Origin of the sequence: Marinomonas piezotolerans, from assembly GCF_003362755.1 — a bacterium.
In the GTDB taxonomy this organism is placed as follows: domain Bacteria; phylum Pseudomonadota; class Gammaproteobacteria; order Pseudomonadales; family Marinomonadaceae; genus Marinomonas; species Marinomonas piezotolerans.
The window spans coordinates 1-57671 of sequence record NZ_QKRA01000005.1; the positions used below are offsets into that span (position 1 = coordinate 1).

Annotated in this window: 56 protein-coding genes (1 of these 56 running past the window's edge); 24 read left to right on the forward strand and 32 right to left on the reverse strand. The window is 44.4% G+C overall.

What is annotated here, in order from left to right:
• Positions 1 to 47 precede the first annotated feature (47 nt).
• The 7 genes from DN730_RS11475 (at position 48) to DN730_RS11505 (ending at position 9463) form a co-directional block, all read left to right on the forward strand.
• Entirely contained in the window at positions 48 to 1109 is a 1062-nt protein-coding gene (locus DN730_RS11475; RefSeq protein WP_211313874.1) for an N-6 DNA methylase, read from the forward strand.
• On the forward strand, positions 1099 to 2385 hold the full coding sequence (locus tag DN730_RS11480; protein WP_115468284.1) for a restriction endonuclease subunit S: 1287 nt from the start codon (positions 1099 to 1101) through the stop codon (positions 2383 to 2385). The genes DN730_RS11475 and DN730_RS11480 overlap by 11 nt, the downstream gene beginning before the upstream one ends.
• A gap of 5 nt (positions 2386 to 2390) precedes the next feature.
• A complete protein-coding gene (locus DN730_RS11485) occupies positions 2391 to 3710 on the forward strand; it encodes an FRG domain-containing protein (protein WP_115468285.1) in 1320 nt (439 codons plus the stop codon).
• Positions 3707 to 4639, forward strand: a complete 933-nt coding sequence (locus DN730_RS11490) for a COG2958 family protein (protein ID WP_115468286.1) — start codon at positions 3707 to 3709, stop codon at positions 4637 to 4639. Before DN730_RS11485 ends, DN730_RS11490 begins: the two co-directional genes overlap by 4 nt.
• Before the next feature lie 72 nt (positions 4640 to 4711).
• Positions 4712 to 5725 (forward strand): ATP-binding protein, encoded by a 1014-nt coding sequence (locus tag DN730_RS11495; RefSeq protein ID WP_115468287.1) that lies wholly within the window; start codon positions 4712 to 4714, stop codon positions 5723 to 5725.
• Positions 5726 to 5729: 4 nt separating this feature from the next.
• The gene (locus DN730_RS11500) at positions 5730 to 6242 is read left to right on the forward strand and encodes a hypothetical protein (RefSeq protein WP_115468288.1); all 513 of its coding nucleotides are present in this window, start codon (positions 5730 to 5732) and stop codon (positions 6240 to 6242) included.
• Positions 6239 to 9463, forward strand: coding sequence for a type I restriction endonuclease subunit R (locus DN730_RS11505; protein ID WP_115468289.1), 3225 nt, complete (start codon positions 6239 to 6241; stop codon positions 9461 to 9463). The genes DN730_RS11500 and DN730_RS11505 overlap by 4 nt, the downstream gene beginning before the upstream one ends.
• 326 nt (positions 9464 to 9789) lie before the next feature.
• On the opposite strand, the gene DN730_RS11510 is transcribed toward DN730_RS11505, so the two are convergent.
• From DN730_RS11510 to DN730_RS11525, 4 genes are all read right to left on the reverse strand, one after another.
• On the reverse strand, positions 9790 to 10215 hold the full coding sequence (locus DN730_RS11510) for a VOC family protein (protein WP_115468290.1): 426 nt from the start codon (positions 10213 to 10215) through the stop codon (positions 9790 to 9792).
• Between the two features lie 64 nt (positions 10216 to 10279).
• Positions 10280 to 10801: a cytochrome b/b6 domain-containing protein gene (locus DN730_RS11515; RefSeq protein ID WP_211313875.1), complete on the reverse strand. Its 522-nt coding sequence runs from the start codon at positions 10799 to 10801 to the stop codon at positions 10280 to 10282.
• A gap of 139 nt (positions 10802 to 10940) precedes the next feature.
• Positions 10941 to 12209, reverse strand: a complete 1269-nt coding sequence (locus DN730_RS11520; RefSeq protein ID WP_211313876.1) for an amidase family protein — start codon at positions 12207 to 12209, stop codon at positions 10941 to 10943.
• 31 nt (positions 12210 to 12240) lie between these two features.
• A complete protein-coding gene (locus DN730_RS11525; protein WP_115468292.1) occupies positions 12241 to 13053 on the reverse strand; it encodes a helix-turn-helix domain-containing protein in 813 nt (270 codons plus the stop codon).
• A 185-nt stretch (positions 13054 to 13238) separates the two neighbouring features.
• On the opposite strand from DN730_RS11525, the gene DN730_RS11530 reads away from it, so the two are divergent.
• The 3 genes from DN730_RS11530 (at position 13239) to DN730_RS11540 (ending at position 16194) form a co-directional block, all read left to right on the forward strand.
• Positions 13239 to 14642 (forward strand): aspartate ammonia-lyase, encoded by a 1404-nt coding sequence (locus DN730_RS11530; RefSeq protein WP_115468293.1) that lies wholly within the window; start codon positions 13239 to 13241, stop codon positions 14640 to 14642.
• A 16-nt stretch (positions 14643 to 14658) separates the two neighbouring features.
• Positions 14659 to 15678, forward strand: a complete 1020-nt coding sequence (locus tag DN730_RS11535; RefSeq protein WP_115468294.1) for an asparaginase — start codon at positions 14659 to 14661, stop codon at positions 15676 to 15678.
• Positions 15679 to 15789: 111 nt separating this feature from the next.
• Complete coding sequence (locus DN730_RS11540) at positions 15790 to 16194, forward strand: DUF2721 domain-containing protein (protein ID WP_115468295.1); 405 nt, start codon at positions 15790 to 15792, stop codon at positions 16192 to 16194.
• A gap of 3 nt (positions 16195 to 16197) precedes the next feature.
• On the opposite strand, the gene DN730_RS11545 is transcribed toward DN730_RS11540, so the two are convergent.
• The 3 genes from DN730_RS11545 to DN730_RS11555 are packed head-to-tail and all read right to left on the reverse strand — an operon-like array spanning position 16198 to position 17721.
• A complete protein-coding gene (locus DN730_RS11545) occupies positions 16198 to 16398 on the reverse strand; it encodes a CPXCG motif-containing cysteine-rich protein (RefSeq protein ID WP_115468296.1) in 201 nt (66 codons plus the stop codon).
• Positions 16399 to 16429: 31 nt separating this feature from the next.
• The gene (locus DN730_RS11550; RefSeq protein WP_115468297.1) at positions 16430 to 16792 is read right to left on the reverse strand and encodes a VOC family protein; all 363 of its coding nucleotides are present in this window, start codon (positions 16790 to 16792) and stop codon (positions 16430 to 16432) included.
• A gap of 44 nt (positions 16793 to 16836) precedes the next feature.
• Complete coding sequence (locus tag DN730_RS11555) at positions 16837 to 17721, reverse strand: EamA family transporter (RefSeq protein WP_115468298.1); 885 nt, start codon at positions 17719 to 17721, stop codon at positions 16837 to 16839.
• Positions 17722 to 17909: 188 nt separating this feature from the next.
• On the opposite strand from DN730_RS11555, the gene DN730_RS11560 reads away from it, so the two are divergent.
• Positions 17910 to 18308 (forward strand): GtrA family protein, encoded by a 399-nt coding sequence (locus tag DN730_RS11560; RefSeq protein WP_115468299.1) that lies wholly within the window; start codon positions 17910 to 17912, stop codon positions 18306 to 18308.
• A 48-nt stretch (positions 18309 to 18356) separates the two neighbouring features.
• On the opposite strand, the gene DN730_RS11565 is transcribed toward DN730_RS11560, so the two are convergent.
• Entirely contained in the window at positions 18357 to 19388 is a 1032-nt protein-coding gene (locus DN730_RS11565) for a pirin family protein (protein ID WP_115468300.1), read from the reverse strand.
• A 167-nt stretch (positions 19389 to 19555) separates the two neighbouring features.
• Here DN730_RS11565 and DN730_RS11570 point away from each other — a divergent pair, with 167 nt between their 5' ends.
• The 5 genes from DN730_RS11570 (at position 19556) to DN730_RS11590 (ending at position 25774) form a co-directional block, all read left to right on the forward strand.
• Complete coding sequence (locus DN730_RS11570) at positions 19556 to 20605, forward strand: glycosyltransferase family 2 protein (RefSeq protein WP_245957951.1); 1050 nt, start codon at positions 19556 to 19558, stop codon at positions 20603 to 20605.
• Complete coding sequence (locus DN730_RS11575) at positions 20580 to 22007, forward strand: ArnT family glycosyltransferase (protein WP_115468302.1); 1428 nt, start codon at positions 20580 to 20582, stop codon at positions 22005 to 22007. The genes DN730_RS11570 and DN730_RS11575 overlap by 26 nt, the downstream gene beginning before the upstream one ends.
• A 118-nt stretch (positions 22008 to 22125) precedes the next feature.
• Positions 22126 to 23409 carry a 2-hydroxycarboxylate transporter family protein gene (locus tag DN730_RS11580; protein ID WP_115468303.1) on the forward strand — a complete coding sequence of 428 codons (1284 nt, stop codon included), beginning with the start codon at positions 22126 to 22128 and terminating at the stop codon, positions 23407 to 23409.
• A gap of 65 nt (positions 23410 to 23474) precedes the next feature.
• The gene (locus tag DN730_RS11585) at positions 23475 to 25091 is read left to right on the forward strand and encodes a sensor histidine kinase (protein ID WP_115468304.1); all 1617 of its coding nucleotides are present in this window, start codon (positions 23475 to 23477) and stop codon (positions 25089 to 25091) included.
• Positions 25088 to 25774, forward strand: a complete 687-nt coding sequence (locus tag DN730_RS11590; RefSeq protein ID WP_115468305.1) for a response regulator — start codon at positions 25088 to 25090, stop codon at positions 25772 to 25774. The genes DN730_RS11585 and DN730_RS11590 overlap by 4 nt, the downstream gene beginning before the upstream one ends.
• A 53-nt stretch (positions 25775 to 25827) precedes the next feature.
• Here the strand turns inward: DN730_RS11590 and DN730_RS11595 are convergent, their stop codons facing one another.
• From DN730_RS11595 to sdhC, 10 genes are all read right to left on the reverse strand, one after another.
• On the reverse strand, positions 25828 to 26286 hold the full coding sequence (locus tag DN730_RS11595; RefSeq protein ID WP_115468306.1) for a hypothetical protein: 459 nt from the start codon (positions 26284 to 26286) through the stop codon (positions 25828 to 25830).
• Positions 26287 to 26642: 356 nt separating this feature from the next.
• Positions 26643 to 27515: a succinate--CoA ligase subunit alpha gene (gene sucD, locus DN730_RS11600; protein ID WP_115468307.1), complete on the reverse strand. Its 873-nt coding sequence runs from the start codon at positions 27513 to 27515 to the stop codon at positions 26643 to 26645.
• 2 nt (positions 27516 to 27517) lie between these two features.
• The gene (gene sucC / locus DN730_RS11605; RefSeq protein ID WP_115468308.1) at positions 27518 to 28684 is read right to left on the reverse strand and encodes an ADP-forming succinate--CoA ligase subunit beta; all 1167 of its coding nucleotides are present in this window, start codon (positions 28682 to 28684) and stop codon (positions 27518 to 27520) included.
• 84 nt (positions 28685 to 28768) lie between these two features.
• Entirely contained in the window at positions 28769 to 30208 is a 1440-nt protein-coding gene (lpdA, locus tag DN730_RS11610; RefSeq protein ID WP_115468309.1) for a dihydrolipoyl dehydrogenase, read from the reverse strand.
• Positions 30209 to 30288: 80 nt separating this feature from the next.
• Positions 30289 to 31806 carry a 2-oxoglutarate dehydrogenase complex dihydrolipoyllysine-residue succinyltransferase gene (gene odhB, locus DN730_RS11615; RefSeq protein ID WP_115468310.1) on the reverse strand — a complete coding sequence of 506 codons (1518 nt, stop codon included), beginning with the start codon at positions 31804 to 31806 and terminating at the stop codon, positions 30289 to 30291.
• A 31-nt stretch (positions 31807 to 31837) separates the two neighbouring features.
• Positions 31838 to 34675 (reverse strand): 2-oxoglutarate dehydrogenase E1 component, encoded by a 2838-nt coding sequence (locus DN730_RS11620; protein WP_115468311.1) that lies wholly within the window; start codon positions 34673 to 34675, stop codon positions 31838 to 31840.
• A gap of 356 nt (positions 34676 to 35031) precedes the next feature.
• Entirely contained in the window at positions 35032 to 35736 is a 705-nt protein-coding gene (locus tag DN730_RS11625; RefSeq protein ID WP_115468312.1) for a succinate dehydrogenase iron-sulfur subunit, read from the reverse strand.
• A gap of 12 nt (positions 35737 to 35748) precedes the next feature.
• A complete protein-coding gene (sdhA, locus tag DN730_RS11630; RefSeq protein WP_115468313.1) occupies positions 35749 to 37521 on the reverse strand; it encodes a succinate dehydrogenase flavoprotein subunit in 1773 nt (590 codons plus the stop codon).
• Positions 37522 to 37524: 3 nt separating this feature from the next.
• Positions 37525 to 37872 (reverse strand): succinate dehydrogenase, hydrophobic membrane anchor protein, encoded by a 348-nt coding sequence (gene sdhD / locus DN730_RS11635; protein WP_115468314.1) that lies wholly within the window; start codon positions 37870 to 37872, stop codon positions 37525 to 37527.
• Positions 37866 to 38243, reverse strand: a complete 378-nt coding sequence (gene sdhC / locus DN730_RS11640) for a succinate dehydrogenase, cytochrome b556 subunit (protein ID WP_115468315.1) — start codon at positions 38241 to 38243, stop codon at positions 37866 to 37868. The genes sdhD and sdhC overlap by 7 nt, the downstream gene beginning before the upstream one ends.
• A gap of 558 nt (positions 38244 to 38801) precedes the next feature.
• Here sdhC and gltA point away from each other — a divergent pair.
• Complete coding sequence (gene gltA, locus DN730_RS11645; protein WP_115468316.1) at positions 38802 to 40085, forward strand: citrate synthase; 1284 nt, start codon at positions 38802 to 38804, stop codon at positions 40083 to 40085.
• Positions 40086 to 40176: 91 nt separating this feature from the next.
• Here gltA and DN730_RS11650 read toward each other — a convergent pair whose 3' ends face one another.
• On the reverse strand, positions 40177 to 40407 hold the full coding sequence (locus tag DN730_RS11650; protein WP_115468317.1) for a hypothetical protein: 231 nt from the start codon (positions 40405 to 40407) through the stop codon (positions 40177 to 40179).
• Positions 40408 to 40409: 2 nt separating this feature from the next.
• Positions 40410 to 41495, reverse strand: coding sequence for a DUF2066 domain-containing protein (locus DN730_RS11655; RefSeq protein WP_115468318.1), 1086 nt, complete (start codon positions 41493 to 41495; stop codon positions 40410 to 40412).
• Between the two features lie 117 nt (positions 41496 to 41612).
• On the opposite strand from DN730_RS11655, the gene purM reads away from it, so the two are divergent.
• The 3 genes from purM to DN730_RS11670 are packed head-to-tail and all read left to right on the forward strand — an operon-like array spanning position 41613 to position 44043.
• Entirely contained in the window at positions 41613 to 42668 is a 1056-nt protein-coding gene (gene purM / locus DN730_RS11660) for a phosphoribosylformylglycinamidine cyclo-ligase (protein ID WP_115468319.1), read from the forward strand.
• Complete coding sequence (gene purN / locus DN730_RS11665; protein WP_115468320.1) at positions 42665 to 43318, forward strand: phosphoribosylglycinamide formyltransferase; 654 nt, start codon at positions 42665 to 42667, stop codon at positions 43316 to 43318. The genes purM and purN overlap by 4 nt, the downstream gene beginning before the upstream one ends.
• Before the next feature lie 17 nt (positions 43319 to 43335).
• Positions 43336 to 44043, forward strand: a complete 708-nt coding sequence (locus DN730_RS11670) for a DUF3108 domain-containing protein (protein ID WP_115468321.1) — start codon at positions 43336 to 43338, stop codon at positions 44041 to 44043.
• Here the strand turns inward: DN730_RS11670 and DN730_RS11675 are convergent.
• The 4 genes from DN730_RS11675 to DN730_RS11690 form a co-directional block, all read right to left on the reverse strand.
• Positions 44040 to 44624, reverse strand: coding sequence for an NTP transferase domain-containing protein (locus tag DN730_RS11675; protein ID WP_115468322.1), 585 nt, complete (start codon positions 44622 to 44624; stop codon positions 44040 to 44042). The genes DN730_RS11670 and DN730_RS11675 overlap by 4 nt on opposite strands.
• A 95-nt stretch (positions 44625 to 44719) precedes the next feature.
• Positions 44720 to 45355 (reverse strand): response regulator transcription factor, encoded by a 636-nt coding sequence (locus tag DN730_RS11680; RefSeq protein ID WP_115468323.1) that lies wholly within the window; start codon positions 45353 to 45355, stop codon positions 44720 to 44722.
• Positions 45356 to 45458: 103 nt separating this feature from the next.
• Positions 45459 to 46799 (reverse strand): HlyD family type I secretion periplasmic adaptor subunit, encoded by a 1341-nt coding sequence (locus DN730_RS11685; RefSeq protein WP_115468324.1) that lies wholly within the window; start codon positions 46797 to 46799, stop codon positions 45459 to 45461.
• Between the two features lie 2 nt (positions 46800 to 46801).
• Positions 46802 to 49114, reverse strand: coding sequence for a type I secretion system permease/ATPase (locus DN730_RS11690; RefSeq protein WP_115468325.1), 2313 nt, complete (start codon positions 49112 to 49114; stop codon positions 46802 to 46804).
• A gap of 336 nt (positions 49115 to 49450) precedes the next feature.
• On the opposite strand from DN730_RS11690, the gene DN730_RS11695 reads away from it, so the two are divergent.
• Positions 49451 to 49804 carry a hypothetical protein gene (locus tag DN730_RS11695; protein ID WP_115468326.1) on the forward strand — a complete coding sequence of 118 codons (354 nt, stop codon included), beginning with the start codon at positions 49451 to 49453 and terminating at the stop codon, positions 49802 to 49804.
• An 18-nt stretch (positions 49805 to 49822) separates the two neighbouring features.
• Here DN730_RS11695 and DN730_RS11700 read toward each other — a convergent pair whose 3' ends face one another.
• From DN730_RS11700 to DN730_RS11720, 5 genes are read right to left on the reverse strand one after another with little or no spacing between them, the layout of a single operon-like run.
• Entirely contained in the window at positions 49823 to 51790 is a 1968-nt protein-coding gene (locus tag DN730_RS11700; RefSeq protein WP_115468327.1) for a bifunctional diguanylate cyclase/phosphodiesterase, read from the reverse strand.
• A 10-nt stretch (positions 51791 to 51800) separates the two neighbouring features.
• Positions 51801 to 52487, reverse strand: coding sequence for a transglutaminase-like cysteine peptidase (locus DN730_RS11705; RefSeq protein ID WP_115468328.1), 687 nt, complete (start codon positions 52485 to 52487; stop codon positions 51801 to 51803).
• 6 nt (positions 52488 to 52493) lie between these two features.
• On the reverse strand, positions 52494 to 52784 hold the full coding sequence (locus DN730_RS11710) for a DUF1244 domain-containing protein (RefSeq protein ID WP_115468329.1): 291 nt from the start codon (positions 52782 to 52784) through the stop codon (positions 52494 to 52496).
• Between the two features lie 17 nt (positions 52785 to 52801).
• Positions 52802 to 53416, reverse strand: a complete 615-nt coding sequence (locus tag DN730_RS11715) for a tRNA-uridine aminocarboxypropyltransferase (protein ID WP_115468330.1) — start codon at positions 53414 to 53416, stop codon at positions 52802 to 52804.
• Entirely contained in the window at positions 53413 to 54138 is a 726-nt protein-coding gene (locus DN730_RS11720; protein ID WP_115468331.1) for a pyridoxine 5'-phosphate synthase, read from the reverse strand. Before DN730_RS11720 ends, DN730_RS11715 begins: the two co-directional genes overlap by 4 nt.
• A 131-nt stretch (positions 54139 to 54269) precedes the next feature.
• On the opposite strand from DN730_RS11720, the gene DN730_RS11725 reads away from it, so the two are divergent.
• The 3 genes from DN730_RS11725 to DN730_RS11735 all read left to right on the forward strand — a co-directional run bounded on the left by DN730_RS11725 (position 54270) and on the right by DN730_RS11735 (position 55941).
• Entirely contained in the window at positions 54270 to 54944 is a 675-nt protein-coding gene (locus DN730_RS11725; protein ID WP_115468332.1) for a DNA-3-methyladenine glycosylase I, read from the forward strand.
• A gap of 15 nt (positions 54945 to 54959) precedes the next feature.
• On the forward strand, positions 54960 to 55604 hold the full coding sequence (locus tag DN730_RS11730; protein WP_115468333.1) for a DsbA family oxidoreductase: 645 nt from the start codon (positions 54960 to 54962) through the stop codon (positions 55602 to 55604).
• A gap of 136 nt (positions 55605 to 55740) precedes the next feature.
• On the forward strand, positions 55741 to 55941 hold the full coding sequence (locus DN730_RS11735; protein WP_115468334.1) for a (2Fe-2S)-binding protein: 201 nt from the start codon (positions 55741 to 55743) through the stop codon (positions 55939 to 55941).
• Here the strand turns inward: DN730_RS11735 and bfr (DN730_RS11740) are convergent.
• The 3 genes from bfr (DN730_RS11740) to parC all read right to left on the reverse strand — a co-directional run.
• Positions 55938 to 56420 carry a bacterioferritin gene (gene bfr, locus DN730_RS11740; RefSeq protein WP_115468335.1) on the reverse strand — a complete coding sequence of 161 codons (483 nt, stop codon included), beginning with the start codon at positions 56418 to 56420 and terminating at the stop codon, positions 55938 to 55940. The two genes, DN730_RS11735 and bfr (DN730_RS11740), sit on opposite strands and share 4 nt — an antisense overlap.
• Positions 56421 to 56432: 12 nt before the next feature.
• Positions 56433 to 56900 (reverse strand): bacterioferritin, encoded by a 468-nt coding sequence (bfr, locus tag DN730_RS11745; RefSeq protein WP_115468336.1) that lies wholly within the window; start codon positions 56898 to 56900, stop codon positions 56433 to 56435.
• Positions 56901 to 56975: 75 nt separating this feature from the next.
• Positions 56976 to 57671, reverse strand: the 3' portion of a protein-coding gene (parC, locus tag DN730_RS11750; protein WP_115468337.1) for a DNA topoisomerase IV subunit A. The gene runs 1572 nt beyond the window's last position; 696 of the gene's 2268 nt are visible here — the last part of the coding sequence; its start codon lies off the right edge, out of view; it ends in the stop codon at positions 56976 to 56978.

A 57671-nucleotide genomic window follows, 5' to 3' on the forward strand; every position in this document is an offset into this window, starting at 1 on the left:
GCGTGGTGACAAAAATATAAAAATGTCACCATCTAGAATGGTAACCTATGGACAATTTGGAAGCCGCCTACAATGCAGAGAAATCATGGCCTACAGCCCTTGTCACCAGTGACGAATGTTACGGGTGCGTAGGCTCTGGCGGTTTCTTTGTGCAATCAGAAAAGTTTATCGAACGCTACGCCAATAAATACGACATCGATCCTATTACGCAAAAGCAAAAAATCTCCATCTATGGTCAAGAGTACAACTACACCACTTGGCAATTGGCGGCGATGAATATGGCGATCCGTGGCTTAGACTACGATTTCGGTAAAGAGCCTGCCAGCACTTACACCAGCGATCAGCACCCAGATTTACGCGCCGACTTTATCATGGCTAACCCTCCCTTCAATATGAAGGAATGGAACGCAGGTGTAGACGATAACGACCCACGTTGGAAATACGGTACACCACCAGCCAATAATGCCAACTTCGCTTGGCTACAACATATGCTGTATCACTTAGCGGCAGATGGCTCGCAAGCACTATTACTAGCGAACGGCTCCATGAGCTCAACCACCAATAACGAAGGTGAGATTCGTAAAGCCCTGATCGAAAATGATCTAGTAGAATGTATGGTGGCCTTACCAGGTCAGCTATTTACCAATACACAGATCCCAGCTTGTATATGGTTCTTAACCAAAAACAAGGGGATGCGCACCGACAAAGCCGGTCGCAAGCTACGTGATCGCTCCGAAGAAGTTTTATTTATCGATGCACGTAACCTAGGCTATATGAAAGATCGCGTACTGCGTGACTTTGATCGTGACGATATCAACAAAGTAGCCGATATCTACCACGCGTGGAAAACCGGTGAAGCGGTAAATGGGATCGAATACCAAGACCAAGCGGGCTTCTGTAAATCCGCCGACTTTAAACTAATTAAGAAGCATGATTTTGTCCTAACGCCAGGCCGCTATGTGGGTGCAATGGATGTGGAAGATGATGGTGTTCCCTTTACAGAGAAAATGTCAGACTTGACGCAAAAACTCAGTGGGCAATTTGCAGAATCCGCCAAGCTAGAAGCAGAGATTAAAAAGAACCTAGCGGGGTTGGGTTATGAGCTGTGAATGGCCTTTGGTATCTCTCGCTGATGTAACATCAAAAATTGGTGATGGTTTACATGGCACGCCAAAATATGAAGATAATGGTGAGTACTTTTTTATCAATGGAAACAACTTATCAAATGGTTCCATTATAATTAATGAAAGTACAAAACGTGCATCTGAAGAGGAGTATCTCAAACACAAAAAAGATTTAAACCATCGAACTATCTTGGTTTCAATCAACGGAACACTGGGGAATATAGGCACTTATCAAGGAGAGAAAGTTTTTTTGGGTAAGAGCGCCTGTTATTTGAACATATTGCCTGAAGTCGATAAAGATTTCATAAGGTATGTATTAACAGGCCATGATTTTCAAAATTACATACACAATCTCGCTACAGGTTCGACGATTAAAAACGTCGGACTTAAATTAATGAGAGAATATGAATTTAAGCTACCCGATCATAAAACACAGAAATCCATATCTACAGTTTTGAATTCGTTTGATTTGAAAATTAATACGAATACAAACATCAATCAAACTTTAGAAGCAATGGCACAAACCATCTTCAAATCATGGTTTGTCGACTTCGATCCCGTTAAAGCCAAAATGAATGGCGAGCGGCCAGTAGGTATGGATGAAGCAACTGCTGCTCTGTTTCCGGATAAACTTGTTGAAAGTGAATTGGGGCTGATACCGGAGGGGTGGGCAGTTAGCAACCTATCAAGTTTGATTCAACTAACAGGTGGCGGTACACCAAAACGTTCCGAAGAAACCTATTGGAATGGTGATATTCCTTGGTTTTCAGTAAAGGATGTACCAACTGGCAGTAACGTCTTTGTGGTAGATACTGAAGAAAAAATAACGGAGTTTGGTCTTCAAAAGTCTTCAACCAAATTGCTTCCCAAAGGCACAACAATAATTACCGCTCGCGGCACAGTCGGAAAGCTGGCATTGCTTGGGACTGACATGTGTATGAACCAGTCTTGCTACGGCATCAAAGGAAAGGAAGTTGGAGACTACTTCAATTATTTCAACCTTAAAGAAGCTGTTAGCACGTTACAACAGAACACCCATGGGGCTGTTTTCGATACTATCACAACGAAAACATTCGACACCTATGTAACGGCATTTTCTGGCGTCCCCCTAGCAAATAAATTTGATGCAATAGTATCCCCACTTTTGCAAAAAATAGAAAACAATGTCCGAGAAAATATCGAGCTTTCAAAACTCAGAAATACTTTATTGCCAAAACTTCTTTCTGGTGAAATCAGCCTAGCAAATGATATGGACTCTTAAATTCAATGGATATCCCAAAAGATCACAAGCCAGAAAACGAAAAGTACTACTTGAATCTGCCAGTATGGCCTGAGTTTGCCATTTACAACAAGACAGTTGATGGGCTAATTCCTTCATGCAGAATTGAATCGTGGGAAGAGTTTGATCGAGTTGTTGCCTATTACTGTGACAATGACTCAGAGGGCCATTATGTTTTCCGAGGCCAAAAACATTATAAATGGGAGCTTGAGCCGACTCTTGATAGGCTTGTAGGGCATGCGGTTAGCGAAGAAATTGCAAAAAAACAGCTGAAGAACTTTCGTCTTTCAACTCGGGGTCGTCTTAACGATAAAAGTGTTTTGAGTTCAGACAGTGAACTTTGGGCTCTCGGCCAGCATCATGGTTTGGCGACCCCGTTACTTGACTGGAGCTTATCTCCATATGTTTCTTTGTTTTTCGCATTTGAAGGTGCTGATGATCCAACGTGGCTTGATGATAATGGAGACTGTAGTAACTACAGCCGAACCATATTCATCTTGAATCGTCACTTCATTGAAGACGAATACGAAAAAGCATTAGAGAATTCAGAACCAGAGAATACAGAGGGTCAATATCTTAGAATCGTAGAACCCGCAATTGATGACCATGGTAGGCTTGTAAACCAAGCTGGACTGTTCACATTTGCACCATACGATGAAAAACTTGAGTCCAGCCTCTACACGCTGCTATCTGAAAAAGGTATCGATGTTGAGGATGTGAATGAGGTAGCTAAGTATATATGCTGCATTCACGTACCGAACGAGCCAGACACTCGAAATAAGTGCTTAAAGAAGCTTCATAAAATGAATATACATCATGCAAGCATATTCCCTGACCTAATAGGTTCATCTGGATATTGTAATGATCTAATTCGTGAAGCCGTTTTAGCTAAGAAAAAGAAAGCTTCCAGCCAAGACATCAGGCTTTCAGAGGGAGCTCCTGAGAATAAACTTAGTGTTCAAGTATCTATCTCGGAGACAAGTAGCTCGAATGATTATGATGTAGCACTGCAATCTAGGCGCGATGAGCTTAACGAAGCATTGTCATTTGATGAGCAAGTATCAGCTGTTTCATATTATCGGTTAGCCCCCGTAATTGACTTCATTATCGACTTTGCGAAATCAGCCCCAGGTATTGATTGGTACAAGAAAGAGAACCTTCTAGCCAAGTTAAGAATATCAATTTCTCATCAGCTAAGAAAAACTGAATATCCTCAGGAACAAATTCCTGTAGCAGCAAAAAACCTAGCAAATATTGTCGCTAGTATCTGTGCTGAACATGACTCTCTGGCTGAGGCTAGTGTATGACAACTCGTGTAGAAATGATCATTGAAACCCTTAGAGACAGTCCCGATCAGAAATTTACAGCTCGGGATTTGGCGAAGGCGTTTCTAACACGCTACCCGCAAGAAATGGCGGAAAAACAAACCAATCCGCGCTATAACACCGAAGAAAAGCTGATTGCTCAACTTGCTGCTGAAGTGGGTGGAGAGCGCACGGTTGCTGCTCAGAAGGCTTGTGCCAATGTGGCGACGCGTGACAAGCCGCGTCCGCGACTCTATTACTGGAATGCCAACCCCGAACAAACAGCAGAATTTGTGACGGAAAACGACGAAGTGGAGACTCTAGAAGTCGATACGCCGTTAGCTGACCCTAGCTTCAGTGAGCATGACTTATACCCCATGTTGATTGAGTATCTAAGCAAAGACTTAGGGCTATATTGCCAGCGTATCGACGAACGTAAATCTAAAAATACCCATGGTAGCGGTGGCAACCATTGGTTGCACCCAGACATCGTTGCCCTAGAGCCACTTGATCAAGGTTGGGACGAAGCGGTACGCAGCTGTGTTCGTAGCGGCCATCAAAGCTCTGTGCGCTTGTGGTCTTTTGAAGTGAAAAAACACCTAACCAAGGGCAATGTGCGCAAATGCTTTTTCCAAGCGGTATCCAACTCTAGCTGGGCAAACTACGGCTACCTTGTCGCTACGGGATTAAACAGTGATGTGGAATCCGAACTACAAATGCTTTGCAGTTTGCATGGTATTGGGGTGCTATTACTCAATACGGAATCACTGTTCGACAGCCAAATCTTGATCCCCGCTCAAGAACGTAGCAATGTAGATTGGCAATCGGCTAATCGTATCGTTACTGAAAACAGCGATTTTCATTACTACATTGAGCAAGTTGGGATTTATAACCAGACAGGCAAGCTCATTAGGCACGCTTGGAATAGATAAACGCGCTCAATGCTTCGATTTGCTGGATGGGCAATGTATATTAGGACAGAGAGACCAGATTAGGATGCTTCAATGATTCGTGAATTTACACTGCAAAATTTTGGCCCAATTACCAAGGCCGAAGGGAAATCCCTTGGTAAGATCAATTTGATCTTAGGTGCCAACAGCACTGGCAAGACCTTTTTACTTAAAGCTTTGTACAGCGCCATTCGTAGTCATGAGGAAGCCCATCGTGGCAACAACAACCAAGATTTTTCTGAAGTGCTGAGCGACAAGCTTTATTGGACGTTTCAAGTCGATAAAATCGGCGATATTGTGACCAAAGGAGACGGTCACAAATTGAACGCTACGTTTTCAATGGACGATAATAGCTCCTTGGTGTTTGGCTTTGGTAAAGACACGACAAAAAAAGTCACCCCCTCTCACAACAATCTTGTGACACGCGCCTCTAATTCCGTCTTTTTACCACCAAAAGAAGTCTTGTCGTTGATGGATGTAATTCATAAATCCACTGAAATCGACAAGCTGTTTGGTTTTGATGCGACCTATTCTGATTTGGTAAAAGCACTCAAACTGCCGACACAGAAGGGCCGTAATCACGCTGCCTTTTCGGAGTCACGCAAAAAGCTCGAAAGCATCTTTCATGGCAAGGTGACCTTTGAAGGTGACAAATGGATCTATAAAAAAGGCAATACCAAATATTCGATTATGTCGACCGCGGAAGGCGTGAAGAAAATTGCCATTTTGGATACGCTGCTTGGTAACCGCTTTCTCGATAAAGACTCTATTGTCTTTATAGATGAGCCCGAGTCAGCTTTGCACCCTACCGCGATTATACAACTGCTAGAAATTATTACCGTATTGGCGGAGGCTGGTATTCAGTTCTTTATCGCGACACATTCTTACTATGTGATCAAAAAGCTGTTATTAGTTGCTAAGCAAAAGCACATGCCTATCCCGACATTTATGGGACAAGTCGATGGTAGTTGGAGCCAAAGCTGCTTGCTGAAAGATGGGCTGCCCGACAATGAGATCATCAATGAATCGGTACGCTTATTTGAGGCTGAGTTTGAAGGAATAAACTAACAAGATGACCACGATAGAAGAATCAGGGATGACATTTGGGCCGTTTGATTCAGAGGCCTGCTATCAGATCGAGCACTCCAACGGTCATAGATCCCTCGGTGAGGGTTTCAAAATGGTGGAGTTTACCTACTTTGATGAATCTTCAGCTAAATTATGGCTAGTTGAAGCTAAGTCCAGCATCCCTAACCCTAAAACGGATGCCACTGAATACGAAACCTACTTCGACAACCTGTTCGAAAAATTTGAAAATGCTCTTCTACTTCATGGAACAAGTGCGTTAGGCCGCAATCAAGTGTGTTGTGCTGAACTACCAATCAAGATGCAAGGGATGCCTTGGTCTGCACTTCAAATCCAACTTCGTTTGGTTATTCCAGACGTTCCCAATCACTTTTTACCTCAGCTTACGGATAAGCTCCAAACTCGCTTTAAAAAGCTTCTAGCAGTATGGCGACATGACTTGATGGATGTAAAAGTCATTAACGCCCATTTCGCAAGAAGAGAGGGATTAATTCAGTGATCACCGAAGATCTATTAGAACAGCTGTGCCTTGATTGGTTTCGAGAGCTTAATTATGACTATGTGAATGGCTATAACATCGCACCTGATGGCTCTGCTCCTGAGCGAGAGGACTTCCAGCAAGTTACTTTACGTGAGCGCTTGATCAATAAGTTAGTCAAACTCAATCCGTTAGTACCCTACGATAGTCTGGTTGAAGTAGCGAAAACCGTTGCCACGCCTGAAACACCTGTTCTGATTAAAAATAACCGGATCTTTCATAAGTATCTCATTGAAGGTGTACCTCTTGAGTATTCTGCTACGGTAGATGGTCTGCAAGTAACAAAACACACTCATGTTCGATTGATCGACTTCAATGAGCCTGAGAACAACGAGTTTTTGGTGGTTAACCAGTTCACTATTACTGGTTCGAAAGGCAACCGCCGCCCGGATATCGTTGTTTTCATCAACGGCCTCCCCATGGCAGTAATCGAGCTGAAAAACCCAGCCAATGAGCAGACTGACATCTGGAATGCATATAATCAGCTGCAAACTTACAAAGACGAAATCTCTGACCTATTTGTTTTTAACGAAGCCTTAGTGGTCAGTGATGGATGGGTGGCGCGTGTTGGCTCATTGACCGCCAATCAAGAGCGTTTCTTGCCATGGAAAACGATCACTCACGAAGACGATAAGCCATTACTAGAGTTTCAGTTGGAGACCATGGTTCGCGGTTTCTTTAAACCCGAGCTATTACTGGATTATCTGCGCTATTTCATTTTGTTTGAAAATGATGGCGACAAAGTTATTAAAAAGATTGCTGGTTACCATCAGTTCCATGCAGTTCGTGCTGCTGTGCAAGCTACTGTGATCGCCGCTGACAACCAAGTTGGTGTAGGCGAGCGGCGTGCCACGTACCTTGAAAAAGTTAAGCCTGGGAGTCGTAAAGCCGGTGTTGTCTGGCATACCCAAGGCAGCGGTAAAAGTATCTCTATGGTTTGCTATGCCAGTAAATTATTGCAGCAGCCGGAGCTGAATAATCCAACCATTGTAGTCGTTACTGATCGAAATGATCTGGATAGCCAGCTGTACAATACCTTCTCCATGGCGAGTGAAACTCTAAAGCAGATCCCACAGCAAGCTGACGGACGCGATGGCTTACGAGAGCTACTAGCCAGTCGCCAGTCAGGTGGCATAATTTTTACCACCGTGCAGAAATTTTCGTTATTAGAAAAGGAAACTGAGCATCCAAAGCTCTCTGAACGTTCAAACATTATTGTTATTTCAGATGAAGCCCATCGTAGCCAGTACGGGAATAAAGCACGCCTAGTAAACGTCAAAGACGACAATGGCGTAGTAGTTGGCCAACGCTATGTATATGGATACTCCAAGTACATGCGTGATGCTATGCCGAATGCTTCTTTTATTGGTTTTACCGGAACTCCAATCGATATTGATGACAAAGATACCCGCAGCGTATTTGGTGAATATGTATCGATTTACGATATCCAAGACGCCGTAGACGATGGTGCGACCGTACCTATCTACTACGAGTCACGCTTAGCTAAGCTCGACATCAATCAAGATAAAATTGAAGCATTAAACGATGAAGTAGAGGACGAAATTGGCGAAGAGGAAGAAACCGCCAATAGGGAGAAGATCAAATCCCAATGGTCCGCTCTAGAAAAGCTTGTCGGTGCTCAGCCACGTATTGAGGCGGTGGCCAAAGACTTAGTTGAACACTTCACGACTCGTATCGAAACCTTCCCAGGCAAAGCCATGATCGTAGGTATGAGCCGAGAGATCTGTGTCGATTTATACGACGCTATCGTTGCGCTTAAACCTGAGTGGCACGATGATGATCCCGCTAAAGGGGCGATCAAAATTGTAATGACAGGCTCCGCATCCGACCATAAGAAGATGCAGCCGCACATCTATGATAAGAAAACCAAAAAGCTATTTGAGAAGCGCTTTAAAGATACTGAAGACGAGCTGCAATTAGTTATCGTGCGTGATATGTGGCTGACAGGCTTTGACGCCCCCTGCTGTCATACCATGTATATCGATAAGCCGATGAAAGGCCACAACTTGATGCAGGCGATTGCTCGTGTAAACCGAGTATTTAAAGATAAACCTGGCGGCCTAGTGGTCGATTATCTTGGTATCGCAAATGATCTAAAAGACGCTCTCAAAACTTACACCAATAGCCAAGGCAAAGGTCAACCAACCGTTGATACCGCAGAGGCCTTTGCATACTTAGAAGAGCGTATTGATATTATTCGCGGTATGTTTGCCACCCCTTCAGATAATGGAGCGGTATTTTCGTACCTCGATGATTACGAAACCAAACCACTACAGCTACTACCAGGAGCAGTAAACCATATTTCTGGATTGAGCCACACTAGCCGTGATGGTCAAGAAGTCAGAGATGGAAAGCGTCGATTCCTTGATGCCATGACGCAGTTGAATAAAGCCTATTCTCTTTGTAACACCTTAGATGAAGTCGAGCCTTACAAAAGTGAAATTGCCTTTTATGGAGCGGTAAAAACAGCGTTCTTAAAACACTCTACGGTGGATCAAAAACGCAGTGATGAGCTGCGAAATTCAGCTCTTCGCCAAATCCTTAACAATGCCGTAGTCTCTGATGGTGTAGACGATATCTTTAAATCTGTGGGATTAGATAAGCCAAACATCGGCTTACTTTCTGATGAGTTTCTAGAAGATATGAAGCACATGAAGGAGAAAAACTTAGCCGTTGAGCTGCTAGAAAAGCTGCTACGCGATGAAGTGAAAGCTCGAATGAAAACGGATAAAGTACAAGAGAAAAAGTACTCTGACCGTATCATGGCAACGCTTCAGAAATACCACAATCGCAGTATTGAAACAGCTCAAGTCATTGAAGAACTGATTCAGTGGGCCAAGGAGATGCAAGCTGATGCTGAGATGATGAAGGAAATGAATCTCTCCGCAGATGAAATCGCATTCTACCGAGCCTTAGTTACCAACGAAGCCTCTGTGCGAGAGCTTGGCGACGACAACCTTCGTAAATTGGCCATAGAGCTTACCCACCAACTACGTAAATCAGCTACGGTAGACTGGTCTAAACGTGAAAGCGTTCGCGCCCGAATGCGTAACCTTGTGCGCAGACTCTTACGGAGATTCAAATACCCACCAGATCGCTCTGATGAAGCAATTCGTTTGGTTCTAGAACAAGCTGAAGCACTTTCTGATAGCTGGTCATGAGAAAGTGCCGTTCCCTGGGTAGTTAAAGGGGTTTCAGGATCAGGTTAAACGAAATTTAGTAGGCATCATTATGACTGAAAAGAACTTTTTACATTCCTCCTAGCGAGAAAAGTTGATTGAGCACCTTTTTGTCGGAGAACGACTAAAGCTATCTTGGAAGTATGGTGACACCTATATTATGAGGCTAAATAAACTCAACCAAAAAACTTGCACATAGATCTTAATCCACCAGAAATATAGAACTGCACTTCTCACCAATTTGGCTAGCTAGGAGTCACAAATTTTATTCCACTTTCTCAGCTATTTGGTATTACAACCGAACAGGTCTACTTAGCAAACAGCATATTCATGTCTTTAAAGGCTTTGAATTCAAGGGCATTACCGCATGGATCCAGTAAGAACATGGTCGCTTGTTCACCGACCTCTCCCTTGAAACGGACATAAGGTTCGATAACAAACTCGGTGTTTAAAGATTTCAATCTTTGCGCCAATGCCTCCCACTGTTCCCATGTCAGCACTACGCCAAAATGCGGTACTGGGACGTCATGACCATCCACTGAATTGGTATTTGCCATGTCTTGAGTAGGTGTTTTGGGATGTTGGTGAATGACGAGCTGGTGGCCAAAGAAGTTGAAATCGACCCAAACATCGGTGGAGCGCCCTTCTTCAAGGCCAAAAACATCGCGATAGAATTGACGCGCTAGTGGCACGTCATACACAGGGATTGCTAAATGGAAGGGTTGTAAACTCATCGTCTCTCCTTAGTAACGGTCGTTAGCACCCTATTATAGGCGCGACGTGTATCATACGATCATATTATCGCTTTGATATTCTTCCTGTCACCATCTGTGCAATCAGGTTACGTGGGCCAGTGTAACTGAATAGCACCACAGCACCGACATGCACGAGTACCAGCATAAAAGTCAGGTTGGCTGCGACCTCATGAATATCTTTCATCCACCCCTCACCGTGGAATAGCTCAGCCAAGCTCCAACCACTCAGCCCCGTCAAACAAAGACCAAACAATAAGGCAAAAATCATTAAAGCCCCAACTGGGTTGTGACCATTCTCTTCCGGGATACGTCCTGCTCGCAGCAAGGCGATGTGCGCTTTAACATTCGCCACTGTCGGGAAAAAGTGTTTGAAACGAGCATTGGAGCTACCAATCACCCCCCAAACTAGCCGAACACCTAGAGCACACAGAATGTAATATCCCGCTAACTCATGAGAGTCCCCTCCTTCCTCAAAGAAGAAGTAGTTCAGCAAAAATGCTAAAGCAACGGACCAATGAAACAAACGAATAACCGGATCCCATATTTTTCCTTGTGTGCGCATCATTTTATTCCTAAGTTGACCGACTTAATTAACCTTCCGCTAGAGAGCCGATCCTTATCGGTTCTCTAGTATATGAACTCACTAGGAAAGTTTATGAGAAGAGTCTTAAATAAAACTTAAGGAATTCGAGATTTGGCAATGGTTAATCGTTGCTACAAGGGGAAGCCTCAGCAAGAAGGGGTTGAATTGCCCGCGCGAGTGCAAGCAGCGATCGATCTTTGCCGTTCATTGCTGTCAGCATAATCCCCATGGTATGCGAATTAAATTGGTAGGGTAGCGAAATACTGCATCCATCGATGACGTTTGCAAATGTGGTATTTCGAAGGCACAGCAAGTTGATGCGATCAAACTCTTCATCCGACTCGAGTTCTTCGAACTTAGGCGCCAAGCATGCGACTGTCGGCATCATAAAAACAGTGTCGGCGTAGTCCGCTTGGCTGTGCTCTATCAAGGCTGCACGTTGCGCGCAGGTGTCATTAAACGTTTGATCAGAAACAGACTCCCCACGCTTAATTCGTTGCCTCACTCGCGGATCTAAGCGTTCATCCTCTAGTGAAAATAGCGGCCCATAATGGCGCCGACTTTCTACTGCCGAAAATTGCCAAACTGGCAGTGTTTTATAGTCATCAAAAAGGGGCAAGGTCTGTCGTTCAATACGAATACCATGTTTCTTAAGGCGTTCTAACGCTTCTTCGAAGCCCTTTGCAATCTCGTCGTCAAGCTGATCTAAACCAAAATTTTCTGGCACTACGATTGTGAGATCGGCATCACGTTGATCACTGCACCAATCCGACGCCAGTATCTGCCAACCAAGCTCACAGGTTTCTACATTGTTTGCCATGACACCCACACTGTCTAATGACTGAGACAACGGTGCGCATCCTGATCTAGGAACGCTGGCTTGACTCGGCTTAAACCCAGTTAGGCCACAAAAAGCGGCTGGGATACGTAACGAACCGCCAGTATCTGTTCCTAATGCAATATCGGCCAATCCTGTCGCGACCGAGACCGCTCCCCCACTAGTGGAGCCGCCAGGTATGCAATTAGGGGCTAGCGGATTCACAGGTGTGCCATAGTGTGGGTTCAACCCCACCCCCGAATACGCCAATTCAGTCATATTGGTGTGACCCATTATGCTAGCGCCAGCCGCTCTTAAACGGGCGACAGCCTCTGCGTCGTTTTCTGCACACTGTGCGCCTAAAATTTGGGTGCCAGCCGTAGTCGGGTAACCCGCCACATCAAACGTTGCTTTTACCGAGACGATCGCACCAGATAACGGGCCGTTTTGCTGTCCTGAAATATCGATGAAAGGTCGGCGAATAAAGACTGAGTCCTGATTAGACATAGCGTGGGTGAGCGTTTCCAAACGCTTAGAAAGATCTCGCCCCTGCCATTCAATGTTCTTATCCATGCTTACCTGCCCTTATACAATCTATTACTATTTAGAACCGAGCTCGGAAGTGCCATTCTCCAGGCGCAATATCATTGCGGATGGACTCACGAATATCATCGTCTAACCGTTCATCTTCAAAATCATAAAGTCCAAGCATCCCCATGACCTTATTGCGCTTGATCTCTTTACCTATAAATTCAAGCACAACACGCGTACAACACGGCATACGCTCCCCACTTCCTGATACCCCAAGACGCAACCCCGTCAGTCGATCTACTCGATTCTGAAATGTTGGGTACAGTATCGTTTGTGTCATTTCCATATGAGTAAGCGTTTCATAGTCGTGCAAGAAAATTCGGTCTCCCAAATATTGCACAACGCCTTTGTACATACCATGGAATGGCTTTCCAGACCGACGAGGAGTTAAACGCTCAGTGCGTTGGTAATAGGTTTTGTTGCCTTGGCGTTCGATACAAACTAATGTTCTTAAGACTTTCCCGGGGTAGGCCATGGACAAATAATATTCGAAGTAGTAACCCACGTATTTCTCTATACGGTTTTGACCTACGCTGTTTAGCTTATCAAAATATTGCTGTTCGGGGGTTGCAGGAGCGGTTTCCTGTTCCGTCACTGGTCGCACTTGAAGCAATCGTCTAAACTGGCTTTGCGGTAACAGAATCTCGTGCTCTTCTACACCAAAGAAATCACAAATACGGCGCAGCGTGCTGTTCGAAGGAAACGTCGTACCACTTAAGTAACGGTTGAATTGAGGTCGATTCACCGACAGACGGCGACATACATCTGCTATCGATTTGTAGTAGCTACATAGCAACCGTAAATTTTCTGGAAAACTCTCGTTCATGTACACCTCCCAATTCATTGCATACTAGCGCGTATACGGCGGTAGTTAAACCTACAAGAAAGCGCTACTTGATGCCAAAGTAACGCCATCTAGCATCAAATCCTATCAGATTACAGAATCTACTTTTGGTGTGAATTTCGTTTCAATAGAGACTACATCGTCGCACACCTGTAATGAGCAAAACTATGAATACTCGATCTGAATACGATCTCTTAGGTAATTTACATGTCCCAGCCAATGCGCTGTATGGGATACAAACCCTACGCGCCGCTGAAAACTTTAAGATAACTGGCGTTCCGATTGCTCATTTCCCAGAACTGATCAAAGCTCTGGCAATGGTCAAAGCCGCCGCCGCACGCACCAACCAAGAATTCAAACTATTGGATGAAGATAAAGCCGACGCGATTGTCTTTGCGTGTCAGGATCTAATCAATGGCCAACACCATGAACATTTTATCGTTGATGTTATTCAAGGTGGTGCAGGCACATCAACCAACATGAACGCCAACGAGGTCATCGCAAACATCGCGTTACTGAAACTCGGTTACCAGCTTGGCGATTATGATCATTTACACCCTAATGACCATGTTAATAAGTCCCAATCGACGAACGACGCGTACCCAACGGCGGCCTGCTTAGGTATTCAATTTGCTGCGGACAATTTTCTCCCAGCACTTCATCAGCTCAAACTTTCGCTGGAAGCAAAGGGCAGAGAATTTTCACATGTGTTGAAAATGGGCCGGACACAGCTACAAGATGCAGTACCTATGACGCTTGGTCAAGAGTTCGAAGCTTTCGCCGTAACATTAGGGGAAGACATCGACCGCATCAAAGAAGCCTGTGCGCTATTGTGTGAGGTAAATTTAGGCGGAACAGCGATCGGTACAGGTATTAATACACCGAAAGGCTATTCGCAAAAGGCGATTGAAAAGCTCGCCACAATCTCTAAAAAACCGTTGGTCCCTGCGTCAAACTTAGTAGAAGCTACCTCAGATATGGGGGCTTTTGTATTCTTCTCTGGTATTCTTAAGCGATTGGCGATCAAACTAAGCAAAATGAGTAATGATCTTCGGCTACTATCAAGCGGCCCACGCACAGGTTTTGGGGAAATTATGCTTCCTAAAATGCAGCCAGGCTCTTCAATCATGCCAGGCAAAGTAAACCCTGTGATCCCGGAGGCCATGAACCAGACAGCGTATCAAGTCATTGCATCGGACCTTGCGATCACCATGGCTGCGGAAGCGGGGCAATTGCAACTCAACGCAATGGAGCCCATGATTATTTACAATTTACTGAATTCACTAAAAATGCTTAAGGAAGCTTGCAACATGTTAAATGAGCGTTGTATCCAAGGCATTGAAGCGAATGAATCAGCTTGTTTAGCTCACGTTGAAAATAGCATTGGCATCATAACCGCTCTTGTACCACGCATTGGCTACTCCAACTCTTCACGTATCGCAAAAGAGGCGCTAATGACAGGAGCAACCGTCAAATCATTGATACTCAAAGAGCAGTTACTAACGGAACACGAGCTCAATGAATTGCTAAAACCTGAAAACATGATAGCCCCGACCAACGCATTGGCTTGACGGCAAAGGAGATACCGTGACGACAAAAACACTAGTCATTTACACCGGCGGCACCATAGGCATGATGCAGACCGATGAGGGTCTAGCGCCCTCTTCTGGTCTGCAATCTCGCATTGTTGAGATACTTGGCGATCGTCTCAGCGACCTACCTGAATTTGACGTATTAGAGCTATCCCCTTTAATCGATAGCTCTAATATTACACCTGCTAATTGGAGTCAGATTTATGACACCCTGCAGCAGCAATGGCATCTGTACTCTGGATTTATCGTACTACATGGAACTGACACACTGGCCTACAGTGCCGCAGCTCTCTCTTTCATGCTCGGGAGGTGTGACAAGAATGTCATTTTCACGGGTTCGCAAATCCCACTGGGAATGAAAAATAGTGACGCCGATACAAACCTTGAATCAGCTATGAAGCTGGTTAATCAAGGGGTTGTTGGCATGGTTACCGTATTCTTCCGACACCACCTATTACAAGGGGCTCGAGTCACTAAGTTCAGCAGCAACGATTTTTCTGCCTTTTTGTCTTTTAACGCAGACCCTATTGCGGAACTTCTACCAGATACACAAGCAAGTGAGTTAGTGCCATTCTATGACAAGACCCGATCACCGGAGCCAAGAACACGTAATTTCAGCAATGATGGTGTCGGAGTTCTAACCATTCATCCTGGGCTTCCGAATTATGCGTACGCTGGTTTTTTAAGCGCCTCTAATTGCCAGGCAGTCATTCTACAAACATATGGGGCAGGCAATATTGCCAGTCAAGACACCCAGTTTGTCGACTTTATCGCGGATATGCAAAAGCAAGGTAAATTAGTTATTAACGTTACCCAATGCTCGCATGGTGGGACCTCTCAAGGCACGTATGCAGCGGGATCACTGCTGAGCCGATATGGCGTGTTAGATGGTCAAGACATCACATTGGAGGCGGCGTTTGCCAAAATCCATTGGCTGTTGATGCAGCAATTAAACTACGACGATATACAAAAGTGCTGGGCACAAGCAATCGTCCACGAAGTATCAACCACCTAAACGCGATCATTCGTTACAAAACGGACGGAGTGGTGAAATTAGTCTGTAGTGGGTTGATTAGTTTACTGGCCTAAGCGATTATTTTTCTTTTAACAGCTTCAAGAGCACCTAATGACCATTTCACTCACCACTCCTGCAATGCTGTTCCCAGCCGTATCATTGCTGTTATTAGCGTATACCAACCGCTTTGTAACACTGGCATCGATAATTCGAAATTTCGATCCTGAACATAGCTCAGAGAACACAAAACAGCAGATCAATAATCTAAGGCGACGTATTTACCTTATTCGTCGTATGCAAGAAGCGGGGGTAGTCAGCTTTTTCTTATGCGTTGTGTCGATGCTAGCGCTATATTGGCAATACGTGGACCTAGGTGGCTACATTTTCGCTGCCAGTTTAGGCTGCTTACTGTATTCACTCTACTTATCTGTACGTGAAATTAACATTTCCTGCGATGCGCTAGACGTCCATTTAAAAAACTTTAAAGTCGACTTTAAACACCGAAAAAAACGCTAATGCTTAATCGACTTCATTTTCTGAATGTACGGAAACGGTTTGCTCCCCATCAATGTCCATGACGACATTAAACACAATCGGACGGCAGCAGACTTGGCAGTCTTCAATGTATTCATCACTTTCTTCCATGGGTTCAATTAAAACGTCAATCTCCTCTCCACAATACGGGCATTGAATACATGTCTGTGTCAGCGCTTGATTCATACTCTTCCCCTTTACCACATAGCGTTATCTGCTATTCACTTTCAATCGGATCGGACCAAACCGCCCACTCATTTCCGCAAGGATCTAGGAAATGAAAGCGTCTCCCTCCTGGGAATTCAAAAATAGGTTGTTCAATCACACCTCCGGATTCTTCCACTTTAGCAAGAGCGGCTTCAAGCTCAGCACAATACAGAACGATCAAAGCGGCACCAGTTTGCGGCCGCGATGTGAAGTCTGCACGGAAAAATCCCCCATCCACTCCAGAATCAGAAAACGCAGTATAATCGTTACCGTAGTCAACAAAAGACCAGCCAAAAGCTTGCTTAAAAAACGCTTTATTTGCTTCTAAATCACAAGCCGGTAACTCAACATAGTTAATCTTATTCGACTGCATTTTCGCTCCTTTGAACATGTCTTTCATTTAGTTAAGCAGAGTGATTATACTGTCGCAAGTGCCACCAAAACGACGCTCACTAAAATCATTAAACCACCCACCCCTTGTTGCATCGTCACACTTTCCTTAAAGCGGCGTTTAGAATAATAGAGTGTCCCGAGTATCTCTGCTTGCCCTAGCGTTTTAACTAACGCTGGATTAACGAGTGCAAACCCAGTAAACCACCCAATCGATCCCAATGAGCTTAGTAGCCCTACCTTGCAGCTTAGAACAAAAGAGCGTTTCACTGGTGCTAGAGCCTGCCCTGTCAGAGCGATCTGAATACTGCATAAAATAATTGACTGCAGTGCAAGCACATACCATAGCGTTACACCAGCACTGGTCACTAACGACCCCTCTAGTGAATGGCTAGCTAACGAAGCAGTCACTGATGTCATGGCAAAACACAAGCCGCTCCCCAGCCCTGCAAGCAATGACATGTCTTTGTGGGCATGGCGTAAGTTTTGAAGTTTGATACTCATGACTAGCGCACCGGCTACACCTAAAAGGACGCCCATCCATGCCATACCATTAAGCGAATAATGCAGTAGCGGAATACCAATCAATGCCGCTAATACCGCCTCGGTTTTAGCGAGCAACGTGCCCAAGGCAAAGCTACCGGATTGAAATACTCTAAGCATCAAATAGGTCGCTAGTATTTGAGTCACAGCACAAATGCTCGCGTACATAAAAAACTCCGTACGACCGTTCAATGTGACGCCACCTAGCCAAAACCAAACGAGCACTAAATAAACACTCACCAACGGGAGCCCAAACAACGAACGCGCCATCGTCGCATGCAAAAAGCCCTGTTCTTGAGATAAGGTCTTTTGATATGCAGTACGCATCGACTGGCAAGCTGCCGCAAACAGAGTGACAAAAATCCACATGAAAGAGTGTGCTCCGTAGAATCAACAATGAAAGACCGAAGCATGGACGGCCACCTCACATTTGTAAAAGGAATAATGAGAATCCAAAGCATTCCAAATAGGTATACTTACTTATGTGTAGGTAGCTGATTTGAAAAAACATCTTAATGTGCCACAATGCGCGCCATCTTTTTCGTACGGCAATCTCAATGAGCAAACAATTTATCTACTTTGGTTTGGTCGGAACTCTTGGATTTCTAGTGGATGCGGGGGTGTTATGGTTGTTGTCGCATTGGCTGCCTTATACGCCCGCTCGGGCCATCTCATTCTGGGTCGCCGTCACGTCGAATTGGTGGTTTAATCGATCCTTTACTTTCAGAAATGCAACCTCTAAAGAGAGTCCTCAACGTCAATGGGGACGCTTTTTTTGTGCCTCTTTAATGGGTTTTATTCCTAATTGGGGCGTCTTTGCTATCTTGATGTCGCTGGGGGATCAGCTCAATTGGACGGGCTATACATGGTACCCCTACGCCGCTATGGTGCCAGGGATATTGCTAGGGATGTTCATCAATTTTGGTTTATCTAAAGTCTGGGTGTTCAAGGCCTAAGCGAAGGTGATTAGGCCTTGAATCTTTCACTTTTGTCGGTGCAATTATTTAAGGAGTTTCAATCGCTCCGTTTGCAGAATGACGGGCAAATCGTCGCTTTTCATCTCCATGTGTCTGGTCATTTCGTTCCCATGGCCACCCACCAAATTGTGTACGCTGGTAATCATGGAAGGCTTGCTGCAACTCTTGACGCGTATTCATAACGAACGGTCCATGCTGCTGAACTGGCTCACCAATCGGACGGCCTTGTAGCAGAAGAAAACGGCATTTTTTACCCGTATTTTCCATACTAATGTCCGCATCACTGTCCAATACCAACGCCTCTTTAATAGACACATCGGTCCCATCCACTATCGCAGACTCTCCTTCAAAAAAGTACAACGTACGTGTTAAACCTTTGCTTGCCGCAGGCAATGTCCAATGTGCCTCTTCGTCTAAGTCAATGATCCAAATTGCGACATCATTATTTGCGTCTGCTGCCCACGAATTAGGTGGCGGAGCTACGGGCTCATAGGTCTCACCGTTTGGCGCATTGTACTCACCAGCGACTACCTTGATGGTGGCAAGCTTTCCTGCGTCATCAGTGACCTTCGCCAGTGGCGTTTTTTCATTCCAAAGCATGGCGAAATGCGGCTCTACCATTTTGTTTTTCGCGGGCAAATTCAACCATATTTGGAACAGTTCCATAGGATTGGGTTGCTCGGTGTCCAAAAGCGGAAACATCTCAGAATGCTGAACCCCTTTGCCTGCCGTCATCCATTGAGTGTCACCTTCACCATAGCGCCCTGCAGCACCAATAGAGTCCGCGTGATCGACGAATCCTTCATTAACGATTGTTACCGTTTCAAAGCCTCGATGAGGGTGCGCAGGAAATCCGGGGACATTGCTCCCGTGGTACATACGCCAGCCATCTTTGCCTTGAAAATCTTGGCCGATATGGCGACCAGCTAACGATGCATCAGGGCCTAATTTACCGTTGGCTTTCGGGAATCGATCATCGTGAAAGGCACAAAATAAGAATGGGTCAAAGGTAGGCCAAAACATTTCTAATGCTAAGCGCTGCTTGATATGTAAGGACATAAATACTCCCAAAGAAGTTTTAAAGATAGTCTAAGAGTATCTTATGACAGTCACTATGACGAGATGGCTAACTCAGCTTACTTACTTTTTGTTAGCTTGGTCCCCATTAAGGTTCACTTAATTTTCTAACGGAATAATGCGCTATTTACGTTATGACCAGAGCGCTTATGTCCAACTACTCTCAAACTCAACACAGACCGCCATTCTTGTCTGTGGTGGTCCCATTTTTTAATGAGTCCGATACTCTACCAACCTGCCATACAGCGTTAATAGAGATATTGGATCGTTTTCCCCACTCATCAGAAATCGTTTATATCGACGACGGCAGCAGCGATGACAGTTGGCTAAAGGTACAGGGGTTCAGGTCTGATCGGCACACCGTTAGAGCCTTACGCTTAAGTCGAAACTTTGGTAAAGAATGCGCACTGAGTGCAGGCTTAAAGGCAGCGACAGGACAAGCGGTCATTCCATTTGATGCTGATCTTCAAGATCCACCAGACTGTATTCCAGTCATGGTTGAAGCGTGGCAGTCAGGCTTTGATGTCGTTGAAATGCAGCGTAATGAACGTTTAGGGGAGACATTTTTTAAACGTTTTACCGCTAAACTATTCTACAAAACACTCTCCGCACTCAGTGACGCAGACATTCACGAAAATGTAGGAGACTTTCGACTTATGGATCGAAAAGTCATTGATGTGGTTAATCAAATGCCTGAGCGGAATCGGTTTATGAAAGGCCTTCTCGCTTGGCCGGGGTTTCGCCGCAAGGTACTTACATTTCAGCGGGCACCAAGAACAGCGGGCTCTACCAAATGGAATTATCTGAAACTGGGTCAGCTTGCCATTGAGGGCATCACATCTTTTAGTACAAAACCGCTAAGGTTAGCCACTGTAGCTGGTCTCGTGACCTCTTTCAGCGCCTTTGTCTACTCCCTTATAGTGCTGACTAAAACTATCATTTGGGGCGACCCCGTCGCAGGCTACCCTTCAATGCTAATTGTTATTTTGCTTATCGGAGGAATCCAGCTTTTATCAATTGGCTTGCTTGGGGAATACGTCGGACGGCTTTTCTTAGAATCTAAGCAACGTCCGCTTTATGTGGTGATGGAGGACCTCAGTCATCCCCCTGAAGACCTGCCCCAACACACTGACATGAATTTTGTGAACCTTTCAGAGCATCAAGGTAGTCTGTATGACAAAGCAATTCCCAACCATTAAGATTCTACTGATCGGCGTATCAGCTTTACTGCTTCTCCGCCTTGTCTCCCTTGGGTTATACCCTTTAATGGACACGACTGAGGCCCGATACGGAGAAATGGCTCGTATTATGCTTGAGACAGGGAACTGGGTGACCCCCATGTTTGACTATGCAGTGCCTTTCTGGGGTAAGCCTCCGATGTTCACTTGGCTTAGTGCATTTGGTTTTAAAGCAATGGGAGTCAATGAAATAGGTGCCCGAATGCCCCATTTTTTAGTGGGCATCGCGATCATAGGGCTGGTTTTTTACTTTGCAAAAATTTGGTTTCAATCAGCTCGTGCAGCGCTATTTTCTGCTGCAGTTTTAGCGTTTACCACATCATTCCTTATCTTCTCTGGTTCGGTGATGACCGATACCGCTCTCACCTTCTCGCTCACGCTTTCTATGTTAAGTTTTTGGCAAGCTTGGCACCTTCAGGGAAAAAGGTGGGGATACCTATTTTTTATTGGGTTAGCCCTTGGGTTACTTTCTAAAGGACCACTCACTCTTGTGCTAGTCGGGATTAGCTTATTCTTATGGGTATCGATTACACGTCAATGGCATCTTTTATGGCACCGCATTCCTTGGCTATCTGGTACAGCTTTAATGCTTGCTGTCGCTTTGCCTTGGTACATTATGGCGGAACTGCAAACGCCAGGTTTTTTAGATTACTTTATTATCGGAGAGCACTTTAAACGATTCTTAGTCAGTGGCTGGCAGGGGGACCTGTACGGGAGTGCCCATACGCAGCCACGTGGTATGATTTGGCTATTAGGGTTAGCCGCGTTCCTACCTTGGACGCCTATATTGCTCGTCCAATGGGCTCGTTCGGGTTGGCAAACGGTGACAACGCAACCTCTTCCGAAACACATTTTGGCCTATCTAGTATGTTGGTTGCTTGCCCCGCTGATTCTTTTCACTATGGCAGGCAATATCCTCATGAGTTATGTGATGCCTTCTCTGCCTGCAGCGGCGTTACTATTGACTTACTACCAAATCCGCCACCCTATTAACCGAAAGTGGTATGCCTTAGGGCTGATCACACCAAGTTTGCTGATTGCAATTGTCGTGTCACTGCACACTTATCTCGTTGACCCCTTGTCAGACAAAGCGCTTGTTGAAATCTGGAGGCAACAGCCGAAAAGTACGGCCGCCGACCTTCTTTACCTAGGCCGTAAATCTTTTTCGTCACAGTTCTACAGTCAAGGCAAAGTACAATCTAGACTCAAACCCGTTTCACAATGGCTCTCATCGCAAACGAATTCATTTTTCATCATCCAACCAATAAACCAGAAAGCTCAATTATTTTCACAGAGTAATTGGCAATGTGAACTAAAAGGGACCAATACAAAACGTGAGTTAGTATTCTGTCATCCGCGATAAGTTATGGTTACAAAAGTTTCAAATCAATCGTTTACTTTCTTAAGCTACCAGCCACTTCTGTCTTGGAAATAGGCTGGGTAGACTTCGCTCACATAAAAACAAACAGAGAGTAACCTTCATGATTGCTAACGAAGCTATATCTACGAATGATCAGCGCGAGGTCAAAACCGTTTTATTCATTGCGGCTTTTGTCATACTTTTGGCCACGTATTTCAATCAGCTACCCGGTGGAATGATCGGCGCATTAGGCGCAATGGTCATCGTTGGTTTTCTGCTGAATTACATTGGCGACCGAACTCCGATTATCAACCAGTTTTTTGGTGGCGGAGCCATTGTTGTCATTTTTGGGTCATCGTACCTTTTTCATGGGGGCTTTCTTTCCGGCGACATTGAGAAGCAAATAACAACCTTCACAAAAAGTGGTGGGTTCTTATCGTTCTATGTTGCCAGCCTTGTCACGGGTTCCATTTTGGGGATGAGCACCGAGACGCTAAAAAAAGCGGCGCTTAAATACATTCCAGTGATTCTTGGGGCCGTTGCAGTATCCTTCTTATTAGCAGGCCTAATCGGACTCTTTTTCGGCAAGAACTTATTCCAATCACTCATGTTAATTGCTTTACCCATTATGGGTGGAGGAATGGGGGCAGGTGCCGTACCTCTCGTTGAAATCATGTCTGGACGTACTGGCTTAGATGCATCCACCTTGATGTCTCAAATGGTTCCTGCACTTGCCATTGGTAACGCAATAGCCATCGTAATCGCAGGTTTGCTCAATAAAGTGGGTCAATTAAAACCAAGCTGGACAGGTAATGGAGAGCTGATTCGTGGGGACGAGCCCGGTCTTGTAGAAACCGAAAAGAAAGACACCTTAGACGTGAAAAAACTCGGGATGGGGGCATTGCTCGCAATCAGTATGTTTTTCCTAGGTACTCTACTTTCAAATGTGATTAGCATGCATACCTATGCATTAATGATCCTTTCTATCGCTCTTATTAAAGTATCAGGACTGATGCCAACACAACTGGAAAAAGCAGCTCATGCTTGGTACACGTTTGTCGTCGGTAACCTAACTCCAGCTTTACTAGTCGGTATTGGCGTTGCTTACACCGACTTAGACCAAATCATTAACGCACTAACGCCGATGTATTTTGTGATGGTATTTGCAACCGTATTAGGTGCGGCAATTGGCGCAGGCATCGTCGGTAGAATAATGGGCTTCTATCCAATCGAATCCGCCATTACTGGCGGGTTATGTATGGCGAACATGGGCGGTACGGGTGACGTCGCGGTACTCGCTGCAAGTAAACGTATGCAATTGATGCCGTTTGCACAAATATCATCCCGCATAGGTGGCGCCTTCATGCTTATCCTAGCAACCTTCGCTATCCAGCTTTTAAGCTAAACCAACAATAACTAGGGCTCACTACCAGAGCCCTAGTAACTTCTTTATACTACGGGGATTCAGTTATGAACTCGGCCCCTATGACATTAAAGTCCTATCTCTCAGCCATCATTCTCACCACTATCACTCTAATCATAGTGATATCTGGTACCTTGCTCATTTTTGTCACCAAACAAACGTATTTGGATGGATTAAGTCAACGAGGCACTGAATTAGCTAAAGTCATCGCGAGTGACCAGTCGGTTATCAATGCCGCTAAACATTCAAATCAAGGCTCTCAAGCATCAGCATCGCTTCAGTCATATATAGAAGCCATTCGCGCAAAAACAAATGCGTCTTATATTGTTGTCACGAATCTCAATGGCATTCGGTTAAGTCATCCTAATGGCGCTAACGTCGGTAAAAAATTTATCGGTGATGATATTCAGCAAACACTTCAATATGGAACAGTTAGAACCACGGTCGATACTGGATCACTGGGCAAAGCCATTCGAAACTTCGCTCCGATAATGGACAACAACGCCATTATCGGAGCCGTCAGCATCGGTTATTTAGATCAATCTACAACACAGTTGCTACTTAACTACTATTTCGAAGGAACCCTATGGCTTGGTTTAATCTACATCATTGCCATCGTGCTTACCTTAGCGCTCATCAGTAAGTTAAAGCGAACGTTTCTAAGGTATGAACCCGAAGAGATCGTACAACGCTTTAAAGAACACCATTTACTTTTAACAAATATACGAGAAGGTATTATTGCCGTCGATAAACAACATAGAGTGACAGCCATTAACGAAGCCGCTAGCGGTTGGCTGGCACCGGAAAGACAAGTGCAAAGCCTTATCAATTTACCGCTTTCAGAGCTTTCACAAGGACTTTGTCACCTAATCAGCGACAGTTTAGCCAGTCGCTACAAGCATTCAACAACCATCGGGAGACATGATTTTGCGGTGTCATTGTACCCATTAAACACGGAAGCAGACCAATCAGGATACTTAATCGTACTGAATCACGAGCAAGAAATGTCTGAGCTGGAGCGGGAGCTAACTCGCACGACGGCCTATGCGAACCAGCTACGATCTAAAACACATGAACACAATAACCAACTGAATGTTATATCAGGTCTGCTACAGTCTAATAGGATCCAAGAAGCAATCAATTACCTACAAACAGAAAGCGATGCGCATCAACAACTGCTCGGTAACTTAGTACGCAATATTGAAAACAGCCCCGTTGCTGGGATGCTGCTAGCTAAATATAACTATGCGGTAGACAATGGCATTGCATTTAGATTAGATGAAGACGGCCAACTCAAGAATTATCAACAGTCGGTCAATGATGACCTGATCACATTGCTTGGCAATCTTATTGAAAACGCGTTCTACGCAGCGCTTAATAACGCAGACCAGCAAACGCCTGAAGCAACGCTCTTTATTAGTGACCGAACTAACCACCTTATGGTTACTATTGAGGATTCAGGTAAGGGAGTTGACAGCAAATTAGCAGATAAGATTTGTGATCTGGGTGTCAGCAGTAAAGAAGACCAAACACAACACGGTTTGGGATTATACTTAGTTAGTAAGGTTGTTAATCGTTATAACGGATCAATAGACTGGGAAAGAGTCGATAATCGTACCACGGTATTTAGCGTGTACTTGGATAAGCGGGAATTAGAAAAATGACGCAATATTCTGTTTTGATCGTTGAAGATGACCCACAAGCGAGTTATTTGTTGGAGCAAGCCGTTAATCAACATCCGTCATTTAAAGTTGTTGCGGCTGCAGAAACCGCCGCTGAAACCCGCCTCCAACTCCAGCTAAACCCAGACCTGATTCTATTGGATATTTCTTTGCCGGACGGCGATGGCATGTCTTTACTTCGCGAAATAAGACATTTAAGCAGCACGACTTCAGTCATTATGACAACCGCTGAAAGGGACTCTAGCGCGGTCGCTCAAGCCATTCAATACGGCGTTAACGATTATTTAGTAAAGCCGCTACGTTTATCGAGGGTGCATCAGGCTCTCAACGATTTCGCTACTTTTCAAACCAAACTGGAGGTTTCAGAACCCATCGACCAACTTCAGATCGATGAACTTATGCGCAAAAGTGCAACCCACAATAAGGTTAGACAGACACCAAAGGGAATAGATGGTAAAACCCTAGCGACCATGAAGGAACATATTAAACACCGTGAAAGCCCGTTTTCAGCGCAAGAAATTGGAGACGAATTACAATTGAGTCGAATTACCGCTAGACGTTATTTGGAGTACTTAGAGGAACAAGGTCACGTATCAATGAGTTTGAATTACAATACGGGGGGCCGCCCTAAACAGCTCTATCATCTGATTGAAGAAGAGTCGTAATTAACACCTTGCCCCCCTAAATCATATAAAATCTAGGGGAGCAATTCAGCGATCTAGTTTACCAAAGACAAACCAGCATATTGCTGATCGGAAGCTAGATTTACCGCGCGTTGTAGGCTGTTAGGAGTTTGATACACTTGGGTAACAAATTTCTGATCTTTTACTTCTGAAGCATCTAAATACTCATTAGATATCAACCAGTCTTGCAGAGCCACTTGATCTAATTGGCCGTCAGGCGTCTTAAGTTGCTCCAACTCTTGATCCGATAACTGAGCAACACTTCCTCCAGGTAAGTAAATCGCGCCAGTAATAAAATCAACGCCGAACGCTACCACACCAGGAACAAACCAAAGAAGGAGACCTACCGCGTCTAGCGCAACAACACCTATGTCAAGTTTGCCCCCTTTTTGACCATTACGCTCAGGATAAATCAGCGTACCACATGCTGTGATTTGTGAGACTAAAACGGACCCAATAACTAGTTTTGATACCCCTTTCTTCGTTATTTGCATACCTTTCTCCATTTTGATGTTTCTAATACTGTGACCGTAAACAGTTCGGTGAGCAAGTTAATGGAACTTAATAACGTTTTATTCCGTGTTTTTACCACATTATTTAGATGTCTAAATAAAATTATCGATTATTGCCCTCATAATTTATATACACCCTCAGCTATATGCCAAAAATGTGTGGCGCGAAGGCCATCAAAGTTACGACTACAGAAAGTCCATTTACAATCTATCAAATGCCCTGTCTTTTATTAGAAAGGCTCGTAAACAGCTTTTATCTCATCATGGACATAAAATAAAGGAAAAAAAATCCCCGCACTTGGCGGGGATTTTAGTAAATCAAGCAGTTAAGCTATCGCTTACCAGCCAGTGATCTCTTTAAGACCGGCACCGATATCCGCTAAAGAGCGAACCGTTTTAACACCTGCGTCTTGTAGTGCTGCGAATTTCTCATCAGCAGTACCTTTACCACCAGAGATGATCGCACCAGCATGACCCATACGCTTACCAGCTGGAGCGGTTACACCAGCGATGTAAGATACAACAGGCTTAGTTACGTTTGCTTTGATGTAAGCAGCCGCTTCTTCTTCTGCAGTACCACCGATCTCACCGATCATAACGATCGCTTCAGTTTGAGGATCGTTTTGGAACATTTCTAATACGTCAATGAAGTTAGTGCCTGGGATTGGGTCACCACCGATACCAACACAAGTAGATTGACCGAAGCCCGCGTCAGTCGTTTGCTTAACAGCTTCATAAGTCAAAGTACCAGAACGAGAAACGATACCTACTTTACCTGGCAAATGAATATGACCAGGCATGATACCAATTTTACACTCTCCAGGAGTGATAACACCCGGACAGTTAGGGCCAATCAAACGCACACCTAACTCGTCGCACTTAACTTTACAGTCAAGCATATCAAGCGTAGGAACGCCTTCAGTGATACAAACGATAAGTTTGATACCAGCGTTCGCTGCTTCAAGGATAGAGTCCTTAACAAACGGTGCTGGTACGTAGATAACAGATGCTTCTGCACCAGTTGTTTCTACGGCTTCTTTTACTGTGTTGAACACAGGTAGGCCAAGGTGAGTTTGACCACCTTTACCTGGCGTTACACCGCCAACCATTTTAGTACCGTAAGCAATCGCTTGCTCAGAGTGGAAAGTACCTTGGCCGCCAGTGAAACCTTGACAGATTACTTTAGTATCTTTGTTGATTAAAACAGACATTATTATTTGCCCTCCGCAGCTTTAACAACTTGTTCAGCTGCGTCTTTCAGACTTGTTGCAGCGATGATGTCTAGGCCAGAATTAGCAAGAACTTCACGGCCTTTCTCTGCGTTTGTACCTTCAAGACGTACAACAACTGGCACTTTAACACCAACTTGCTCTACCGCTCCGATAATACCTTCTGCGATCATGTCACAACGAACGATACCACCAAAGATGTTAACCAATACCGCTTTAACATTGCTGTCAGAAAGGATGATTTTGAATGCTTCTGCTACACGCTCTTTCGTCGCGCCGCCACCTACGTCTAGGAAGTTGGCTGGCTTGCCGCCGTGTAGGTTTACGATGTCCATAGTACCCATTGCTAGGCCTGCACCGTTTACCATGCAACCAACGTTACCGTCTAGTGCAACGTAGTTAAGCTCCCATTGAGCCGCATGTGCTTCACGCTCATCTTCTTGAGACGGATCGTGGAACTCCTGCATTTTTTTCTGACGGTAAACAGCGTTGCTATCGATGTTGATCTTACCGTCAAGGCAGTGAAGATTACCTTCATCAGTAATTACTAGAGGGTTGATTTCTAGTAGTGCGAAGTCGTTGTCGTGGAACATTTGAGACAAACCAAGGAAGATCTTAGTGAACTGCTTGATTTGAGTTGGGTTTAAGCCCATTTTGAACGCCATTTCGCGCGCTTGGTAAGGCTGAGCACCAACCAATGGATCGATTTCTGCTTTGTGGATTAGCTCAGGAGTTTCCTCAGCTACTTTCTCGATCTCAACGCCACCTTCAGTAGACGCCATAAATACAACGCGACGTGTAGAACGGTCTACTACTGCACCTAGGTACAATTCGTTAGCGATGTCTGTGCATGACTCAACCAAGATCTTAGCAACAGGCTGACCGTTTTCGTCAGTTTGATACGTTACAAGGTTCTTACCTAACCAGTTTGCAGCGAATGCAGATACTTCTTCGTGAGAATCTACAAGCTTAACGCCGCCTGCTTTACCACGACCACCAGCATGCACTTGAGCTTTAACAACCCACTTGTCACCACCAATTTTCTTCGCTGCTTCCACGGCCTCTTCTGGCGTGTCTACTGCGTACCCTTTAGATACTGGCAGGCCATATTCAGCGAAAAGCTGTTTAGCCTGATATTCATGTAGGTTCATTTAATTATTCCGCTCATCTTAATGATTGACATAAGCTCTGTCCGTAGACAGATATGCCGACGTACGTCGGCAAATCGAATTTCTTTATTTACGCTTGCGGTTAGCTACGTGAATAGCGTGACCGTCTACAGCTAACGCTGCTTCATGCACAGCTTCACTTACCGTTGGGTGAGCAAATACTGTTAGCGCAATATCTTCTGCAGTGGAGCCGAACTCCATAGCGATCACTGCCTGAGCAATTAGATCTGCTGCATGACCACCAATGATATGGCAACCTAAGATACGATCAGTTTCTTCACAGGCAATCATCTTAACGAAACCATCGGTATCGTTAGCTGCCATAGCTCGGCCAGATGCTGCAAATGGGAACTTACCCACTTTGTATTTCACGCCTTCTGCTTTCAATTGCTGTTCGTTCTTACCTACCCAAGCAAGCTCTGGGTGCGTGTAGATAACAGATGGAATGCAGTCGTAGTTCATTTGCGCTTTGTGACCAGCGATAATGTCTGCAACCATTACACCTTCTTCAGATGCTTTATGCGCAAGCATTGGGCCACGAACAATGTCACCGATTGCGTAAACGCCTGGTACATTTGTTTTACATTGATCATCAACAAAAACAAAACCACGCTCATCAAGGTTCACACCTGAATCTGCTGCAAGACAACCATCGGTAAATGGCTTACGACCTACTGCAACGATAAGCTTGTCAAACGTTTGTTTTTGCTCTTCGCCTTTCGCATCAAGGAAGGTTACTTCTACTTCATCGCCCTTCACTTCGCTGCCCGTTACGCGAGCGCCGACGCGAATATCAAGGCCTTGCTTCTTAAAGATTTTACCAGCTTCTTTCGCTAGATCTTGGTCACAAAGACTTAAGAACTGATCTTGTGCTTCTAAAACCACTACCTCAGAGCCCAAGCGATTCCAAACAGAGCCAAGCTCCAAACCGATAACACCTGCACCAATTACACCAAGGCGCTTAGGCACTTCACGGAAATCCAGCGCGCCTTCGTTATCAACAATGATATCGCCGGTGCGTGGAGCCGGTGGGATGTTTACAGGAACTGAGCCAGTCGCCAAAATAACGTTGTCCGCTTCAAACGTCTCAACTTTGCCGTCATGCGCCGTAAACTCTACTTTCTTATTCGCTAGCAGCTTACCAAAGCCTTCAAAGCTCTTTACACCGTTTGCCTTGAACAAACCAGTAATACCGCTAGTCAATTGATTTACGATGTTATCTTTACGATCAACCATCGCATTAACATCCATTGATACATCGCTTACACCAATACCATGAGTTGAAAACTCATCTTTTGCATCGTGGTATTTGTGAGAAGAGTCCAATAGAGCTTTAGAAGGGATACAACCTACGTTTAGACATGTACCACCAAGGCGAGGCTTGTCGTTCTTATCTAGCCATTTCTCGATACATGCTACGTTAAGACCCAACTGCGCTGCACGAATTGCAGCGACGTAGCCACCTGGGCCACCACCGATTACGATAACATCAAATTTATTAGACATAGGATTATCCATAGTTGTTTGTTGGGGCGTTGTGCGCCCCAACAAGTTTCACTCATACACCTAAAAGTGGGTGCAAATACTTAGATTTCAAGCAGCAGACGTGCTGGATCTTCTAGTAAATCCTTGATGGTAACAAGGAACTGCACCGCTTCTTTACCGTCGATCATACGGTGATCGTATGAAAGAGCTAAGTACATCATAGGCTGGATCACAACCTGACCATCAACAGCCATAGGACGCTCTTGAATCTTGTGCATACCCAAAATAGCTGTTTGAGGTGGGTTCAAAATAGGCGTCGACATTAATGAGCCAAAGATACCACCGTTTGTGATGGTAAACGTACCGCCTTGCATATCGTCCATACCAAGCTTGCCATCACGGCCGCGTACTGCGAAGTCCATAATATTGGATTCGATGTCCGCAAGCCCCATCGCTTCGGTGTTACGAAGAACAGGTACCATTAAGCCACGGTTAGTTGACACTGCCACACCGATATCTTGGTAACCATGGTAAACCATATCGTTACCATCAATAGAAGCATTGACTGCAGGATAGCGCTTGAGTGCTTCTGTAGCCGCTTTTACAAAGAACGACATAAAGCCAAGTTTGGTGCCATTATGAGTCTTTTGGAACAAATCTTTGTACTTTTTACGAAGCTCCATGACAGGGCCCATGTTTACTTCGTTGTACGTTGTTAGCATCGCTGCCGTTTGCTGAGCTTCAACAAGACGTTTAGCAATGGTTGCGCGAAGACGCGTCATAGGAACGCGTTTTTCAACACGACCGTCTGCACCCAACGCAGGCATAGATGCTGCTGGCGCAGGTGCCGCAGCTGGAGCAGAAGCAGGTTTGTTTTTAGAGGCTGCTTCAACGTCTTCCTTAGTGATTCGACCGCCTTTACCTGTTCCTTTTACTTGAGAAGCAGATAAACCTGCTTCAGCAAGCGCTTTACGCGCTGCAGGGCCAGCAACACCATCTTCATCGCTTGACTCTTCAGATGCTGCCGCTTGAGATGCTTCAGCAGGTGCGTCAGATGAACTTGCTTCTCCACCCACAGCAAAGTTTGCAAGAACTTCTTCACTTAGTACTGTATCGCCTTCAGCTTTAACAATATCTGCGATTACGCCGTCTGCTGGTGCGACCACTTCAAGAACGACTTTGTCCGTTTCAATGTCAACAATATGGTCGTCGCGCTTACACGCTTCACCAGGTTGTTTATGCCACGCTGCAACCGTACCATCCGCAACAGACTCAGGGAAAGTCGGTGCTTTCACTTGTACAGTCTCTTTGGCTTTTGATTCAGATGCCGGAGCGGCTTCTTTTTTCGGCGCAGACTCTGCAGGCTTCTCAGACGCTGAAGCACCTGAATCAAATACCGCAAGTACTTCTTCACTTAGTACGATATCGCCTTCCGCTTTTTTAATTTCTTTTAGAACGCCGTCCGCAGGTGCGACAACTTCTAAAACAACTTTATCAGTTTCAATATCAACAATATGCTCATCGCGTTTACACGCTTCACCTGGTTGTTTGTGCCAAGTTGCAACAGTTCCGTCCGCTACAGACTCTGGAAAAGTAGGTGCTTTGATTTCGATACTCATTTTTTACCCTTATCTCTGACAGGCAATGGTGCTAGCCGACAATTGCGTCGTTAACCAGCGCTTCTTGTTCTTCAACGTGTACAGACATGTAACCAGCAGCAGGTGCAGCTGACGAAATACGTCCAGCAAAACGAATTTTCAACTGTGGATACAATTTCTCTAGTACACGATTCATACGGTGACGGTTTGCATGCCAAGCACCTTGGTTCTTAGGTTCTTCTTGACACCAAACTAGCTCTTCAACATTTTTGTACGGTTCCAACGCAGCTTCAAAGTCTGCATATGGGAACGGGTACAATTGCTCAAGACGGACAATAGCAACATCTTCTTTTTCTAGTTCTTCGCGACGGTTATAAAGGTCGTAGTAAACTTTGCCACTACAGATTACAACGCGCTTAACTTTTTCAGGCTGGATGCTTTCTAATGACTCAGGCAAAACTGTTTTAAAGCTACCTTCAGATAAATCTTCCAATGTAGACACTGCTTGCTTGTGACGTAGCAGGCTCTTCGGAGACATAATGACCAATGGACGTCGCATCGGGCGAATCGCTTGTCGGCGCAATATGTGGAAAATTTGCGAAGGCGTAGTCGGTACACATACTTGGATATTGTACTCTGCACACAACTGCATGAAGCGCTCTAGGCGTGCAGAGGAATGCTCTGGTCCTTGCCCTTCATAACCGTGCGGCAGCAGCATAGTCAAACCACACAAGCGGCCCCATTTATGCTCACCACTCGTAATGAACTGGTCTATAACGACTTGAGCGCCGTTTGCAAAATCCCCGAACTGAGCTTCCCAAATAACCAAACCTTTCGGTGAAGTAGTTGAGTAACCATATTCAAAAGCCAGAACAGCTTCTTCTGAAAGATAAGAATCATACAGATCAAGCTTAGGTTGATCTTCCGATATGTGTTTCAGAGGGATGTAAGTACTACCATCTTTTTGACTGTGTACTACAGCATGGCGATGAGAGAACGTACCGCGACCTGAGTCTTGACCTGTGATACGAATTGGGTAGCCTTGCTCAAGCAACGTACCGAACGCTAGTGTTTCTGCGTATCCCCAATTCAAAGGCATAGCACCCGCTGTCATTTTATTACGATCTTCATAGATCTTCATAACCTGACGCTGAACAACCACACCATCAGGAACAGTCGTTAACTTCTTAGCAACTTCCTGAAGCTTCGCAAGTGGATAAGACGTATCACCTGCGTCTGTCCATTCGACCCCTAAATAAGGTTTCCAATCAACAAATAACTCAGAATTCGACTCTAAAACGAGGCTTTTCGCGACATGGCGACCGTTATCAAGATCTGCGCGGTTTTCGTTAACTAACTGGTCCGAGTCCTCTTGTGTCAAGACTCCTTCACTAACAAGCTGATCTGCGTACTTTGTACGAGTCGTTTTTAGCTTGCTAATAATCTTGTACATTAGCGGCTGTGTGCCCGAAGGTTCGTCAGTCTCGTTGTGACCACGGCGACGGTAACAAACTAAGTCGATTACGATGTCGCGACCGAATTCATAACGGTAATCCAACGCTAATTGCGTAACAAATAAAACAGCTTCTGGATCATCACCATTCACGTGAATAATCGGCGCTTGAATCATCTTAGCGACGTCAGTTGCGTACTCTGTCGAGCGAGCGTCTTCTTGACGGTTTGTCGTAAAACCAACCTGGTTATTAACGACGATATGTACCGTACCACCAGTGCGATATGCGCGTGTTTGAGACATCTGGAATGTCTCCATAACAACACCCTGCCCCGCGAACGCGGCATCACCATGGATAGAAATCGGTACGACTGTTTTACCAGTTTTATCTTCACGTCGATCTTGACGAGCCCGTACTGACCCTTCGACAACTGGCGATACGATTTCAAGGTGGGAAGGGTTAAACGCAAGAACCGTGTGTACCTCACCGCCCGCCGTCATAACATTGGACGAGAAACCTTGGTGATACTTCACGTCACCAGACGTATTCACCAGTTTCTTACCTTCGAACTCGTCGAAGAGATCCTGTGGGTTCTTACCTAGCGTATTCACCAACACGTTTAATCGACCACGGTGAGCCATGCCAATCACAACTTCCTTGGCACCAAGGGCACCAGATCGCTGGATAAGTTCATTCACCATAGGAATCAAACTCTCACCACCTTCCAAACCAAAGCGCTTCGCACCTGGGTAACGGCTAGCAAGATATTTCTCTAGGCCTTCAGCAGCAGTCAATCGCTCTAATAAAGCTTTACGTGTTTCTGGTGAGTACTCTGGACGAGAGCGTACAGACTCAACACGTTGCTGCAACCAAGCTTTCTCTTGGGTGTCAACAATGTGCATAAACTCGTAGCCAATAGAGCCGCAGTACGTCTTCTCTAACTCAGACACGATATCTTTTAGCGGCATCGTATCTTGATTAAAGAATAACGACCCAGTTTTAAACTGAGTGTCTAGATCTGCGCCTGTAAGCTGGTGATAACCTAAATCCAGATCAGCAACCCTATCGCGCTTTTGTAGGCCCAGAGGGTCCAAACTCGAGTGCTGATGACCGCGAACGCGGTAGGCATTGATTAGCTGAAGGACATTGATTTGTTTTTGCTCATGTTCTGAGCTGGCTGCGGGACCTGTAGCAACAGGAACATTGCGGAACTTGTTTTTACCAAGCTCTAAGAATTGTTGTTGAATAACAGAGTGTGGGAGATCAGTTGACTGCGACTCACTTATTCTAGGCAACTGGTCAAAACATTTCCGCCATTCTTCGGATACTGAGTTGGGGTCAACTAAGTAGCTTTCAAACAGCCCCTCAACGTATTCAAGGTTGCCCCCTGAAAAGTGAGAAGTGCTCCATAGCAACTCCATCAAACTTTCGTGCATTCTCGATCACCCTTTTATGTTCGAGCTAGCTATCACAAAACGCGATAACTCATGTTTTGTCTTGCTGACTACATCTAAATCGATAAAAGCCAGATTATTTTTTCTTTCACCTTACTACACACAAACAGCCCTATTCTAAAGCACTAAAAAGATTGCTTTTAGTGTAAAAACAGCACTAATTGTGTTTTTTTCGAGGTCTAAACGAGTTTAGCCACGAAACATTAAAATTCTGCACAGTATAGTTTTAGTTCTCGGGTTTGTGCGAGAGAACGCAAAATGGCGACAATGAACAAATCAAAGTCGCCTTTCTGCAAATCAACTCATGCATTTGTATGCATAATGCAATGGTCTATCCATCAGGTAGCACGCTGTAAAAGCATAGAACGGATACTACCGATTGCCTTTGTAGGGTTTAACCCTTTTGGACAAACGTTGACACAGTTCATGATACCGTGACAACGGAAGACACTGAATGGGTCATCCAAATCACCTAGTCGCTCTTGCGTTGCAGTATCGCGGCTATCGGCAAGGAAACGATATGCTTGAAGTAAACCGGACGGACCAACAAACTTATCTGGATTCCACCAGAAAGAAGGACACGCCGTTGAACAACAAGCACATAGAATGCACTCGTATAGTCCATCAAGTTTTTCACGATCTTCAGGACTCTGGAGACGCTCGATAGCTGGTGCTGGAGTATCGTTAATCAAGAAAGGTTTGATTTTCTCATACTGTTTATAGAACTGCCCCATATCTACGACAAGATCACGTACTACTGGTAGGCCAGGTAGTGGACGCAGCACTAGTTTATTACCTTTTGCAGCAACAGACACTGGAGTAATACAAGCCAAGCCATTTTTTCCGGACATATTCATGCCGTCTGAGCCACATACGCCTTCTCGGCATGAGCGTCGGTAGGATATGCTTGGGTCTTTTGCTTTCAAAAGGTTCAGAACATCAAGCACCATCAGGTCCTTACCTGCTGGTAGCTCAATTTCATAATCCTGCATGTAAGGAGCGTCGTCCTTCTCAGGATTGTAACGATAGATACTAACTAACATTGACATAACTCCTTAGTATGAACGCACTTTTGGTGGGAAAGCTTCCATAGTTTTAGGCGCGAAATTGACATCTCGCTTGGTCACTTTCTTATCAGCTGGATGGAATAATGAGTGTTTTAGCCAATTCTCATCATCACGTTCAGTAAAGTCATTACGTGCATGAGCACCGCGACTCTCTTTACGGAACTCCGCAGGGATTGCCGTAGCCTCTGCAACCTCTAGCAAGTTCTCAAGCTCAAGTGCCTCAATACGCGCTGTATTGAAAGCCTGACTCTTATCTTCAAGATGCAAATTTTCTACGCGCTTACGAATCTCTTTAAGCTGCTCTAGACCTTTTTGCATAGAATCACCTTCACGGAATACCCCGAAGTACAGCTGCATCACTTTCTGCAACTCATCTCGGACCTCAGCAACTGACTCACCGCCCGTAGTACTGTTCAAGCGGTTTAATCGAGCCATGGCTTTGTCGATATCAGTATCCGTAGCATCCAAAGATTCGAAACCTTCGTCCAAGGATTTTTTAACTTGCAAACCAACTGCACGACCAAATACCACCAAGTCTAGTAGCGAGTTGCCACCAAGACGGTTAGCTCCGTGAACGGACACACATGCTATTTCACCACATGCATACAATCCAGGAATAACTTGGTCTTCGCCAGCTTCATTTTGCGTCAACGCTTGCCCGCCAACATTCGTTGGTACACCACCCATCATGTAATGACAAGTCGGAACAACTGGAATTGGCTCTTTAACTGGGTCTACGTGTGCAAAAGTACGTGACAACTCAAGAATCCCAGGCAGACGTTTATTTAAAGTATCTTCACCTAGATGGTCAAGCTTAAGCAGTACATGGTCGCCGTTTTCTCCACAACCACGTCCTTCTAGTATTTCAAGGATCATCGAACGCGCAACGACGTCGCGGCCCGCCAAATCTTTCGCGTTCGGAGCATAACGCTCCATGAAGCGCTCACCGTCTTTATTGATTAGGTAACCACCTTCACCACGACAACCTTCAGTTACAAGAGTACCTGCACCATATATACCAGTTGGGTGGAACTGCCACATTTCCATATCTTGCATCGGTACGCCAGCGCGAAGCGCCATACCGACACCGTCACCCGTGTTAATGTGCGCATTCGTAGTAGACTGGTATATACGGCCAGCACCACCTGTTGCAAGAACAGTCGCTTTCGCTTTCATGTAGACAGTTTCGCCTGTCTCTACACAAATCACTACAGCACCTACAACAGCTCCATCAGCATTTTTCACCAGATCCGTCGCATACCATTCGTTAAAGAATGTAGTGCCACCTTTAAGGTTTGCTTGATATAGAGTATGCAACAAAGCATGGCCAGTACGGTCTGCTGCCGCACAAGTTCTAGCTGCCTGACCACCTTTACCAAAGTCTTTAGACTGACCACCGAAAGGTCGCTGATAGATACGACCATTTTCCTTACGTGAGAAAGGCAGCCCCATATGTTCAAGTTCAAATACAGCTTGAGGGCCAACTGAACACATATATTCGATTGCGTCTTGGTCACCGATGTAATCTGACCCCTTAACGGTGTCATACATGTGCCAGCGCCAATCATCATTAGGGTCTTCACTTGCTATTGCACAAGTAATACCACCTTGTGCTGAAACAGTATGTGAGCGGGTTGGAAACACCTTAGTGACACATGCTGTATTTAAACCAGACTCCGTCAACTGAAGGGCTGCACGCATACCTGCACCGCCGCCGCCAATAACAATGGCATCAAAAGAGATTGTACGAATATTAGCCATTACTTATAGCCCCCAAAGAACCTGAACACCCCAAACAACATAGATGAACATCACCAAGCCGCATAGAGATTGAAAGAAGAAACGAACACCAGTGGCTTTTAGATAGTCAGTAGAAATAGACCACAAGCCAATCCATGAGTGAATACCGATAGACAACAACGTCAGCAAGCTAAATACACGCATCGCTGTAGATTCAAATAACGCGCTCCACTGATCGTATGTTAGATCAGGATTCAATAGCAAATATCCGATAATGAAGATGCTATAGGCGGACAATACAACCGCTGATATACGCTGCATCATCCAATCATAAAGACCTGATCGGCCAAAACTAGTAATTTGAGTTACCATACCCACACCCCTACTAATAGAATCAGAACAACTGCGATCACGATATTCGCTTTTGCAGCCATGCGGCCACTTTCAAGTTCTTCAAAATGCCCCAAGTCCATAAACAAGTGCTTTACACCTGCCACGAAGTGGTACATCAACGCGGACACAACTCCCCAGATTATAAATTTCGCAAGAAAATTGTTTTGCAATGTATCTACAACCTGGTCAAAGCCTGCTTGAGAAGACAAAGATTTATCGAACGCATAAAACAGAAATGCTAACCCTACAAAAAGAATGATTCCTGTTATACGGTGGAGGATTGAGACAATTGCGGTTACTGGCATTGATATTGTAGAAATATCAAGATTGACTGGTCTTTTTTTGTTCACGACTCTTTACACCACTTTGTTGATTGAATGGTCAATCAGACCCAAGTTCTATTCTTCTAACGCCAACTTGGCAGTTAGATTACATAGGCCAACATGAAAATCGCATCGATTTGCAAACGACTACGGTATAACGTTCGACTCAAACCTTATAAATAGCATCGGCAAATCAATGAAATCATCGGTGGGCAATTATAGACTAGGGGAAAAACCTAAGACAAATAGACTAGAGCAGGGGTTTACAATGATCACCATTCATAAAATGAATAGGGTCATAAGCCAAAGCAATAATGGTAGAAAGCCACATATTGACCATAATTCAGTTATAAAATTTAATTGTTAAAATTCAATCACTTAATTTTACATGGAACAATTAGAGTAAATCGCTGCCTAACGGTTTTGTAGTTAAATTACAAAGAATTCCAAGGAAACTTTCATCAACCAAGAATTTCGGCGCATTGACTTTATTACCTGTAAGACAGTATTTTTTCCGCACCTTCTGGGCCAGGAGAGTTAAACTCAAGACTCTTTGCCCGGACCAGAGTACGAAGGAGACCAAAAATGGCTGACAAAAAAGCTCACTTAACAGTAGACGGTATCGACCAACCTATCGAACTACCTGTTTTATCAGGCACTGCCGGACAAGATGTAATTGACGTTAGAGGCTTAGGTGCCAGCGGCGTCTTTACTTATGACCCAGGCTTTATGTCTACTGGCTCATGTGAATCTGCAATCACCTTTATCGATGGTGAAGCAGGAGTACTTCTACACCGAGGCTACAAAATTGCAGACTTAGCAGAGAACTCAAGCTATCTCGAGACCTGTTACTTACTCCTATACGGAGAGCTCCCTTCTGCAGAGCAAGCGAAAGAATTTGAAGATACTGTCAAGAATCACACTATGGTATCTGAGTCCATGCAGAAGTTTTTGGACGGCTTCCGTAATGATGCCCACCCAATGGCGGTAATGGTTGGTTTAGTCGGCGCTTTATCAGCATTTTATCAAGACCATATGGACATCAACGATCCTAAGCACCGCGAGATCGCAGCTTTCCGTTTAATTTCAAAAATGCCAACGCTCGCAGCGATGTGTTACAAGTACTCAAAAGGTCAACCGACCATGTACCCTCGTAACGATATGAGCTATGCCGAAAACTTCTTACATATGATGTTCGCGACACCTTGCGAAGATTACAAAGTAAACCCAGTATTTGCTAAAGCAATGGATCGCATTTTTATCTTGCACGCAGATCATGAGCAAAACGCTTCAACCTCAACCGTTCGCTTAGCAGGCTCATCAGGCGCCAACCCGTTTGCTTGTATTGCTGCAGGTATAGCAACACTTTGGGGACCAGCCCACGGTGGAGCGAACGAAGCGGTTCTAACCATGCTGGAAGAAATTGGCGATGAATCCAATATCGATGAGTTTATTGCCAAAGCAAAAGACAAGAATGACCCTTTCCGTCTAATGGGCTTCGGCCACCGTGTCTATAAAAACTTTGACCCACGTGCAAAAGTAATGCGCGAAACATGTGATCAAGTGTTAGCAGAGTTAGGCCAAGCCAATGACCCCATGCTAAAAATCGCAAAACGTTTAGAGCAAATTGCACTAGAAGACCCATACTTCGTGGAACGCAAGCTCTACCCTAACGTAGACTTTTACTCTGGCATCATTATGAAGGCCATTGGTATTCCAACGTCTATGTTTACAGTGATTTTTGCCATGTCGCGAACAATCGGTTGGATCTCACATTGGAACGAAATGATCAGTGGTCCTTACAAAATAGGTCGCCCACGTCAGCTATATGTGGGCCACACTGAGCGCGAATACCCTACTAAGAAGTAATCGCCCACAACTAAAAAAGGCGACCGCATGAAGCGGTCGCCTTTTTATTATTCTTAATGCCTAGTGACACACAACAGCTACTACAGCAAACTCACTCTTCGTCCTCGTAGACTATCTCGGTAATCACTTGAGAACCACACTTCACACATTCACCTTCAATCCAAATACGGTGATCGGATTCGAACTCTTTAGGGTTTTTCATCCCCAAGTCCATCTCCATACAATTATTGCACCAAGTTTGAGCTAAGAAATCGCTCTGCTCTGCGTCTGGACGAGCGAAAAAATCACGCTGAGTCGGCGTCTCTTCGATATTATTTGTCATCACTACTTACCTTTATACTGAAACATTTCTACACGATTCGCATCGGGGTCTAATGCGCTTAAGGATACAGGAGATAACACCGAATTTAACGCTATACTGTTTTTGAAAATCTCAATTGTTCCATCCAACTGCAACGAAAACTCAACAATATCGCTTTGTATTTGAGTCACATGCGCCTCCCTCACGACCCCAACTGAAATTAAATAGTTTTTTAAACGCTCCAGTGCCGAATAATTCTCCACTCCTGATACCCTGATAGCGAACTGCTTCGAGCTCCCAGGTGATCGAATCGATGCATAACGCTGGGAAAGCAAGAGTGCTAACTGCTCACTAACTTGCTTCATGACCAAAGACTCTTCGGCACCGGTTAAAGAGATGCGCTGGACACCCACCGTAGGAATAAGAAGCACACCATCAACCGTAATATTGGTGCCGTATTGCCCCATCCGCATAGCAAATACAACATCCGTTTGATAACGCTGGCTTGCAGACAAAATATCCTCTTCGAAAAAACCCCATAGCGCGCTAGAACCTAATGCTTGCTTGTCATGATCATCAATTAATGGCGCATAAGTGGGCAACCCTAACTTTTTGCTTTGAACAAAAAAGTTACTTAGTGCATTACTTGGTTGCTTCGCACCAGCCATCTCTCGGACTCCAGCGGTATCTTGGACAAGCCAGACCAAAATGCTAGGCCGATTACTCCCCCAGACAGGCAAATTATTACTGAATAAAAAACGGTTAATCGACTCACGATAAAACGAAACGTTAACTTGTTTCGCAGTCTCAATTTCACCGTCAAACTCTACGAGATTAGGAAGTGTTGTAACGGTATGTTGTGCAACCCACCCACTAACATTTTCATGCGCAGCCTCAAGGACTCGACCATCCAGTGATTCAGCCTGCCCCGACACTCGAACTAACACTTCGTCAACAGCTTGGTTAAAGGCTTGTTTTAGTAAGCTCGGCTCATCTAATCGAGCGGGTAACTGAACTGATGCACTATATAAATTAGCTACCGTAACGGCGTGCAGTGACATCGAGCCAAAGAATAGCCAAGTAAATAAAAAAATATGTCTTAAAATCATAGCATTTCCCTTAGTAATCCCCCTATTCTACTTTCTTCTCTGCAAAGAACCATAGCCCTTATCTTTCACTGTGTTAAAATGCCGCTTTTCCCACTCCATGGTAATAGGGCATAGGCAATGACCGAATCGAATAAAACCTCGATTAGCTATAAAGACGCAGGCGTAGATATCAATGCTGGCAATGAGCTTGTTGAACGTATTAAAGGTGTAAGCAAAAAAACACGCCGTCCTGAAGTATTAGGCGGTTTAGGCGGCTTTGGAGCGCTTACTCGTTTACCTGAAAAATACAAAAAGCCGATTTTGGTCTCAGGTACTGACGGTGTTGGCACAAAACTACGTTTGGCCATGGATTTAAATAAACACGACACAATTGGTATAGATTTGGTCGCTATGTGCGTGAACGACTTGGTCGTAGCCGGCGCAGAACCACTATTATTCTTGGATTATTATGCGACTGGTAAGCTAGATATCGATGTTGCTGCAGATGTGGTAACGGGTATTGGTGAAGGCTGCTTACAATCTGGATGTGCTTTGGTTGGCGGCGAAACAGCTGAAATGCCAGGCATGTACCACGACGGTGATTACGACCTAGCTGGGTTTTGTGTTGGTGTTGTTGAAGAAGACAACATTATTGACGGCACAAAAGTCAAAGAAGGGAACACGCTTATTGCTCTGGGCTCATCTGGCCCGCATTCAAATGGCTACTCTCTAATTCGTAAAATTCTCGAAGTAAGCGATGCCAACCTTGATGAAATGATCGATGGTGTTGCGCTGAAGGATGCCTTGATGGCCCCTACAAAAATATACGTCAAATCGATTCTAAAATTAATGGAAAGCACTACCGTTAATGCACTAGCCCATATTACTGGCGGTGGATTGCTAGAAAATATTCCTAGAGTACTTCCAGACGACGCTGCTGCATACATTGACGCAGGTAGCTGGACTCGACCTGCTGTGTTTAACTGGCTTCAACAAAAAGGCAATGTTGAACAAGAAGAGATGTACCGAGTACTAAATTGCGGTGTTGGCATGGTCTTGTGTGTCAACCCAGAAGATGCTGATAAAGCCATCGACATTCTTAAAGCTGAGGGCGAGGATGCTTGGGTTATCGGTGAAATTAAAGCGAAATCAGATAAAGAAGTTGTTATTTCTGACCTTGAGGCGACTGCATGAGCTTCCCCGTCGTTGTTCTGATTTCTGGCAGCGGCAGCAACTTGCAAGCTTTGATTGATCAAAGCTTGCAAGGAGTACTTAATATAGATATTCGCGCTGTTATTAGCAATAAAGCATCTGCATACGGTTTGCAGCGCGCAGAGCAATCTGGCATAGCAACACACGCCCTTAGTCATAAAGACTTTGAAACGCGTGAAGCGTTCGATCAAGCATTAGCCACTGTGATTGATTCATATCAGCCCAAGCTGATTATTTTAGCTGGGTTCATGCGCATCCTTAGCGAGGACTTTACGCGTAGGTACGAAGGCATGATGTTAAATATCCACCCTTCACTTTTGCCTAAATTTAAAGGTTTGAATACTCACCAACGCGCTATCGATGCGAAAGAAAGTGAACATGGTGTCTCAGTACATTTTGTAAGTGCTGAACTTGACGCTGGAGCTGTTGTCTTACAGGCGAGCACTGCAATTGATGAAAATGAGACCGCCGAATCGCTTGCGAATAAGGTTCACACTCTAGAACATATTATTTACCCGTTGACCGTTAAGTGGTTTAGTACAGGAAGACTTGAACTTAACAGCGGCATAGCTTACCTTGATGGTGCGCCTCTCCCAATATCAGGGGTGCGCTACCAACCAGAATTAAGTTAGCGATAGGAAGTACTAACATGGGCATGATCAGAAAATTATTACTAGCTCTACTAATTATTCAGATTACGCCCACGTTAGCGGCATCTAGTGCTTCTTTTATCCCGCCTTATGAAGCGACTTACAGCACTATATGGGAAAAAGGTGTTAGCTTTAGAGTAGAAGGCACACAAACCCTTACCAAAAAAAACACCAATGATTGGCACTTCGAGTTTTCAGCAGACACCCTACTCGCCAGTCTCAGTGAATCCGTTTCTTTCCATACCACCAATGATTCAATTCGCCCACACAAATATCATTATAAATCTCGCGTACTGAACAAAACACGTGAAGCCGAACTCACGTTTAACTGGAAGAATATGACGGTACGCAATGACGTAGACAGCAAACCTTGGACGATGCCTATCACTCAGAACACTGTTGATCGCCTTGGACTGCAATTACAGGTTCGCTATGATCTGATACAAGGAAAACAGAATCTAAAATATGATGTAGCAGACGGCGGCAAGATAAAACATTATCGTTTTAAAAAAGGTAAAACAGAGCACATTGATACAAAGTTAGGAAAACTGAAAGTCATCAAGGTCATTCGAACAGATAATATGACTGATGATAGACAATCCTATTTTTGGTTTGCGCCTGAAAAGAACTACTTACTCGTTAAGATGGTTCATAATGAAGATGGTGAATCCTATACACTTGACTTAGAAAAAGTCTCCCCGCTCTAAAGTAGTTGACCTACAGAATTAATATTCTCAAATGCTTCATCACAGTTACCGTAAAAACGACTCGTTTGACATCCATAAGAACGATAAAACTTCATCACCCCATAATGTTCTGTTTGCTTAAGATAGGAACTTAGATACTCAACAGCTTTTTTAGGGACAATAGCATGTAATGGCTGTGGCCCTGAATTGGTCTCGATATAGGTTATCAGGTCAGGTTCAGCAGACGCCTTCTCTATCAGATTTTGAAGCGCTACCAACGGCGTATTGGGCGCATCACAAGGCAAAAGCAAAAGGTGTGAACTAGACGTGGCCTGACCTACGGTAAGCAACCCAGCTAACGGCCCTTTTTCCCTCACACTCAAGAGGTCTGAAAAAACATCCCTAGAATAAGATTGGTATTGTGTTGCGTTCCGGTTAGAGCTAATCATCACATGCTCTGTAAACTCTTGAGCCATATAGATCATATAGGATACTAAGGGATGGCCTTTGTAACGTTGTAACCCTTTATCAACTCCCCCCATGCGAACTGCACCACCGCCCGCCAGTATGACTGCCGTGAGATCTAGTGCGCTTTGCTTCATCTACACATTAACCTTCTATAAAAAAGCGCATAATCCCAGATTGAGACTACGCGCTTGTCATTCTAACCGCTGAACTAATCAACTGCGTGTAGACATTATTCTACAACTTCTTTTTGAATCATCAATGCAAGAGACAATCGATCTCTCACCTCAAGCTTCTTAAAAATAGCCGTTAAATGCGCCTTAATTGTCCTCTCGGTGACATCTAACTCGGTCGCAATACGCTTGTTTGAAAATCCTTGAGCCACAAACAATGCCACTGATCTTTCACGATCAGACAGTGATTCCAAACTGTCTCCCGCATAACTGGAAGACTGATAACCCTTCGCATTTTGCTCAATTAATTGCTGAATGAAATCTTTTCCGCCCCATATCTCTCCCGCTTCAACAACCGATAGAACCAACTGCATTTGCTCTTTACCAATATACGGAGCACATTGACCGTTAACCCCCATAGAGAGCATACGCAGTGCTGCAGACTGACTACGACGATTTGGAAAAGCGACAAGTTTAATACTCGGAAAACGCTCTCTCAGTATTACTGTATCCTCAACCATTCGAGCAAATTCGGTATCGCCTAAATATACGAAGCAATAGCCAAACTCGCCATTGTTTAACCGTGACTCTGTTTCCTCAAAGCTGTTTGTACGAATCGGCTGAATATCGGAGGCTAAGATCTGTTGCCAATGATCCCACACTGATTCATTTGTATTCCAGCACAATATTTTCACAACTCGCCTCATTTATGCATCGCTACCCACATTTTAATGTGGATAAAATTTGCCTAACGTTAAGTTTTGTAAATCCAGACAGTGAAAGAAAAAAGAATTGTAACTAACGTTCTCGCAAGGCATTTTGTTTCGCTTTCAATATGGGTTTAAGCAGGTAATCAAGCAATGTCTTTTTACCTGTAATGACATCCACGGTCGCCTGCATCCCAGGGATAATAGGCAAAGGGGCGTCCTCCGTACCCAAGAAACTCTTATCAGTCCGAACCCTGACAAGGTAAAAACTATTCCCCTCTTCATCGACTATAGTATCGGCTGAAATATTCTCTACTCTAGCGTGAAGACCTCCAAATATTGCAAAATCGTACGCACTCAACTTAACCACAGCCTCTAGATCAGGCTTTATAAAACCGATGTCTTCTGGACGAACTTTCGCTTCAATTAACAGAGACTCTTCAATAGGTACAATTTCCAGCAAATTCATACCTGGTTTGATAACTCCACCAACCGTGTTTATCTGTATCTGTTTCACAATACCACGCACAGGAGAACGCACTTGGGTACGCTTCACTTTATCTTCTAACGACACACTCGCTTCGCGAATCTTATCTAACTCTGATCGAACTTTAGTGAGATCTTCTTGAGCTTCAGCTCTGAACTTCGCATTACTTTCTTCTAACTTAGTTTGAGCCTCTCGCAAAGAAGATCGAGCACGAGGCAGTGCCAACTGGGTAGCTTCCAGCTCACCTTGAAGCTGATTTACTTCCCGCTGTAATTGCAACAACTCAACTCGAGACACTGCACCCTGCTCAAAAGCTGGTTTAGTCAGAGATAATTCCTCTTCTGCGAGCTCAACACTGCCTCTCAGGTTAGATAACTTGGCTTCCTGCTCAACAATTTCTTGTTTCTTCTGCTCTATTTGTTGCTCAAATACGGACTGATTCGCTCTCAGTGAGGCAAGACGATCTTCATAAAGGTCCATTTCACGGTCAACAATTTGCGGGTATTCGTTGCGCATGACTTCGTCAAAAACAGGAGGATTACCATTCGCTTCTGCGGTTAGACGAACACCTCTCACTCGCATATTCATTTCTTCTACCTGCTGCTCACGCAGAGAAGATAGTGCTTCGGTATTTTCTATTGTCATCAGCAGCTGATTCTTATCAACTGTTTGACCAATATGGGTATTTATTTCTTTTAGTATTCCACCCTCTAGATTCTGGATAACTTGCACTTGGCTGGAAGGAATCACTTTACCCTCTCCGACCGTTACCTCATCAAGTGACGCGTAATTAGCCCATACGAGTGCGGCAGAAATAAAAATGAAAATAGACCAAAGAATAATTCGACCACCACGGGGGGTTTTTAACATCAACGCTGCATTTCGATCACTTAAAAAATCAAGGTCGGATTGGGCAACAGTGTTACGCGCTTTTGATTCCTGCATAATTAGCTTACCTTCAACTTACCTTGACGAAGTGCCTCAAAGACCTGTTCTTTTGGCCCGTCTGCAACCATTCTTCCATTATCCATAACGATAATTCGATCCACCAAATCAAGCATAGACGACTTATGCGTAATCAATATCAGTGTTTTCTCTGAAATAGCTTCGGCTAAGCGCCGCTTCATACGGGCCTCAGTAGTGTTGTCCATCGATGCCGTAGGCTCATCTAAAATCAAAATATTAGGATCAAACAGTAACGCCCTCGCAATAGCGACGCTTTGTCGCTGCCCTCCAGACAACAAAGCTCCACGTTCACCTACAATGCTATCCAACCCTGAAGGTCTTCGGTTCGCAAACTCTGACACCCCCGATAAATCTGCTGCCCTTATAATGGCCTCATCTTCAATATACGGAACACCCAACGTAATATTTTCTTTGATCGAACCATAAAAGAGCGTGACATCTTGCGAGACCGAACCGACGTTACGACGTAGATCCGTGGGATTGACTTGGCGAATATCAACACCATCGATTCGAATAGCGCCATCCATTGGGCTATACAAGCCCGTCATCATTTTGCCGATAGTAGATTTACCTGAGCCAATTCGCCCAATAATGGCAACTTTTTCTTTGGGGGCAATTTTAAAACTGATATCACTTACAGCCGCTTGCTCTTGATCTGGGTAAGCAAAACTCACGGTATCAAACTCAAATTGCCCATCAAATTTGGATCGATGCACATACTTGACCTCATCAGGCTGCTCTACCGGTGAGTTCATGATTTCGTTTAAAGCCGTAAACGCAGACTTAGCTTGGTTGTAGCGAGTTGCTAACGCAGCGACTTGAGCCATGGGGCCGAGCGCGCGCCCTGTCAACATCACACAGGCGATAAGTGCCCCCATGCTCATTTCTCGCTCAGATATTTGATATACACCCACAATAACCATGATCACGGTAGTAAGTTGCTGAGCAACCATAGCAAACGATGAACAAGACTGGGCAAGTTGGCGAGTTTTAATCCCCCAATCAGCGATATTTCCTACTGCGCTCTCCCAATGCTGCTGTAAAACACCTTGGGCATTATTTAATTTCACGCTTTCAGCGTTCGACAAGCTTTCAATCAACACTGCATTCTTTTGAGACGCTGTTTTTTGCCCCTCTTCAACGGATTTTCGCAAAGGAATCTGAATAATAAGCGAATATATAATAATCAGCGCAATAGTGACTAAAGGAATGTAGCCTACCGGACCACCTATCATCCAAATAACGGCGACGATCAAAAACATGAATGGGATATCTACCAATGTAGTGATCGATGCAGAAGTAATGAAATCCCGAATGCTCTCAAATTCTTGCAGGTTTTTAGCGAAGGCACCCACTGATTTTGGCCTAGCAGCCATGGTGATATTATTCACTTTTGAGAAAATCGAAGCGGACACTAAGATATCTGATTTTTTACCAGCGACATCAATAAAGTAAGCCCTCAACGTCCGCAGTAAAAAATCAAATAAATAGACTACGCACGCGCCAACCGCTAAAACCCATAAAGTGTCAAAAGCATTGTTTGGCACCACCCTATCGTAGACGTTCATTACGAATAGCGGACTCGCGACAGCAAAAATATTAATCAACAATGAAGCAATAAAAACATCACGATAGATTCGCCATGAAGAATTGATCGTCCCCCAAAACCAATGCCCTTTTTTTCGCTTTTCATCAGAACTGGAGCGTGATCTTTTGTCAAAACGATATTGCGGACGAACAAAAAAACAATACCCGTTATAGCTGTCAATCAGGTCATCCAAAGGTAAATACAGCTCACCTTCCCCTGATTCTGGCCGGAAAATTTTAGCAACACGCTGTTTTTCATCAACCTCAAGTAGCACACACGCTTGCTTATCTTTAAGTAGCAATACGACCGGAAGCACTAAATCTGGAATTTTATCTATCGATCGTTTTAAAAAGCGGGATTTAAGACCAATATGATTGGATGCCCTTAGAAAAAGATCAGGGGTCATACTATCAGCTGACTTTGGCAAGCCAGCAGCAATACCATCCGCCGTGTACGGATTGTCGTAGTACTTGCTCAGCAGAATTAAGCAGTCTAACAATGGATCAGGATACTCAATTTTAGTCGGATCGACTTCCCACTGAGAAGCCGATTCTGCTGGCGCTTCGTTCAAGCTTTTACTCGTTTTCTCAGCTACCGAGTCTTGGCTTAACGCCTCACTTGACTTGTCTGATGTCACATCGGTCGCTTGACTATCTTTTTTGGGAGATGTGCCGTAATTGTCTGAAGCACTTTTTTTAGAATCCATATGACTTCGTTACTCGGTATTAGCTTCTAAAAGAAACAAAGGTGTCTCACGCTTTGGAAATGAAAGATTGCTTTATAAATCATTTCCAACCATTTAAACCAGGTATTTACCTACCTGAGCTGGTGAAATCGCGTGTATCATCCCTTACTCTGCTTATGTTGATTGTTTTTGAAGAATTCTATTCTTACACTATAACAGTACAAGCAATATGTTATCGAAATTAAAATACGATTTTTACGAATCAATTGCCTTAACAGACTACAGTAAACCTATATAAAAAACGTTACTATTGTCCAATATGGATTTTAACTCTACTACATCCGCGAGGAAGCAACCATGTTATATGCTAAGGTCGACCAAAATGGTGACATTGTTGATGTTGCAACTCAACAGTCTGATGAATACTCACTGCTTGTTGCGCCAGACAACCCAATAGTCGCTCAGATCATCGAGTCCAAGTTAGACCAACGTTCATCTCAAGAGCTACTTGATTCATCTGATCAAAACATGATGCGTGTGCTAGAAGACTTAGTGGATCTGCTTTCTGAGAAACGAATTATACAGTTCACTGAGCTACCTCTTGCAGCACAGAAAAAGCTATTAAGCCGTAAATGGGTTCGTGGAATCCATAGTGGTCAAAATGATTCTCTCATTTCCGAGAACGAACTGGACGATGACGCTTTAATCTAGGATGGATGACGCTTTAATCTAGGATGTTGGTTTACCGTCAAATTCCACCGGACGACCGATACCAAAACCTTGAAGTCCGCTGATATCAAACCCTTTCAATATCGCGACCTGTTCCGATGTTTCCACTCCTGTTGCAATCACTTCGATATTCAAGCTATTGAACATTTTACAAAGTGTGTGCATAAAGAACGATTCAGACTCTTTACCAACGGCAAGCTTAGTATAAGACGGATCTACTTTTACATAATCAGGCATTAGCGTCTGTAAGTATTGAAAAGCGGAAAACTGCTTGCCGACATTGTCGATTCCAAGCTTAACCTTATGAGTTTTAAGCGTTTGAGCCAGCACAAAAGAATGATCTTCAGATGAGAGTACACTCTGCTCTGAAATTTCAAACGCAAGCCGTTGCTTAACTGTATCAGGAGTACTGGTCAATAATTTATCCAACCAGCTAACGAAAGAGAGCTTAGCGTAAGCGGACGCCGATAAATTTACTGCAAAAATCCCATCTCCTGAACTTGATGACACCGCCTCAATCACACGCTGAATAATGACCTGATCAACCTGCTCACCCAAATCGAACTGCTCCGCTAGGCCAATAAAGTAACCTGCGTGATACTGTTTTCCTTGATAATCTAAGCTTGCATACAACTCATGCTGCATAGCGCTATTAAGTTCATCTACTGACACCACCACTTGTTTTCTTAACGTGAAGCTATGTTGATCGATTGCATACTCCAGCATCCGCTTCCACTCTAAACGGCCAATAGCCATTTGCTGGCCCGCTTCATTGTCAAATACTTTAGCAATATTTGAACCTTCCATTTTAGCCGAGCGTAGAGCGGCGTCTGTTTGCGCAATCGCATTTGAACGATCTACGTCTTCATCTATCAGTACTGCACCAATGTTAGCCACAGCTTCTGAATAACTCGTACGAGATCCAGCCAATTCTTTTAGACCTTCCATCATGTCATCTACGACACTCTGCAAGCCGTCAATGTCGATGTTCGGTATTAGCGCAACAAAATCCGCACCACTCATACGAGCGACTGTCGCCGAAGAATAACGCGTCAGAATGCTATCTGATATAACATCGGCCGCACTCCGAATGAAATTATCGGCGGCTTCGTAACCTCTTTCGTTATTCAGCTTTGCGAGGTCGAGTAGATTCACTAACACCAGCCCATCAAATGATCGATCAGTGTCGTCAAAATGAGCCTTTGCTTGGCTCTCAAAGAAGTTTCGATTACCCAAGCCACTCACAGGGTCTTTAAATGCCTTTGCTTGTAACCATTGTGCGGCTTGAGCTTCCGCTGCAAATTCTTTTTCTAATTTTTCAGCCATCCTATTCATCGATAGCACAACAGACTTGAGTTCTCTCGTTTTTGGCAAGTCACTCATGCGCACAAATCGACGCTGCTGTATTGCCTCAGCTTGTTTCTCGACCTGAGAAAGAGGCTTAAACAACCACCGAAGTGCGACACCACCCAGCACTACAGAAATGAAACCAATAAAAATAAACGACAGAAAAAGATCTCTCGTTGCCTGCCAAAGCTGATAGTAACCAAACCCTGCACTGCCCGTTACGTAGACTTGCCCCATCTCCGTCCACCCGTTTGAGACAACCGCACTGGCAGTTGGAACTTCAAAATCTATTAAACCAATAAACCAATCTGGCACACCGGTAATTTTTGTCTCGTTCGTCCTTACAATATTATTATCAGTTGCATAGACCTTTATTCGAACTTTGGAGAAGTACCCACTGTCAAAGACTGCGTTGACGCTACTTTCAACAGAAGCATAATCCTCTAATGCCATATAATCTGAAATCTGCATACTCAGAGTTGTTGCAGAGTCTTGTGTTGTTGATCGCAATTGATTAACTAAATAATCTTTCGTAGTTTGGAAGTTAATCGCCATTACCACCGTCAATACCAGCGATAGGAGCAGCACTACTGTTAATAAAAGCTGTCGAAATAAGGTCACGTATTGTCTCCTAGCCGTCTAAATCTGAAAGGCGGTTATTTAAATCAGTCCATAAACTGAGACGGGATGATCCACCAACCAACTGACCTCGGCCTTTTTCCTTAGAAAGCCACAGGTTTTCGGCATTAAAGGAGTAAATCGGTAATAGGTCTTTACGCTTGATTGCTGGCAAAATAGTTTTATCCAAATTATCTAAAATAACAGGAACAGACGTTGGCTTGTGATAGTAGGCTAAAACCATATGATGTTGATTTAGTGCCAATGCCTTTACGTAGACCAGTCTGAGCTTATCATCTGGAATACCTAACTCTCTTAACGCAAAATATTTCGCTATTGTGAAATCTTCACAGTCCCCAGCTCCAAGTGCTAAGAACTCTATTGGTGTCGCCCAGTAATCCTCTTTACCCCAAATATCGATATCGTTTGAAAACTCCATCATATTGAAGAAATCATTCACGGCATTTAACTGTTGAACCAATGTCATCCCTTGCGACCTCTGGGTCATTTGCCGCCAAGCAATAATACGGCGTTCTGCCCGCTCTCCATATTGCAAGCCAATTTTTGCAGCCAAGGCACGATACTTCTCAGAAATGTCAGCTTGCAATAAGGTCGCAATGCATAACAGGACTAACAGAATCCAAATCTTTACCTGTGCCCCAAGGGCTTGCTTTGAACGAAAAGCACGGCAACGCTTCATTAACCGCTACTCTTTAACGCTTTTGTTTGCATAGGCCGCTAGTTGGTCTGCGGTCGCTTCCTTCTGATACTTTTGCTTCCACTGCGCATAAGGCTCTTTATACACTATCTCACGAGCGCTTTCATAATCCAACTCTTCCCCATGCTCTTGGGAAGCCGCTACATACCACTTACTCAAGCAATTGCGACAGAACCCTGCTAGGTTCATAAGGTCGATATTTTGTACATCTTTACGTGAGTCTAAGTGTTCAACTAATCGTCTAAAAACGGCAGCTTCAATTTCTGTTTTTTTATCCATTGTAAATCTCGTTCAATTTATATGTATTTGTGATGTGTCGGCTGTTTAGACCATTGCCGGGATATCACTTGCTGAAAAAACGACCTAATTGGCTGATAATCATTACTACTTGACAGTAACTCAAGCGCATAAACAGCCGCTTCTAATGTTGATAGCGATAAGGCATCAGGTGACTTTCGGATGCTATATAACGAGGCTGGAGGCGTGCCAAACTTAACGATTGGATAACAATGCAACTTTGGAAGCGTAAAAAACATTTTCTTAGCTTTACGCCAAGTACCGTCCAGCAGTATCAAGTGCCTTACTCGCGCTAACGAACTTTGATCGCTGCGCTCAAGTAAAACGGCCCTATCATCAGGGTAAAGTAATATTCCATTCTCAGGTGTAACAGTTTGAAAGAAAGTGTTCAATTGTTGTGTATCGGACACATCAATCAAGTGAGTCCGAGAGTAACCAAGGGCCAGCAATCTAGCAGTATTCTTCGCATGCTTTATCTCTAAACTATCTTGCAACACCCATATATTAACGGCACCGGATACATGCGGGATCAAATCACAAATACACGTTGCTTGTGGAAAATTACAATGACCGCAAATAGTGCGCCGCTGATTTACTGGCAAAGCACCTGTCAAGCCAGCTGCTCCAGGTAAGCGTTCACAACACTATCCCAACCATGCTCCAACGCTTCCACCGTCAGCGCATGACCAATCGACACCTCAGTAATGTTGCCCTCCGCACACAGCAAGCCAACATTTTCCAAGTCCAAGTCATGACCTGCATTGACTTCTAAACCCACATCGAGTGCAGCCCTAGCAGCGGCTTGATACCTTTCATTAACATCCGCTTGTTTCTCAGTGTGAAACGCATTAGCGTAAGCTTCGGTGTATAGTTCAACTCGATCTGCTCCAACGGCTTTTGCCATCGCCATATTATCTGGTTCGGGATCCATGAATAACGCCACACGAATACCTTTATCTTTTAACTTCGCAATAACCGGTCGCAAGGCATCTTGGTCTCGCGACAGATTCCAGCCATGATCTGAGGTTAACTGATTTGGATCATCTGGCACCAATGTACACTGATGCGGTAGGACTTCTAATACCGTTTCCATAAACTTTGCATCTGGAAACCCCTCAACATTAAGCTCTCGCCCTGGGTATTGCTTAAGCAGCTCTTTGAGATCAAATGCGTCTTGGTATGTAGCATGACGTTGATCAGGACGAGGGTGGATTGTCAAACCAAACGCCCCCTTTTCGAGCGTCCGCTTAGCCATTGCAATGACGTTGGGGTAATCTCGACCACGAGAATTTCGCAGCAAACCAATTTTATTCAAGTTAACACTTAGATGCGTCATAAACTTCCCAAACCAAAAAGAATTTTGTATCAGTATAAGCGATTGATACCATGGAACTTAAGCACTAATTCTACCGATTCCAATGTCCTTAATGAGTTATGCTACAATCCGCTTATTAATAGGAGCTGATATTGAATTACGAACCTTTTGATCACATATACAAAAGAGCTTGCAATAGGTTTGGTTCCGAGCGTGCCTTAAAGCAACACTTGGTGACACCGAAAAGTCAAACTGAGCTTGCTTCCATCAGCGATGATCGCTGGCTATCTGTATTTACCCAGAAAGTTTTCCAGTCTGGTATGAACTGGAAAGTAGTGAATAACAAATGGTCAAATTTCGAATCTGCTTTTTTTAGCTTTGATATCGAAAAGATGCTACTGATTCACGATGAAATGTGGGAAGAAAAAGCGAAAGATCCCTCAATCATTAGACATCTTGGTAAGGTTTTGACGATACGTGAAAACGCGATCATGATCTCGGAGATTCAAGCGCAACACGGCAGCTTCGCGAAGTACGTCGCAGATTACCCTTCTGACGCCATTATCGACCTTTGGGCAACACTTAAATCAAGTGGAGCACGCTTAGGAGGAAATACTGGGCCTTACGCTTTACGCATGATGGGTAAGGACACCTTCCTACTCACGCGCGATGTTGAAGGGTACCTACGCAATCAAAGCATCATTACGACAGGCAGAGACACTCAAAGTGCGAAAAAGGCAGCACAAGAGGCCTTCAATCACTGGCACTATCAATCAAAACTACCATTCAGCCAAATTAGCCAATGTATAGCCTTTGGCGTTAACTAGATTTACGGAGAACAAATGGCCGATTTAACTATCGATATCATCGCCGACCCAGTGTGCCCTTGGTGTTACTTGGGCTACACACGTTTAAAAGCAGCCATGGATCACCTCGGTGACGATTTTCGCTTTGATATTCATTGGCTACCATTCGAACTTCATCCAGAAGTACCCCAAACTGGAGTCCCCCGTGCTGAGTACTTAGGCAAAAAGTTTGGCGGACAAGAGAAGTTGAATGAAGCTACACATGCCTTACAGAACGTAGGCGTCGAGGCGGGGATCGAGTTTAATTTCTCTGATAAAGATGTCGTCCCAAACACTAAACTCGCCCACCAGTTCATCTCTCAAGCATCGCGTATGGAACTTGCCACTAGCATGATGACTGCATTATTTTATGCCTACTTCACCAAAGGAGAAAACATTGGTGATGTTACAGTCATCACACGGATAGCAAAAGAAGTTGGACTGCAAGAAGATGACATTGAAGACGCATTGTCTCGTGAAGCTGAAATCTTGGTTGAGGAGAAGATGGATCGCCTAACAAGCCTTAATATTCAATCTGTTCCAACATATATAGTCAATGAAAAGTTTCTCGTTCAGGGGGCTCATCCGCCTGAGACCTTTGCAGAAATTCTCACTGATATCACCAAAGAAAATGATGCTTAACGTCACCCTTATGCTTGACCACCTCCATAGTCATTATCTATCGAAAATTATATCCAGATAAACACTTTTGATTTGATAACAATTATCATTTATACAATAATCACTCTCAAACAATATTGAGAGTGATTATCGTTTTATGTATATTTGTCTTTGCTATGCCGTGACTGATAAGGCTATCAAACAATCCATTTCCGAAGGTGCGACGTCAATGCGCGACCTCTATCAGGAGCACGATTTAGGTAAGCAATGTGGGAAGTGCTGCAAAGATGTGAAGAACATTCTGAATGAAGAACTCCTCAAACTTGCGGAGGAGCTCCCGATTCAGAGTGTGGCCTAGTCGATAGACGATTCGCCCATTTGTGATTGGAGGTAATTCTGGAGTCCTACCGATTTAATTAGGTGCTGCTGAGTTTCAAGCCAATCAATTTGCTCTTCTTGCTCTTCTTGAATTTTTTCAACCACTTCACGGCTGATAAAATCCTTGCTCGCCTCACATGTCTCGACCGCTGCTTTCAAATCACTCAGTGTCGCTAATTCAAAATCTAAATTTGATTGGATCATCTCCTCACTGTCTTCACCTATGCGTAAACGCCCAAGATCTTGAAGATTAGGTAACCCCTCCAAAAAGAGGATGCGCTCAATGAGTCGATCAGCATTCTTCATTTTTTGAATTGATGACTTATAGTCAGCTTTATCAAGAAGATCAAAGCCTTTATCTTTGAACATACGAGCATGCAAAAAATACTGATTAATACCTACCAACTCATTCGCTAGCACTTTGTTTAAACTTGCAACAACGCTTTTATCACCTTTCACAAGAAAACTCCCTTACATTTGCGATTGAATATAGTTTTGCTCACCAATGGTATCCATTAGACGTAATTGCTTTTCAAGCCAATATACATGGTCTTCTTCGGTATCAAACAGCAGTTTTTCTAACATTTCACGTGTTTGGTAATCACCCTCTTCTTCACATATGGCAATTACATCCCTTACAGACGTCACTACTTCAAGCTCAAGTGTCAGGTCATTTTGCATCATGGTCCGCACATCATGACCAACAAGTAGATCACGGCGCTTTGACAAGCAAGGGGTGCCCTCTAGAAATAAGATCCGCTTAATCAACCAATCGCAGTGATCTTTTTCTTCATCCATTTCATGATTAAGGCGTACATAAAGCTTTTCTAGCCCCCAATCTTCGTACATTCTAGAATGAATAAAATATTGGTCAATTGCTGCAAGCTCGTTCTCCAATAATGCATTCATGCTATCAATAACTTTTTGGCTACCCTTCATCGCTCTATCCTCATCCTGTGAATTGTTCTGTTCGACCTAGTGCGTAAACCACGCATTGCGCAGAATCATACGACACTAATCTGCTGCTTTACCCTCACCTAGTTTCACTTCCAGTTTATCAATACGCTGGAAGCCACGAGGGAGCTTCAACCCTCTGCGACCACGTTCACCGATGTAGTCGGATAACTCTTTCTCAGCAAAAGACATAAACCGCTTGCCACTGTGGACTAACAGCAAGTCATCGGGTTGTATTGAGGCCATTACACACACCCACTCTTCACGATCTTTCGCACGCGCAGCGGAAATACTCAGCATTTTGTTGCCTTTACCTTTCGCCATTTGAGGAAGTGATGCCACATTAAAGGCTAATAAACGACCTTCATTTGAAACCACCACTATCCGCCCGTTTTCCGGATCGATGACTTTCACTGGGGACAAAACCTGTGCATTGGTCGGCAGTGTGAGCGTCGCCTTACCCGCCTTATTTTTCGCGTGCAAATCTCCGAGCTTGGCAACAAACCCGTACCCTGCATCCGAGGCCACTAAATAAAACGCATCATCGTTATCCAGTACCGCTGCGACAATATGTGCATCTTTGTCGAGTGAAATGCGCCCAGTTATGGGCTCACCTTGCCCCCTAGCGGAAGGTAACGTATGTGCTTTAATAGAATAGGTTCGACCATTTGAAGCAAACAAGACAAGGGTCTGATTGGATCGACCTTTAGTCGATAACAAGAACTCATCACCCGACTTGTAACTTAAACCTCGCTC

Coding starts and splice junctions, on each gene's coding strand:
- DN730_RS11475 (WP_211313874.1), top strand. CDS start 48: ATGGACAATTTGGAAGCCGCCTACAATGCAGAGAAATCATGGCCTACA.
- DN730_RS11480 (WP_115468284.1), top strand. CDS start 1,099: ATGAGCTGTGAATGGCCTTTGGTATCTCTCGCTGATGTAACATCAAAA.
- DN730_RS11485 (WP_115468285.1), top strand. CDS start 2,391: ATGGATATCCCAAAAGATCACAAGCCAGAAAACGAAAAGTACTACTTG.
- DN730_RS11490 (WP_115468286.1), top strand. CDS start 3,707: ATGACAACTCGTGTAGAAATGATCATTGAAACCCTTAGAGACAGTCCC.
- DN730_RS11495 (WP_115468287.1), top strand. CDS start 4,712: ATGATTCGTGAATTTACACTGCAAAATTTTGGCCCAATTACCAAGGCC.
- DN730_RS11500 (WP_115468288.1), top strand. CDS start 5,730: ATGACCACGATAGAAGAATCAGGGATGACATTTGGGCCGTTTGATTCA.
- DN730_RS11510 (WP_115468290.1), bottom strand. CDS start 10,215: ATGAGTTTACAACCCTTCCATTTAGCAATCCCTGTGTATGACGTGCCA.
- DN730_RS11515 (WP_211313875.1), bottom strand. CDS start 10,801: ATGATGCGCACACAAGGAAAAATATGGGATCCGGTTATTCGTTTGTTT.
- DN730_RS11520 (WP_211313876.1), bottom strand. CDS start 12,209: ATGGATAAGAACATTGAATGGCAGGGGCGAGATCTTTCTAAGCGTTTG.
- DN730_RS11525 (WP_115468292.1), bottom strand. CDS start 13,053: ATGAACGAGAGTTTTCCAGAAAATTTACGGTTGCTATGTAGCTACTAC.
- DN730_RS11530 (WP_115468293.1), top strand. CDS start 13,239: ATGAATACTCGATCTGAATACGATCTCTTAGGTAATTTACATGTCCCA.
- DN730_RS11540 (WP_115468295.1), top strand. CDS start 15,790: ATGACCATTTCACTCACCACTCCTGCAATGCTGTTCCCAGCCGTATCA.
- DN730_RS11545 (WP_115468296.1), bottom strand. CDS start 16,398: ATGAATCAAGCGCTGACACAGACATGTATTCAATGCCCGTATTGTGGA.
- DN730_RS11550 (WP_115468297.1), bottom strand. CDS start 16,792: ATGCAGTCGAATAAGATTAACTATGTTGAGTTACCGGCTTGTGATTTA.
- DN730_RS11555 (WP_115468298.1), bottom strand. CDS start 17,721: ATGTGGATTTTTGTCACTCTGTTTGCGGCAGCTTGCCAGTCGATGCGT.
- DN730_RS11560 (WP_115468299.1), top strand. CDS start 17,910: ATGAGCAAACAATTTATCTACTTTGGTTTGGTCGGAACTCTTGGATTT.
- DN730_RS11565 (WP_115468300.1), bottom strand. CDS start 19,388: ATGTCCTTACATATCAAGCAGCGCTTAGCATTAGAAATGTTTTGGCCT.
- DN730_RS11570 (WP_245957951.1), top strand. CDS start 19,556: ATGTCCAACTACTCTCAAACTCAACACAGACCGCCATTCTTGTCTGTG.
- DN730_RS11575 (WP_115468302.1), top strand. CDS start 20,580: ATGACAAAGCAATTCCCAACCATTAAGATTCTACTGATCGGCGTATCA.
- DN730_RS11580 (WP_115468303.1), top strand. CDS start 22,126: ATGATTGCTAACGAAGCTATATCTACGAATGATCAGCGCGAGGTCAAA.
- DN730_RS11585 (WP_115468304.1), top strand. CDS start 23,475: ATGAACTCGGCCCCTATGACATTAAAGTCCTATCTCTCAGCCATCATT.
- DN730_RS11590 (WP_115468305.1), top strand. CDS start 25,088: ATGACGCAATATTCTGTTTTGATCGTTGAAGATGACCCACAAGCGAGT.
- DN730_RS11595 (WP_115468306.1), bottom strand. CDS start 26,286: ATGCAAATAACGAAGAAAGGGGTATCAAAACTAGTTATTGGGTCCGTT.
- sucD (WP_115468307.1), bottom strand. CDS start 27,515: ATGTCTGTTTTAATCAACAAAGATACTAAAGTAATCTGTCAAGGTTTC.
- sucC (WP_115468308.1), bottom strand. CDS start 28,684: ATGAACCTACATGAATATCAGGCTAAACAGCTTTTCGCTGAATATGGC.
- lpdA (WP_115468309.1), bottom strand. CDS start 30,208: ATGTCTAATAAATTTGATGTTATCGTAATCGGTGGTGGCCCAGGTGGC.
- odhB (WP_115468310.1), bottom strand. CDS start 31,806: ATGAGTATCGAAATCAAAGCACCTACTTTTCCAGAGTCTGTAGCGGAC.
- DN730_RS11620 (WP_115468311.1), bottom strand. CDS start 34,675: ATGCACGAAAGTTTGATGGAGTTGCTATGGAGCACTTCTCACTTTTCA.
- DN730_RS11625 (WP_115468312.1), bottom strand. CDS start 35,736: ATGTTAGTTAGTATCTATCGTTACAATCCTGAGAAGGACGACGCTCCT.
- sdhA (WP_115468313.1), bottom strand. CDS start 37,521: ATGGCTAATATTCGTACAATCTCTTTTGATGCCATTGTTATTGGCGGC.
- sdhD (WP_115468314.1), bottom strand. CDS start 37,872: ATGGTAACTCAAATTACTAGTTTTGGCCGATCAGGTCTTTATGATTGG.
- gltA (WP_115468316.1), top strand. CDS start 38,802: ATGGCTGACAAAAAAGCTCACTTAACAGTAGACGGTATCGACCAACCT.
- DN730_RS11650 (WP_115468317.1), bottom strand. CDS start 40,407: ATGACAAATAATATCGAAGAGACGCCGACTCAGCGTGATTTTTTCGCT.
- DN730_RS11655 (WP_115468318.1), bottom strand. CDS start 41,495: ATGATTTTAAGACATATTTTTTTATTTACTTGGCTATTCTTTGGCTCG.
- purM (WP_115468319.1), top strand. CDS start 41,613: ATGACCGAATCGAATAAAACCTCGATTAGCTATAAAGACGCAGGCGTA.
- purN (WP_115468320.1), top strand. CDS start 42,665: ATGAGCTTCCCCGTCGTTGTTCTGATTTCTGGCAGCGGCAGCAACTTG.
- DN730_RS11670 (WP_115468321.1), top strand. CDS start 43,336: ATGGGCATGATCAGAAAATTATTACTAGCTCTACTAATTATTCAGATT.
- DN730_RS11675 (WP_115468322.1), bottom strand. CDS start 44,624: ATGAAGCAAAGCGCACTAGATCTCACGGCAGTCATACTGGCGGGCGGT.
- DN730_RS11685 (WP_115468324.1), bottom strand. CDS start 46,799: ATGCAGGAATCAAAAGCGCGTAACACTGTTGCCCAATCCGACCTTGAT.
- DN730_RS11690 (WP_115468325.1), bottom strand. CDS start 49,114: ATGGATTCTAAAAAAAGTGCTTCAGACAATTACGGCACATCTCCCAAA.
- DN730_RS11695 (WP_115468326.1), top strand. CDS start 49,451: ATGTTATATGCTAAGGTCGACCAAAATGGTGACATTGTTGATGTTGCA.
- DN730_RS11705 (WP_115468328.1), bottom strand. CDS start 52,487: ATGAAGCGTTGCCGTGCTTTTCGTTCAAAGCAAGCCCTTGGGGCACAG.
- DN730_RS11710 (WP_115468329.1), bottom strand. CDS start 52,784: ATGGATAAAAAAACAGAAATTGAAGCTGCCGTTTTTAGACGATTAGTT.
- DN730_RS11720 (WP_115468331.1), bottom strand. CDS start 54,138: ATGACGCATCTAAGTGTTAACTTGAATAAAATTGGTTTGCTGCGAAAT.
- DN730_RS11730 (WP_115468333.1), top strand. CDS start 54,960: ATGGCCGATTTAACTATCGATATCATCGCCGACCCAGTGTGCCCTTGG.
- DN730_RS11735 (WP_115468334.1), top strand. CDS start 55,741: ATGTATATTTGTCTTTGCTATGCCGTGACTGATAAGGCTATCAAACAA.
- bfr (WP_115468336.1), bottom strand. CDS start 56,900: ATGAAGGGTAGCCAAAAAGTTATTGATAGCATGAATGCATTATTGGAG.